The sequence below is a fragment of the Brachybacterium paraconglomeratum genome (assembly GCF_003994255.1).
Taxonomy (GTDB): domain Bacteria; phylum Actinomycetota; class Actinomycetes; order Actinomycetales; family Dermabacteraceae; genus Brachybacterium; species Brachybacterium conglomeratum.
Genome location: NZ_ML133854.1, coordinates 55,928 through 111,784 on the forward strand (window position 1 = coordinate 55,928; position 55,857 = coordinate 111,784).

Consider the following 55,857-nt stretch of genomic DNA (forward strand, 5'->3'; position numbering starts at 1 on the left):
GCCGCTCGACCACGGAGTCCACCGCGTAGGCGTGCTCGGAGCGCTCCTTGCGATCGGCGCGGAACGCCCGACGGTCCGCCTCGTCGAGCTCGCCGTCGTCGGCCGCCGGCCGGGACCCTGCCAGCACGCGCGAGAAGACCCGCCCGTCCTCCGTCTGGGCGAGCATCTCCGGGCTCGCGCCGATCACGTCCTCGAGGTGGTACACCCAGGTGCTCGGGTAGGCGCGGGCGAGCCGCGTGAGCAGCAGGGCGGGGGAGAGCGGCTCCGGGGTGCGCACCGAGGTGCGCTCGGAGAGCACGACCTTCTCGGCGGCGCCGGAGCGGATCTCGTCCACGGCCTGCTGGACCAGCGCCTGGTACTCGTCGGGCGTGTGGTCCGCCTCGAGCTCGAGCGGCGAGGCCGCGGGCAGGTCGACGGGGGAGGAGGGGAACAGGTCGCGCCACGAGGCCGGCAGCTCCGGCTCCTCGTCGATCCCGACGACCGTGAGGAAGGCCTCCCCGTCGTGGACGCCGAGCAGCGCGCGCGGCACCAGCAGCGTCGAGGGGCGCTCGGAGGCGCCCGCATAGGAGAAGGAGCCCAGCGCGATCAGGCCGCTGGTGCGCACCCGCACCTCGTCGTCGACCCGGGCGCGGGAGGCGAGGTCGCGGAAGGCGGCGCTCGCGGCCGCGAAGCGGTCCGGGCCGGTGGTGCGCACGGACCAGGCCCGGCCCACGGCCACCAGTCCCTGGCCGTGCCGCAGCCAGGCGCCGGAGACCCCCGCGGGGACATGGCCCAGCAGGTCCACCGGCTCCTCGATCCGCACGGTGCGCACGAGCGGCGTCGCGGTGGCGGGTGCGGAGGGGTCGGGGAGCGTGAGAGGAGCGGACATCCGTGTCATTATGCGACACCCCCGCGCCGCCGCGCCGTGACCCGCGTCCCGTCCCCGGATGCGTCCTGCGGAGGGGGCGAGGTGCGACCATGGTCCGGCGAGAGACCGCGGGCCCGGCACCGACCGGGCGCCTTCCCCCCCCACCTCCCGAGGAGCATCGCGTGAGCACAGACGGCGACAGCATCACGACGCCCCTGGTGCGCGGGCTCCTCGCGGCGCTGTCCGTGCTCGGGATCGGCCTGGCCGTGGTGGTCGTGCCGGCGCTGGCGGCGCAGGTCGCCGGCACCGCCTCGAGCGCCACCGCGCTGGACGCCGTGCTGATCTCGCTGAACGTCCTGGTGCTCGGGCACGGCGGCGGGATCATGCTGAGCACCGGCGTGATCGACGGGGCGGTCACCCTCACCCCCGTCGGCCTGCAGATCCTGCTCGTGCTCCTGGCCGCGCTGTCGCTGCGTCGGGTCGGCCACCGCCTCGAGCTCGTGCGCGGCGACGGCGTGCTGCGCGTCGGGGCGCTGCGGGATGCGGGCGTGTCCCTCGCCGCCTTCGGCGGGACCTACGCGATCGGCCTCGCCGTGCTCGCCGCGATCGGCCGCAGCGCGGATGCCGCGCCGATGGTGACCTCCGCCGTCGTCTCCGGGGCGCTGGTCGCCGTGGGCGGCGGACTGATCGGCCTGCTGTGGTCGCTGCGGCGCGAGCCCACCACGGCGGTGCCGGGCGTGCGCGTGCTCGAGCTGCTGCCCGCCCCCTACGGCGCGGTCGCCCGCTCCGCCCTGCTGGCGGTGCTGGGTCTGTTCGGCGCCGGGATGCTGCTGGTGCTGGTCCTGATGCTCACGCACGTGCCGGCCCAGTCCGCGCTCTTCGACCAGCTCGACCCCGGGATCGTCGGCGGCCTGGTGCTCACGCTGCTGCAGCTGGCGCTGCTGCCGCTGCTGGCGGTGTGGGCGCTGGTGGTGCTGCTGGGCGGCACGGTCGTGGTGGGCACCTCCACCGGGATCTCCCTCGCCGAGGTCCAGACCGGCGTGCTGCCGGTCCTCCCGATCCTCGGCGCGCTGCCCGAGCCGGGCGACCTGCCGGGAGCGACCTGGGCGCTGATGCTGGTGCCCGCGCTCGCCGTCGGCCTCGGCGCCGTCTCCCTGGTGCGGGACGTGGCCGAGCTCGAGCGGCGCGAGCAGATCACGGCCTGGATCGCCTACCCGGTCGTGGTGGTCGTCGCGGTGCTGCTGCTCGCCGGGCTCACCACCGGCGGGATCGGCGACGGCCGCCTGGTGCACCTCGGCCCCGCCATGGGCACCCTCGTGCTGCCGCTGCTGGGCGTGGTCGTGCTCGCGACCGGGCTCGTGCTCGCCGTCCTCGCCACGGACTTCGTGCCGTGGACGCGGCGCAGCATCGCCTCCCTGCGCGAGCGCGTGGACGCCGCCGAGTCCGAGGAGCGCGGCGAGGACGCCGGCCGGCGGGGGAGCTTCGGCTCGCGCGGGAGGACCGGCGGAGCGGCGGCCGACGGGACGGACGGCGACGGCGCGACGGCCGAGGACGCGGACACGGCCGACGACGAGCACCCGACGGACGCGGATGACGTGGACGCCTGGGACGAGGACGCCGAGGACGGCGACGACCAGGACGAGGATGTCGACGGCGCCCGGGACGAGGACGCCCGGGACGAGGACACCTGGAGCGCGGACGGCGCGGACGAGGACCCGCTCAGCCCCCGAGCAGGCCGCTGAGCCAGTCGACCATCGACCCCTGTGCCTCGGAGTCGCAGGCGGTGCGCGACTGCTCCGTGATCGCCGAGGCGCGGCACTCCTCGAGCTCGGCGAGCGGGCCGTAGAACAGGGTGCTCAGCAGCGCCCCGGAGATGATCATCAGCGTCGCCGGGACGCCGAGCAGACCCCCGATCACCACCATCGACCAGCGCCGGTCCTTCACCGACTGGACGATGACCGGCACCAGCAGCACGAGCGCGACCAGCCCGGTGACCCCCGCCAGCAGCGAGAGCGGCAGCGGCATCATCATCAGCAGCCACGAGGCGAGCAGCGCGATCGCGAGCGCGCCCACCCGGCGGCGATGGCGCCTCTCCGGGGTGACGTCGGAGCGCGGGGAGGAGTCGGGATCGCTGTTCACCCCACCCATTGTGCCGTGCCCGCGGCAGGCGCCGCCGGACGGTCGGCGGGACGGCGTCCGGCCCCGCCGCCGCGGCGGGCCCCCGGGCGCGCAGCGCACTACCCTGGGACGGTGACCCGCACCCCTGTCGTCGTCCTGATCTCCGGCACCGGCTCGAACCTCGCCGCCCTCCTCGCCGCCGCGGCGGAGGAGCAGTGCACCTACGAGGTGGTCGCCGTCATCGCCGACCGCGAGGCCCCCGGCCTCGAGCACGCCCGCGCCGCCGGCATCCCCGCCAAGGTCGTGGCCCTGCGCGACCATCCCGACCGTGCCGCCTGGGACCGCGCCCTCACCGCCGCCGTCGCCGCCCACGCCCCGCAGCTCGTGGTGCTCGCCGGGTTCATGAAGCTCGTCGGCCCGCCGCTGCTCGAGGCCTTCGGCGGCCGGATCATCAACACCCACCCCGCCCTGCTGCCCGCCTTCCCCGGTGCCCACGGCGTGCGCGACGCCCTCGCCCACGGCGTGAAGGTCACCGGCTGCAGCGTGATCGAGGTCGACGCGGGCGTGGATACCGGGCGGATCCTCGCCCAGCGCGCCGTGGACGTGCTCGAGGAGGACACCGAGGAGGCCCTCCACGAGCGGATCAAGGCCGTCGAGCAGCCGCTGCTGGTCGAGGTCGTGCGCCGTCTCACCGCCGCCCGCTGACGCCTCCGGCCCGCCCCGTCCCGCCGGAAGCACGCGGCACCGTTCCGCTCCCGCCCGCCGGGACCCGCGCCCCGTCTCGCCGATGCCCGCCGGGGTCGGGGACGGGCGCGCGGACCGCTAGGCTGGGCCCCACACGACTGGCGCAGGTGGGGGACCACCGGGGAGTGTTGTGACGTCGGGGGCATCGACCGCCTGGGTGCCCTCCGCAAGCAGATCCGAACAGGAGCACGCCACGTGAGCACCGCAGAACGCCGCCCGATCCGCCGAGCCCTCCTCTCCGTCTTCGACAAGACCGGCATCGTCGACCTCGCCCGCACCCTCGCCGAGCAGGGCGCGGAGATCGTCTCGACCGGCTCCACCGCCTCCACCATCCGCGACGCCGGCATCGCCGTGACCGAGGTCGAGACCGTCACCGGCTTCCCCGAGATGCTCGACGGCCGCGTCAAGACCCTCCACCCGCGCGTGCACGGCGGGATCCTCGCTGACCAGCGCCTGGAGTCCCACCGCGACCAGCTCGCCGAGCACGAGATCGCCCCCTTCGACCTCGTCGTCGTGAACCTCTACCCCTTCGCCGAGACCGTCGCCGCCGGCGGCAGCTTCGCCGAGATCATCGAGAAGATCGACGTGGGCGGCCCGACCATGGTGCGCGGCGCCGCGAAGAACTTCGCCTCCGTCGCCGTGGTCGTGGACCCCGAGGGCTACCCGATCGCGGCCGAGGCCGCGGAGGAGGGCGGCTTCACCCTCGCCGAGCGCCAGGAGCTCGCCACCATCGCCTTCACCCGCACCGCCGAGTACGACGAGGCGATCAGCGACTGGATGCTCGGCCAGCTCGCCGAGGACGACGCGGACGCCGAGCCCGAGGTCGAGACCGGCGAGGAGGAGATCCCCTCGATCCTCGACCTCTCCGACGCGGACGCGGCCGAGCTCGGCATCACCGCGACCCTCCGCTACGGCGAGAACCCCCACCAGCGGGCCCGCCTCGCCGTCACCGACGAGACCGTCCCCGGCATCGCGGGCGCCGAGCAGCTCGGCGGCAAGGCCATGAGCTACAACAACTACGTCGACGCCGACGCCGCGGTGCGCGCCGCCCACGACCACGCCCGCCCCGCCGTCGCCGTGGTCAAGCACAACAACCCCTGCGGCGTCGCCGTGGTCGACGAGGGCCAGGACATCGCCCTCGCCCACGCCCGCGCCCACGGCACCGACCCCGTCTCCGCGTACGGAGGCGTGATCGCGGCGAACCGCACGGTCACCCTCGCCATGGCCCAGCAGGTCAAGCCGATCTTCACCGAGGTGATCCTCGCCCCCGGCTACGAGGACGAGGCCCTCGAGCTGCTGCGCACCAAGAAGAACCTCCGCATCCTGAAGCTCGAGGGGCAGTACTCCCGCGGCGTCGAGATGCGCGAGATCTGGGGCGGCATGCTGATCCAGGACGCGGACCGCGTCGACGCAGGCGGCGATGCCCCCGCCGGCTGGACCCTCGCCGCTGGCGAGGCGGCCGACGAGGCGACCCTCGCCGACCTCGAGTTCGCCTGGCGCTCGGTGCGCGCCGTGAAGTCCAACGCGATCCTCCTGGCCGCGGACGGCGCCGCCGTCGGCATCGGGATGGGCCAGGTCAACCGCCTGGACTCCTGCCGCCTGGCCGTCTCCCGCGCCAACAGCCTCGGCGAGCACGCCGAGGGCGAGGCCGCGCCGGAGCGGGCCCGCGGCGCGGTCGCCGCGTCGGACGCCTTCTTCCCCTTCGCCGACGGGGTGCAGATCCTGCTGGACGCCGGGGTGCGGGCGATCATCCAGCCCGGCGGCTCGATCCGCGACGACGAGGTGATCGAGGCGTGCCGTGCCGCGGGCGTGACGCTCTACCTCACCGGCACCCGCCACTTCGCCCACTGACCGCCCGGCACCGCCCGTCCGCGCCGCCCGGCCCGGACGGGCGGCGCCGCCCCGCCCTGCCCGCGTCGGCCTGCGCCGATCCCGGGCGGGGCTCCCCGACGGCGGAGGACCTCTGTTCACCTCCGGTCCATCCGTGACCTCTAAGCTTGGGCGCATCCACCAGCGAGCGCCGAAGGAGTGACCGTGAAGATCCCCGACAACCAGAGCCTGCGCGAGTACATCGAGCACCTGCGCGAGGAGGGGTACTCGGTCCAGGACGGCCACACCCCGGACCCGGACCTGATCGACCCGCAGGGGAACCCGGTCTACACCTGGCAGGAGGGGTATCCGTACGAGACCCGGATGGACCGGGAGGAGTACGAGCTGGAGAAGTACCAGCTCCAGGTCGAACTGCTGAAGTTCCAGTACTGGCTCGAGGACAACGACCAGAAGGCCGTCATCATCTTCGAGGGGCGCGACGCGGCCGGCAAGGGCGGCACGATCAAGCGCTTCACCGAGCACCTCAACCCCCGCACCGCCCGCGTCGTAGCGCTGAACAAGCCCAGCGACCGCGAGCGCGGCCAGTGGTACTTCCAGCGCTACGTCCAGCACCTGCCCACCGAGGGCGAGATGGTGCTCTTCGACCGCTCCTGGTACAACCGCGCCGGCGTCGAGCGGGTGATGGGCTTCGCGACCCCGGAGCAGTACGAGACCTTCATGAACCAGGTCCCCTACTTCGAGCGGATGCTGGTGGACTCCGGCATCCACCTCACCAAGTTCTGGTTCTCCGTCTCGCAGAAGGAGCAGCGCACCCGCTTCGCGATCCGTCAGCTGGACCCGGTGCGGCGCTGGAAGCTCTCCCCGATGGACCTCGAGTCGCTGGATCGCTGGGAGGCGTACACCGAGGCCAAGGAGGAGATGTTCCGCCGCACGGACAAGAAGTACGCGCCGTGGACGATCATCCGCTCCAACGACAAGAAGCGCGCCCGCCTGAACGCGATGCGCTACTTCCTCTCCCAGTTCGAGTACGAGGACAAGGACCACGAGATCGTGGGCAGCCCGGACCCGAAGCTGGTCATGCGCGGGAAGATGGAGGAGGCCGACGAGTGAGCCGCTGACGGCGCCGCTCGTGCGACGGGCCGGTCACCCCTAGGGGGGACCGGCCCGTCGGCCGTTCGGTGCGGCTCAGAAGTCCAGGCGCTCCGTGGGCGGAAGCGCCACCTCGCCCGAGTCGGGCTGCTCCGTGGCGGCGGCCGGCTCCGGCTCCTCGTCGAGCGCCGGGATGGTGCCGGTGGCCGTCGCCCGGTGCGGCGAGGTCATCGAGGCGGGGGAGAGCAGCCCGGCCAGACGGTCCTCGTCCAGCAGGCCGCGCTCGAGCACCAGGTCCCGGACCGGCCGGCCCGTCGCCAGCGCCTCCTCCGCGACCTCCGTCGCGGCCGCGTACCCGATCACCGGCACCAGCGCCGTGACCACCCCGATCGAGCGGTGCAGATAGTCCTCCAGCACCTCCTCGTTCAGGGTGATCCCGGCGACGCAGCGGTCGGCGAGGGTGTTCATCGCGCGGGTCATGATCTGCGTGGACTCGAGGATGTTGAAGGCGATCACCGGCTCGAACACGTTCAGCTGCAGCTGACCGCCCTCGGCCGCGAAGGTCACCGAGAGATCGTTGCCGATCACCTCGTAGGCGACCTGGTTGACGACCTCCGGGATCACGGGGTTCACCTTGCCGGGCATGATCGAGCTGCCCGGCTGCACGGCCGGCAGGTTGATCTCGTGCAGGCCGGCCCGCGGCCCGGAGCTCAGCAGGCGCAGGTCGTTGCAGATCTTCGAGATCTTCACCGCGATGCGCTTGAGGATCCCGGAGAAGGTCACGAAGGCGCCGGTGTCGCTGGTGGCCTCGACCAGATCCGCGGAGACCACGAAGGGCACTCCGGTCAGCTCGGCGAGCTCGGCCGTGGCCATCGCCGCATAGCGCGGATCGGAGGTGATGCCGGTGCCGATCGCCGTCGCGCCGAGGTTGATCTCCTGGAACAGCGTCGCGGTGCGGGTGAGGCGCTGGACGTCCTCCTCGATCGTGGTGGCCCAGGCGTGGAACTCCTGGCCCACGGTCATCGGGACCGCGTCCTGCAGCTGGGTGCGCCCCATCTTCAGGACCGAGGAGAACTCCTCGCCCTTCGCGCGCAGGGTGGAGATCAGGTGGTCCATCGCCTCGGCCAGCGCCGGGAAGGACAGCATGATCGTCAGCCGGATCGCGGTGGGGTAGACGTCGTTGGTGGACTGGCCGAGGTTGACGTGGTTGTTGGGGTGCAGCCGGTCGTACTGCCCCTTCTCGTGCCCGAGGATCTCCAGCGCGCGGTTGGCGATCACCTCGTTGGCGTTCATGTTCGTGCTCGTGCCGGCCCCGCCCTGGATCATGTCCACGATGAAGTGCTCGTGGAGGGCTCCGCCGATGATCTCCTCGCAGGCGCGGTCGATCGCCGCGAAGCGCTCGTCGTCGAGCGCCCCCAGACGATGGTTGGCGCGGGCGGCGGCGCGCTTGACCTGGGTGAGGGCCTCGATCATCCGGGGGAAGTGCTGCAGCTGCACCCCGGTGATGTGGAAGTTCTCGTTCGCCCGCAGGGTCTGGACGCCGTAGTAGGCATCGGCTGGGACGTCGCGGTCTCCGAGCAGGTCGTGCTCACGGCGGGTGCCGGTCGACGTCGCACCGGGGCTGGTCATCGTGGGATCCTCCAGATGTCGCTGTGGCCGACGGCTCTGCCGGCCCCTGCCAGGGTAGCGGGGCGTGGCCCGTACGATGGCCGGGTGCGCGCGCCCCGATCCCCCCACACGCTCCGCGCCGCCTTGCGGCGGCAGACGGTGCTCACCCTCGCCCTGCCCGCGCTCGCGCTGATCGTCCTGATCGGGGCGACGCTGTCGGCGCCGCTGGCCGGCGTGCTCCTGGCGGCACTGCTGCTGGTCCTCGCGCTGATGCGGGCCCTGCTGCCGGTGCGGGCGGTCGGCGCGCTCGCCGTCCGCTCCCGCGGCCTCGACGTCGCGGTGCTGCTCGCCCTCGCGCTCGGCATCGCGGTGCTGAGCACCTCCCCGAACCTCTGACCCGAAGCGCCCCGGGCGGCCCGTCGGGGTGTGAGCTTCGTCGGCCCGCCGGCGGGAGCGGGCCCGCCCGCGGTGTGGGACGATCGGTCCGTGCCCACCGACTCCGCCCGGCTCCATGCCGTGTTCGACCTCGCGATGAGGATCGGGGAGGGCCTGCTCACCAACGGTGCCGCCGCCTCGGAGGTCACCGCCACGGTGCTGCGGGTGACCAGCTCGTCCGGCCTGCGCAACGTCTCCGTGCAGGTCACCTTCAACGAGGTCACGATCTCCTATCTCGCCGACGAGTCCGCGACCCCGTTCACGAGGGTCCGCTCGGCAGGGGAGCGGACCCAGGACTTCGCGCGCCTGGCCGCCTTCGAGGACATCTCCCACCAGTACCTCTCCGGGGAGCTCCCGCTGGACGAGGCCCGGCACCGGGCCGCCGCGATCCCGCAGCGCCAGCCGCTGTACCGGCTCGTGCTCGTGGTCGCGGGCTTCGCGGTGATGGGCGGCGCGGCCGCGCTCAGCTTCGGCGCCGGCAGCCTCGTCGTGGTCGCCGCGACCCTCGCCGCCGGGCTGCTGATCGCGGCGGCGGAGCTGCTGGCCCGGTGGAGCATCCCGCCGTTCTACAGCCAGGCGCTCGGCGGGCTCGTCGCCGTCGCCGCGGCGATCGGGGTCAGCGCCATCGACCCCACCGAGAACTCCTCCATCGTCGTGGTCTCGTGCCTGATCGTGCAGCTCGCGGGGCTCTCCTCGATCAGCGCCGTGCAGGACGCGGTGACGGGCTGGTACATCACCGCCGCGGGACGCATGCTCGAGACGCTCATGCTCACCGTCGGCATCGTGGTGGGCGTGCGCGCCGGGCTGCTCGCGGCCGACGCGATCGGCGCGGACATCTCCGTGACCGCGTCGATGCCGCTGTCGATCACGACGGCGCTGGTGGTGCTGATCTCGGGGCTCGGCATGGGGCTCGGCTACGGCGTCGGCACCCAGACCCCGCCCCGGCTGCTGCTGATGGCCGCGCTGGTCGCCGCCGGCTCGGGCCTCGTCTCGCACCTGATCGCCGGGACGCTGCACGACCGCACCGTCGCCGTCGGCGTCGCCGCCTTCCTCACCGGCCTGGTCGCGACCGCGCTCGCCGACCGGGTGCGCGCCCCCTCGCTCGCCTTCGTCATGGCAGGGGTGATCCCGCTGGTGCCCGGCAGCCGGATCTACCGCGGCCTGCTCGGGTTGCAGGACGATCTGTCGGTGGGCATCTCCGAGCTGCTCGAGGCGGCGCAGATCGCGATCGCGATCGCCGCGGGCGTGGTGCTCGGCCAGCTCATCTCCTCGCGGATCATGCCCTACTTCCGCCGCAGCGGCATCGCCTACACCCCGGCGATCTCCTCGCCCTTCACCACCATGCGCCGTCGCCGCCTCTCGCTCGGCACGCGGTCGAGGCGGCGCCGTCGCGGCACTGCGGTGATCGAGCCGTCTACGATGACCGGAGAGATGACGGCGCTGTCACCGGCTCTGTTCGAGGACGCGGACCTGCTCGACGACCTCGAGCCCCCCGCGGACCTCGTGGACCGCGACCGCGGGGAGCGCCGCGACGAGGACGAGGAGGTCCCATGACCGAGAACGCACTGCTGGCCGTCGCCGGCTACTCCACCAGCGGCACCGGCCGCGGCCGCGGCATCGAGCTGCTGGCCCTGCGGTCCGACGGGCAGGACCTCGCCGTCGAGCGTCGTGCCGCCGTCGACCTGCCCGACCCCTCCTTCGTGCTGTGGAGCGAGGACGGCGCCCTGCTGCACGCGGTGCTCGAGACCGAGCCGACGCGGGTGGTCACCCTGCGCGTGGACGAGGACGGGGCGCGGGCGGAGGTCGTCGCGGACCTCGCGCTGGACGGGGCGGGCGGCTGCCACCTCGCCCACGGCAGCGACGGCCGCTCCCTCGTGATCGCCCAGTACGGCTCCGGCTCCGTGGCGACGGTGGGCCTGGACGAGGAGGGCCTGCCCACCGCGCAGATCGACCTCGACGACCACCACGAGCTGATCGACGGCATCGCGGAGACGGCGCCGCACCCGCACCAGGTCGTGGCGCTGCCCGGCACGGAGGCCCTCGCCGTCCCCGACCTCGGCCTGGACCGCGTGATGCTGTACCGCCAGGGCGCCGGCGGCATGATCGACATCGCCGGGGAGATCTCGCTGAGCCGGGGGAACGGGCCGCGCCACCTCGTGGCCGACCACGAGTCCGAGCAGATCCACATCGCCTGCGAGCTCTCCGGCATGGTCGCCACCGCCGTGCGCGCCCACGAGACCTCGCCCCGCTCCGTCCCCGCCGTCATGCCGCAGGCGCCGCGCCGCTGGGCCGTGCGCTCGATGATGCCGGCCAGCGGCAGCGAGTCCGCCGCCGCGCTCTCCCACATCGAGCTCGTCGCCGACGAGTCCGCGCTGCTGGTCGCCAACCGCGGTCCCGACACCCTCTCCCTGCTCTCCCTCGACGCGATGCGGCCGCAGCGCGTGGCCGAGGTCGAGGTGGGCGCGCACCCGCGCCACTTCACCCAGTGGGGCGACCTGGTGCTGGTCGCCGCGCAGGAGGGCGACCGGATCGACGTGCTGCGCCGTCGCGGGGAGGAGCTCGCGCGGGCCGGGGAGCCGATCCCCGCCCCGTCGGTCGCGTGCCTCGCGGTGCGCCCCGTGGCCTGAGGACCGCGTCCCGGGAGCAGTCTCCCGGGGCTCCAGTGAGCGGCCCCGCACCGGACCTGTTGCCGCCGGTGGCCACGAGACGGATAGACTCACCGGCGCCCAACCGGTCGGCCGGTGGGCTCCGTCGTGCCCTCGCCCCGTCCCGGAAGGACCCTTCCCGATGACCGCTGCCGCTGACTCCCGGACCGCTCCCGCCTCGCAGGGAGCGGTGCTCTCGGCCGCACCGGAGCGCTCCGCGGCCGCCGATCGCGCCGCCGAGAGGTTCGAGCAGTCCTTCGGCTACGCGCCCGACGGCGTCTGGTCCGCGCCGGGCCGCGTCAACATCATCGGCGAGCACGTCGACTACCAGGACGGCCTCTGCCTGCCGATGGCGATCTCGCACCGCTGCTTCGCCGCCGCCGCCCGCACCCCCACCTCGCGGGTGCGTCTGCGCTCCGCCCAGGACGACCTCGAGCTCGACCTCGACGCGGCCGAGCTCGAGCCCGGCGCGGTCGAGGGCTGGCCCGCCTACGTCGCCGGCGTGCTCTGGGCGCTGCGCCCCTTCATCTCCGGCGCCGTCACCCAGGGCATGGACATCCTCATCGACGGGCAGGTCCCGCTCGGCGCAGGCCTGTCCAGCTCGGCCGCGCTCGAGTGCGCCGCCGCCGAGGCGATCGAGGCGCTGCTGACCCTGGGCACCACGCCGCTGGAGCGGGTGCGCGCCGCGATCACCGCCGAGACCGACTTCGCCGGCGCCTCCACGGGCGGGCTCGACCAGTCCGCGTCGGTCCTCTCCCGTGAGGGACACGCTCTGTTCCTGGACTGCCGGGACTTCTCCACCCGCGCGGTGCCGTGGGACCTCGCCTCCCAGGGCCTCGCCCTGCTCATCACCGACACCCGTGCCGAGCACTCCCATGTCGACGGGGAGTACACGGCGCGCCGCGCCGACAGCGAGCGCGCCGCCGACTCGCTCGGCGTGCCGACGCTGCGCGACGCCGACCCGGCCCGGCTCGAGGAGCTCCTGGCGAGCATCGACGACGAGGTCGTGCGCCGCCGCGCCCGCCACGTGATCACCGAGATCCAGCGCGTGCAGGAGTTCGACGCGCTGCTCGCCGCCGGGACGGTGCGCGCGCACGTCACGGAGCTCGGCGCGCTGCTGAACGCCTCCCACGACTCGCTGCGCGAGGACTACGAGGTGACGGTCCCGCAGCTCGACCTCGCCGTGGACACCGCCCGCGAGGCCGGTGCGCACGGCGCCCGCATGACCGGCGGCGGCTTCGGCGGCTCGACCATCGCGCTGGTCGAGGCGGAGCAGGCGCAGTCGATCGCCGAGGCGATCGCCGCCGCCTTCGAGGCCGCCGGCTTCACCGCGCCGGAGTTCTTCCTGGCCCTGCCCTCGGAGGGCGCCGGACAGGACCGCTGAGCCGCGACGCCGGAAGGACCGGCTGACGACGTCTTGCCGTCGTCGGTGCTTCCCCGCCGCCCGTGCGGCACCGTCGTCAGCGCGTCGCGTCGCCGGGCGCGGGCGCCGCGAGCCAGTCCCGCACCCCCGCGAGGAGCCGGGAGCGGACCGGCTCGGGAGCGGCCGAGAGACGGACCGAGGAGGCGGCGAGGTCGGCGAGCTCGGCGTCGTCCAGCCCGATCCGCCGCGCGGTCTCGTACTGGTCCAGCAGCCGGGAGCCGAACAGCAGCGGGTCGTCCGCGCCGAGCGCGATCTGCGCCCCGGCCCCTATCAGACGGCGCAGCGGCACGTCCTCGGCGTGCTCGAGCACCCCGAGGGAGGCGTTCGAGGCCGGGCAGAGCTCGAACCCGATCCCGGCCCCCACCACCTGCTCCAGCAGATGCGGGTCCTCCGCGGCGCGCACCCCGTGACCCAGACGGTCCGGTCGCAGGTGCTCGACGACCTCCCGCACGTGCGAGGGCCCCAGCAGCTCCCCGCCGTGCGGCACCGACAGCAGCCCGGCCTCCCGCGCGATGCGGAAGGCGGGGGCGAAGTCCTCGGTGTCTCCGCGCCGCTCGTCGTTGGAGAGCCCGAAGCCGATCACCCGGCCGGCGCTGCGCGCCGCGAGCCGGGCCAGGGCGCGGGCGTCCAGCGGATGCCGGGTGCGGGAGGCGGCCACCACGATCCCGACGCTGACCCCGGTCTCCGCCTCGGAGCGCTCGGCCTGGTCCAGCACGATCTCGACCGCGGGGGTGATCCCGCCGACGAAGGGCGCATAGCTGGTCGGGTCCACCTGCAGCTCGAGCCGGCCCGAGCCCTCGGCGGCGTCGTCCTCCACCGCCTCGTGGAGCAGGCGCCGCATCGCCGACTCCGAGTCGACGACCGCGCGGGCGGTGTCGTACTGGCGCTGGAAGCGGAACCATCCGCGCCGGTCGGGCTCGACCTGCAGGGCCACGTCGTCGGTGAGGGAGCGGGGCAGTCGCATGCCCCGCTCCGCGGCCAGCTCCCACAGCGTCGTCGGACGCATCGAGCCCGTGAAGTGCAGGTGCAGATGCGCCTTGGGCAGGGTCCGCAGGTCGCGGCCCGATCCGGCGGGGGAGGCGCTCATCCCGCCAGGAGCGCGGCCACCCGGTCGATGCCCTCGACGATGTCCTCGTCCCCGAGGGCGTAGGAGAAGCGCAGGTGGCCGGGGGCGCCGAAGGCCTCGCCCGGCACGGCGGCGACCTCCGCCTCCTCGAGGATCACGGTCGCGAGCTCGGTCGAGCTGGTCACCTTCCGGCCGCGGATCTCCCGGCCCAGCAGCTGCGAGACATCGGGGAAGACGTAGAACGCGCCGGTGGGCGTCGGCACGGTGAAGCCGTCGATCGCGGAGAGCTTCTCGACGATCAGCTGCCGACGCCGGTCGAAGGCGAGGCGCATCTGCTCGACGGGCTCCGTCGGCCCCGTCAGCGCCGCGAGCGCCGCCCGCTGGGCGATGTTGTTGACGTGGGAGGTGAGATGGGACTGCAGGTTCGAGGCCGCCTTGATGACGTCGAGGGGCCCCACCATCCAGCCCACCCGCCAGCCGGTCATCGCGAAGGACTTCGCCACGCCGCCGAGCAGGATCGTGGTGTCGGCGAGCTCGGGGACGGCCTTCAGCACCGAGGTGAAGGGCATGTCGCCGTAGGTGAGGGACTGGTAGATCTCGTCGGTGATCACCCACAGCCCGTGCTCGAGCGCCCAGCGGCCGATCTCCTCGACCTGCTCGGGGGAGAGCACCGCGCCGGTCGGGTTCGAGGGGGAGCACAGCACCAGGGCGCGGGTGCGGTCGGTGCGGGCGGCCTCGAGCTGCGCGACGGTGGGGACGTAGCCCTGGTCGGCGCCGGCGAGGACGGGGACCTCGGCCGCGCCGGACTGGCGGATCGCCTCGGGATAGGTGGTCCAGTACGGGGCGGGCAGCAGCACCTCGTCGCCCGGGTCCAGCACGGTCGCGAAGGCCTGGAACACGGCCTGCTTGCCGCCGTTGGTCACCAGCACCTGGGCCGGATCGATCTCGAGCGCAGTCGTCGCCGAGACCGATGCGGCGAGGGCCTCGCGCAGCTCCGGCAGGCCGGCGGTCGCGGAGTAGCGGTGGTTGCGCGGATCGCGCGCGGCCTCCACGGCGGCGTCCACGATGTGCGCGGGGGTCGGGAAGTCGGGCTCTCCGGCGCCGAAGCCGATGACGGGCCGACCGGCGGCCTTGAGCGCCTTGGCGGTCGCGTCGACCGCGAGGGTCGCGGAGGGCTCGATCGCGCCGATGCGCTGCGAGATGCGGGAACGGGAGGCGGGAGTGCGTGCGTCGTCGGTGGTCACCCGACTATCGTGGCAGAGCTCGCCCCGCGCCGCCAGGATGGACGTCCCTTGGGAACGGGGGCGCGCCGGTACCCCCGAGGCGCCGGAATGTGACGTGATCCGGGTCGATTCGCACGAGTCCCCATCGGCTTGTATGCTGGTCGCTGGTCAGAATCGCTCAGGCTTCTCCGGGCACGTCCCGGGACCGGGCGAGACGACCGCACGGGGCTCGTCCCCGTGAAGGGCAGTGGCGCAATTGGTAGCGCAGCGGTCTCCAAAACCGCAGGTTGCAGGTTCGAGCCCTGTCTGCCCTGCCGGTCCGGCCGGGGTCACCCGGCCGGATGCGGATGACCTCGACGAGATCGGATAGCTCCCTGTGAACTCCAGCCAGAACGCCCCGTCGGCACCGCGCACCGGTGACGTCCAGGGCTCCGGGTCGAAGAACCCGTTCCTGGCCATCGGTCTGTTCATCCGTCAGGTGATCGCCGAGCTGCGCAAGGTGGTCGTCCCCAGCAGGCGCGAGCTGGTCCTGTACTCGATCACGGTGCTGCTGTTCGTCGCCTTCATGATCCTGCTGATCTTCGGGCTCGACGCCGCCTTCAGCTGGATCTCGCGGATCGCCTTCACGGTCCCCGACGTGTGAGCGGGCGCCTGATCCGCACCTCGCACAGCCCTGTGACCGACCAGTCCACCGCAGCCAGGAAGGCAGGTTCCCGCCGATGAGCGAGACGACCTCTACCCCCGACGAGTCCTTCGACGACGTCGACGACACCCTCTCCTTCTCCGCCTCGGCCCCGACCGGCCGGGCCGCGGGCGAGGACGTCGCCGCCGGGGAGGCCGCGGCCGAGGACGCCGAGCTCGACGCGGAGCTCCCCGACGACGACGCGCCGGCCGACGACGAGAGTGCCGAGGCGCCTGTCGACGACGCCGAGGCCGACGAGCCGGCCGACGACGCCGAGGCCGACGACTCCGACGAGCCGGCCGACGCCGACGAGGCCCCGGCCGCCGAGGAGGCCGAGGACGGCCCCGCGGCCGAGGAGCCCGAGGAGGACCCGGTCCAGCAGCTGCGCATGCACCTGCGCTCCGCGCTCGGCGAGTGGTACGTCATCCACTCCTACTCCGGACACGAGAACCGCGTGAAGACCCAGCTCGCCACGCGCACCGAGACCATGGACATGGAGGAGTTCATCTTCGAGGTCCAGGTCCCGATGGAGGACGCGACCGAGGTCAAGAACGGCCAGAAGAAGATCGTCCGCCGCGTGCGCATCCCCGGCTACGTGCTGGTGCGCATGGACCTGACCACCGAGTCCTGGCGCGTCGTGCGCGACACCCCCGGCGTGACCGGCTTCGTCGGCAACGCGACCGAGCCCACCCCGCTCACCTTCGACGAGATCTTCTCGATGCTCGCGCCGTCCGTCGGCCTGCCCGAGAAGAAGCGCTCCTCCGGCTCGTCCGGCTCCTCCTCGAAGCCCGCGGCCGCGCAGAAGGTCCCCGACTTCCAGGTCGGCGAGTCCGTCACCGTCATGGACGGCCCCTTCGAGACCATGCCGGCCACGATCTCCGAGATCCACGCCGAGGCCCAGAAGCTCCAGGTGCTCGTGTCGATCTTCGGCCGCGAGACCCCGGTCGAGCTCGGCTTCGACCAGGTCGCCAAGATCTGAGCAGCCTGGTCCGCCTCGTGCGGACCCTCGGACGCGCGGCCCCTCGCCCGCGTCCGCCCCGAATCCCCGCGGCGCGCCCGGCTCCGGCCGGACGGGCTCCCCGGTGGGGGAGTACGACCGAGATCACGCCTGATCGAGGTCGACGCCGCCGCGACGTGCAGGTAACGTCGCATCCCGGATCCGTGCCCCTCGGGGCGCGGCTCCTGCAGTGGGAGGAGCGCGTGATGAGCTCCGCCCGGACCACACCACAGTAAGGAAGAGCAATGGCTCCCAAGAAGAAGATCGCGAGCATCATCAAGCTCCAGATCCAGGCCGGCCAGGCCACCCCTGCGCCGCCCGTGGGTCCCGCGCTCGGCGCTGCCGGCGTGAACATGATGGAGTTCGTGAAGGCCTACAACGATCGCACCGCCGATCAGCGTGGCAACATCATCCCCGTCGAGATCACGGTCTACGAGGACCGCTCGTTCACCTTCATCACGAAGACCCCGCCGGCGGCGGAGCTCATCAAGAAGGCCGCCGGCCTCCAGAAGGGCTCGGCCGTCCCGCACACCGACAAGGTCGGCAAGATCACCCAGGCTCAGGTCCGCGAGATCGCGGAGACCAAGATGCCTGATCTGAACGCGAACGACATCGAGGCCGCGGCGAAGATCGTCGAGGGCACCGCTCGTTCCATGGGCATCACGGTGGAGGGCTGAGAACGATGGCATTCCGTAGCAAGGCTTACAAGAACGGCGCCGCTCTGATCGAAGAGGGCCGCGCGTACTCCCCGCTGGATGCCCTGCGCCTCGCGCAGAAGTCCAGCCCGGCGAAGTTCGACGCCTCCGTCGAGGTCTCGATGCGTCTCGGCGTGGACCCCCGCAAGGCGGACCAGATGGTGCGCGGCACCGTCAACCTGCCCAACGGCACCGGCAAGACCGCCCGCGTCATCGTCTTCGCGTCCGGCGCGCAGGCCGAGGCCGCTCTCGCGGCGGGCGCCGACGAGGTCGGCGACGACGACCTGATCGAGAAGGTCGCCGGCGGCTGGACCGACTTCGACGCGGCCGTCGCCACCCCGAACCTGATGGGCAAGGTCGGCAAGCTGGGCCGCGTGCTCGGCCCCCGCGGCCTCATGCCGAACCCCAAGACCGGCACCGTGACCATGGACGTCACCAAGGCCGTGAACGACATCAAGGGCGGCAAGATCGAGTTCCGCACCGACCGTGCGGCGAACCTGCACTACATCGTCGGCAAGGTCTCCTTCACCGACAAGCAGCTCGTCGAGAACTACGTCGCGGCGCTGGACGAGATCCTCCGTCTCAAGCCGTCCGCGTCCAAGGGGCGCTACATCACGAAGATCACCGTGTCCACCACCATGGGCCCCGGCATCCCGGTCGACGTGAACCGCACCCGCAACCTCCTCGAGGACACCGACGAGGCCTGAGCCTCCTCACCTCCTCGCTTCACGGCGCCCCGCCCACCGCTGAGGTGGGCGGGGCGCCGTGCTGTGCGGGGCGCATCGCCACCGGCAGGGAGTTGTTCGACGCCCGGTACCGCTTTGCTGGTACGCCCCGTCGAACTACTGCGCGGGGCCGCCCCGGTTGCCGGGTTGTTCGACGTCCGGTACCGCCTCACTGGTACTTCCCGTCGATCAAGTCGGTCACTGGCTGCTTCGCGGGGCACCCCCGCACCGCAGCGGAGCCGGCAGGGGAGTTGTTCGACGTCCGGTACCGGTTTGCTGGCACTTCTCGTCGAACAGGTGCGCCGAGGGCTGCGCGGTACGGAGATCCGGTACCTGTGGGGGAGGGGGCGCAGAGGGTCGAGCGTCGGCTGATCGCCGTCCCGCGGTGGGCAGGACGCCGGCCTCCCGCCGCCGGGGGCCTCGCGCCGCCCACCACCCGGCGCACGCCGCCCACCACCCGGCGCACGCCGCCCACCGCCCGCCGCCCGCCGCCCGTCGCCGGACTGTGACGGAGACCGCCGCCCGCACCGTGGCGCGCGCACCCGTTCCTGCACTACTCTGGACCTACCGAAGACCGCCGGTCGTCGCCCTCCACCCGGAGAGCGACCGAAGAAGTCCCCACGGGACGGCCTGCGCAGGTGAACGAACGCGACCCGCACGGTCGCGCCCTCCGAGGAGCAGCTGCTCCCGGGGAGCCGGATCGTGCGTGCTGGCCTCGACACCTGCGTGTCGAGGCCTTTTCCTGTTCCAGGGCCCTTCACCCGGTGGCGAGAGACCTCTGGAAGGAGGGCCATGGCGAATCCCGAGAAGGTGGACGCCGTCGCGGAGATCGCGGACATGTTCCGCGAGTCCGACGCCGCCGTCATCACCGAGTATCGCGGGCTCAGCGTGGGGGAGCTCAAGGAGCTCCGTCGTGCGCTGGGTTCCGAGACGACCTACGCCGTGGTGAAGAACACGCTCACGGAGATCGCCGCCCGCGAGGCCGGCATCGACGTGTTCGACGGCACGCTCAGCGGGCCGACCGCGATCGCCTTCATCAAGGGCGAGCCGGTGGAGCCTGCGAAGGCTCTGCGTGACTTCGCCAAGACCCACGACAAGCTCGTGGTCAAGTCCGGCTACTTCGAGGGCAAGCTGCTCTCGCAGGAGGACGTCCAGAAGCTCGCGGACCTCGAGTCCCGCGAGGTCCTGCTGGCCAAGGCCGCCGGCGCCATGAAGGCGTCGATGTCCAAGGCCGCCGCAGTGTTCGCTGCACCGCTGTCCAAGACGGCGCGCACCGTGGACGCGCTGCGGGCCAAGCAGGAAGCCGCCTGAGCCTCCCGGCTCACCGGCTTCCGCACCACAGCCACAGCGCTGTCCCCCGGCTGCCCCGTCGGAGCATCCGGATCGCAAGACCCGGCGCGTGAGCGCCGCTCAACACCGCAGGGACGCAGGTCCCGCCTACAGGAAGGAACGCCCTCATGGCGAAGCTCAGCAACGACGAGCTCATCGAAGCTTTCAAGGAGATGTCCCTCATCGAGCTCTCCGAGTTCGTGAAGCAGTTCGAGGACGTCTTCGACGTCACCGCCGCCGCCCCCGTGGCCGTCGCCGGTGCCGCTCCCGCCGCCGGTGGTGGCGAGGCCGCCGCCGAGGAGGAGAAGACCGAGTTCGACGTCATCCTCGAGTCGGCCGGCTCCGCGAAGATCGCCGTCATCAAGGAGGTGCGCGGCCTGACCTCCCTCGGTCTGAAGGAGGCCAAGGCGCTCGTCGACGAGGCCCCCAAGCCCGTCCTCGAGGGTGTCAAGCAGGAGGACGCCGAGGCCGCCAAGGCGAAGCTCGAGGAGGCCGGCGCGACCGTCTCCGTCAAGTGATCTCCGGCGCACGCCCCGGCGTGCGCCTCATCTGACGGCAGTCGCACTGCCCCTGGAAGGGCCGTCCCGCATCGCGCGGGGCGGCCCTTCCGCATGTCCGCAGCGGGGGAGCGGCGCGCACGGACACGGTCCCGGCCCGTGCTCGGCCGGCTCCCGGGCCTCCGGCATCTGGGCGCAGCGCCGGCACGATCTCTGCGCGAGGCTCCGAGGAATCGCCTCTGACATGGCCCGACACTCCGTCGCAGGCCCCGCCTGCTTGACTGCGGGACGATTTCCGTCCACACTTTTTCCCGTACGGGGCTGATCCTGCCGCATGCGCCCGGTGTGATGACACCGCCGGGCCGGTCGAGACAGACGGGCAGGACGCGCCGACGAGAACCCCGCGCCAGGCATATAGCGGCCGACGCGGATGGAGGAGCCCTTTCGGGGGCCTTGTCTCCATCCGCGATTTTGTGTATGCTCGGTCCTTGCGCTGTGCGTCTCCCGTGGGTTCCGTCGACTGACCTCGACTCCGTTCTCTCCACTTCCTGACGGGTGTTCGCCGCGCCTGGGATTCCGTCATCGGCCTGTGGAAGGACCCCCCTTTGGCTGCCTCGAGCACCGATCGCACCACCGACATCGCACTTCGCACCGCCTCCCCTCGCGTCACCTTCGCGAAGCTCGGCGACCCTCTCGAGGTCCCGGATCTGCTGAGTCTGCAGACCACCTCGTTCGACTGGTTGCTGGGCAACGAGCGCTGGCAGGAGCGTGCGGCCGAGGCCGCCGCCGCCGGCCGTGAGGACGTGCCGCAGACCTCCGGTCTCGCGGACATCCTCGAGGAGATCTCCCCGATCGAGGACTTCGCCGGCAACATGTCGCTGTCGTTCCGCGACCACACCTTCGACGACCCGAAGTACACGGTCGAGGAGTGCAAGGAGAAGGACCTCACCTACGCGGCTCCGCTGTACGTCATCGCGGAGTTCATGAACAACGAGACCGGTGAGATCAAGACCCAGACGGTCTTCATGGGCGAGTTCCCGCTCATGACCGACAAGGGCACCTTCATCATCAACGGCACCGAGCGCGTCGTCGTCTCGCAGCTCGTCCGCTCCCCGGGCGTGTACTTCGAGGAGTCGATCGACAAGACCTCGGACAAGCACATCTTCTCCGCCAAGGTCATCCCCTCGCGCGGTGCCTGGCTCGAGTTCGAGGTCGACAAGCGCGACCAGGTCGGCGTGCGCATCGACCGCAAGCGCAAGCAGTCCGTCACGACCCTGCTGCAGGCCCTCGGCATGTCCCACAGCGACATCCTCGAGGAGTTCGGCGAGTTCGAGTCGATGCGCTCCACCCTCGAGAAGGACCGCATCGCCTCCCAGGACGAGGCCCTCATCGACATCTACCGCAAGCAGCGCCCGGGCGAGCCGCCCACGCGCGATGCGGGCGAGGCGATGCTGAACAACCTCTACTTCAACGCCAAGCGCTACGACCTCGCGAAGGTCGGCCGCTACAAGATCGGCAAGAAGCTCGGCCTCGAGGGCAGCCTCTCCGAGTCGACCCTGCGCCTGCAGGACATCGTCGCGACCATCAAGTACATCGTGGCCCTGCACGACGGCGTCTCCGAGTACACGAGCGTCGACGACCGTCCGGTGCGCGTCGAGACCGACGACATCGACCACTTCGGCAACCGTCGCATCCGCGCCGTCGGCGAGCTGATCCAGAACCAGGTCCGCACGGGCCTGTCCCGCATGGAGCGCGTCGTCCGCGAGCGCATGACCACGCAGGACGTCGAGGCGATCACCCCGCTGACGCTGATCAACATCCGTCCGGTCACCGCGGCGATCAAGGAGTTCTTCGGAACCTCCCAGCTCTCGCAGTTCATGGACCAGAACAACCCGCTCTCGGGCCTGACCCACAAGCGTCGCCTCTCGGCGCTGGGCCCCGGCGGCCTCTCCCGCGACCGCGCGGGCATGGAGGTCCGTGACGTCCACCCGAGCCACTACGGCCGCATGTGCCCGATCGAGACCCCCGAGGGTCCGAACATCGGCCTGATCGGCTCGCTGGCGACCTTCGCCCGCATCAACCCCTTCGGCTTCGTGGAGACCCCGTACCGCAAGGTCGTCGACTCCGTCGTGACCGACGAGATCGTCTACCTCACCGCGGACGACGAGGATCGCCACATCATCGCCCAGGCGAACGCGAAGATCGACGAGGACGGCCACTTCCTCGCCGACGAGGTGCTCGTGCGCCTCCCCGGCGGCGAGCCCGACCTCGTGCCGATCTCGGACGTGGACTACATGGACGTCTCCGCACGTCAGATGGTCTCCGTCGCGACCGCGATGATCCCCTTCCTCGAGCACGACGACGCCAACCGTGCGCTCATGGGCTCGAACATGCAGCGCCAGGCCGTGCCGCTGCTCCGCTCCGAGATGCCGCTGGTCGGCACCGGCATGGAGCGTCGCGCCGCGGTGGACGCGGGCGACGTGGTCGTCGCGCAGAAGGGCGGCGTCATCGAGGAGCTCTCGGCGGACCTCATCATGGTCATGGCCGACGACGGCACCCGTCAGACCTACCCGATCGGGAAGTTCCAGCGCTCCAACGCGGGCAACTCCTACAACCAGCGCGTCCTCTTCGACGAGGGTGACCGCGTCGAGGCCGGCTCCATCCTGGCCGACGGCCCCTCGACCGACCAGGGCGAGCTCGCCATCGGCAAGAACCTGCTGGTCGCGTTCATGTCCTGGGAGGGTCACAACTACGAGGACGGCATCATCCTGTCCTCGCGCATGGTCCAGGACGACGTCCTCACCTCGATCCACATCGAGGAGCACGAGGTCGACGCCCGCGACACCAAGCTCGGCAAGGAGGAGATCACCCGGGACATCCCGAACGTCGGCGACGACGTGCTGGCCGATCTCGACGAGCGCGGCATCATCCGCATCGGCGCCGAGGTCGCGCCGGGCGACATCCTGGTCGGCAAGGTGACCCCGAAGGGCGAGACCGAGCTGACCCCGGAGGAGCGCCTGCTGCGCGCGATCTTCGGCGAGAAGGCCCGTGAGGTGCGCGACACCTCGCTGCGCGTCCCGCACGGCGAGTCCGGCACCGTCATCGGCGTGCGCGTCTTCACCGACGACGAGGACGGGGACATCCTCCCCACCGGCGTCAACGAGATGGTCCGCGTCTACGTGGCCCAGAAGCGCAAGATCACCGACGGCGACAAGCTCGCCGGCCGTCACGGCAACAAGGGCGTCATCGCGAAGATCCTGCCGGTCGAGGACATGCCGTTCCTGGAGGATGGCACCCCGATCGACATCATCCTCAACCCGATGGGCGTGCCCGGCCGAATGAACATCGGCCAGGTCATGGAGACCCACCTCGGCTGGGTCGCGAAGTCCGGCTGGGATCTCGATCCCGAGGATCCGACCGCCGCGGATCTGCCCGAGGCCGCGCTGCACGGCGAGCCCGGCACCCCGGTCGCGGTCCCGGTCTTCGACGGCCTCACCGCCGACGAGGTCACCGGCCTGATCGCCAACCACCTGCCCAACCGCGACGGCGAGCGGATGGTCAAGGAGAACGGTAAGGCGCGCCTGTTCGACGGCCGCTCCGGCGAGCCGTTCCCGGACCCGATCTCCGTGGGCTACATGTACATGCTGAAGCTCCACCACCTGGTGGACGACAAGCTGCACGCCCGCTCGACCGGTCCGTACTCGATGATCACGCAGCAGCCGCTGGGCGGTAAGGCCCAGTTCGGCGGCCAGCGCTTCGGCGAGATGGAGGTGTGGGCCCTGGAGGCCTACGGCGCCGCCTACGCCCTGCAGGAGCTGCTGACCATCAAGTCCGACGACATCTCGGGTCGCGTGAAGGTGTACGAGGCGATCGTCAAGGGCGAGAACATCCCCGAGCCCGGGATCCCGGAGTCCTTCCGCGTGCTGCTCAAGGAGATGCAGTCGCTGTGCCTGAACGTGGAGGTGCTGTCCAGCGACGGCACCGCCCAGGAGGTCCAGGAGAGCGACGAGGAGGTCTTCCGCGCTGCGGAGGAGCTCGGCATCGACCTGTCCCGCCGACCCCACGAGGGCGTCGGCTCCATCGAAGAGGTCTGACGGACGGGGGACCGGGAGGTCCCGTCGGCCGCCCCGCGCCGCCGACGGGCCTCCCGGCCCCGCCCTCGACCCCCGTTCCCTCAGACACCACGACTTCCGATCGAGAGAAGGACACCTGTGCTCGACGTCAACACCTTCGATGAGCTGCGCATCGGCCTCGCGACCGCCGATGACATCCGCGGCTGGTCCCACGGCGAGGTCAAGAAGCCCGAGACCATCAACTACCGCACCCTGAAGCCCGAGATGGACGGCCTGTTCTGTGAGCGCATCTTCGGTCCCACCCGGGACTGGGAGTGCTACTGCGGCAAGTACAAGCGCGTCCGCTTCAAGGGCATCGTCTGCGAGCGCTGCGGCGTGGAGGTCACCAAGTCCTCCGTGCGCCGTGAGCGCATGGGCCACGTGGAGCTCGCGGCCCCCGTCACCCACATCTGGTACTTCAAGGGCGTGCCGAGCCGTCTCGGCTACCTGCTGGACCTGGCCCCGAAGGATCTCGAGAAGATCATCTACTTCGCGGCGTACATGATCACCGACGTGGACGAGCAGGCCCGCCACGACGACATGCCCGATCTGCAGGCCCGCTTCGACCTCGAGGTCAAGGAGCTCGAGAACGAGCGCGACGCCGCGATCAACCAGCGCGCCGTCACCGCGGAGAAGGACCTCGCCCAGCTCGAGGAGGAGGGTGCCAAGGCCGACGCGAAGCGCAAGGTCCGCGACTCCTCCGAGCGCGAGCAGGCCCAGATCCGCAAGAAGTACGACGCGGAGGTCGACCGCATCTCCCGCGTCTGGGAGCGCTTCAAGACCCTCAAGGTCGCCGACCTCGAGGGCGACGAGCAGCTCTATCGCGCGATGGAGCTGCGCTACGGCACCTACTTCGAGGGCGGCATGGGCGCCGAGGCGATCCAGCGTCGTCTCGCCGACTTCGACCTCGAGGCCGAGGCGGAGACGCTGCGCGAGGTCATCGCCACCGGCAAGGGGCAGAAGAAGGCCCGTGCGCTCAAGCGCCTCAAGGTCGTCTCCGCCTTCCTCACCACCACCAACTCGCCCGTCGGCATGGTGCTGGACGCGGTCCCGGTCATCCCGCCGGACCTGCGCCCGATGGTGCAGCTGGACGGCGGCCGCTTCGCGACCTCCGACCTCAACGACCTGTACCGTCGCGTGATCAACCGCAACAACCGCCTCAAGCGGCTGCTGGATCTCGGCGCCCCCGAGATCATCGTGAACAACGAGAAGCGCATGCTGCAGGAGTCGGTCGACTCGCTGTTCGACAACGGCCGTCGCGGTCGCCCGGTCACGGGCCCCGGCAACCGTCCGCTGAAGTCGCTCTCCGACATGCTCAAGGGCAAGCAGGGCCGCTTCCGTCAGAACCTGCTGGGCAAGCGCGTGGACTACTCCGCTCGCTCCGTGATCGTCAACGGCCCGCAGCTGAAGCTGCACCAGTGCGGTCTGCCCAAGGGCATGGCGCTGGAGCTGTTCAAGCCCTTCGTGATGAAGCGGCTGGTCGAGCTCAGCCACGCCCAGAACGTCAAGGCCGCCAAGCGCATGGTCGAGCGCGCCCGCCCCGAGGTCTGGGACGTGCTCGAGGAGGTCATCACCGAGCACCCGGTGCTGCTCAACCGTGCGCCGACCCTGCACCGCCTGGGCATCCAGGCCTTCGAGCCGCAGCTCGTCGAGGGCAAGGCGATCCACCTGCACCCGCTGGTGTGCGCCGCCTTCAACGCGGACTTCGACGGCGACCAGATGGCAGTGCACCTCCCGCTGTCGGCGGAGGCGCAGGCCGAGGCCCGCATCCTGATGCTGTCCTCGAACAACATCCTCAAGCCGTCCGACGGCCGTCCGGTCACCATGCCCGCGCAGGACATGATCATCGGCCTGTACCACATCACCACCGTGCGCGAGGACGTCGAGGGCGCGGGCCGCTCCTTCTCCTCCGTGGCCGAGGCGATCATGGCCTTCGACCGCGGTGAGCTGCACCTGAACGCGCCCGTCTCCCTCCGCTTCGAGGACATCGTCCCGCCGAGCGACTGGGAGGCCCCCGAGGGCTGGACCGAGGGTGACCCGGTCACGCTCACCACCACCCTCGGCGCGGTGTACTTCAACGAGACGCTGCCGGAGGACTTCCCCTTCGTGCAGGGCCAGGTCGGCAAGAAGCGCCTGGGCGGGATCGTCAACGCCCTCGCCGAGCGCTACGACAAGGGCCAGGTCGCCGCGTCCCTCGACGCGCTGAAGGCCTACGGCTTCTCGTGGTCCACCCGCTCGGGCGCGTCCTTCGCACTGTCCGACGTGGTGACCCCGCCGGCCAAGGCGGAGATCATCGCGAAGCATGAGGCGAAGGCCGCCCAGGTCCAGGAGAACCGCGACCTCGGCCTCATCTCCGAGTCCGAGCGCAACGCGGAGCTGATCGACATCTGGACCGAGGCGACCAACGAGGTCGACCAGGCGATGCGGGCGAACTTCGAGTCGACCAACACCATCTACCGCATGGTGGACTCCGGCGCCCGAGGCAACTGGATGCAGATCCGCCAGATCGCCGGCATGCGCGGCCTGGTCACCAACCCGAAGGGCGAGATCATCCCGCGCCCGATCCTCTCGAACTACAAGGAGGGGCTCTCGGTCCTGGAGTACTTCGTCGCCTCGCACGGCTCCCGCAAGGGCCTGGCGGACACGGCGCTGAAGACCGCCCAGTCGGGCTACCTGACCCGTCGCCTGGTCGACGTCTCCCAGGACGTCATCGTCCGCGAGGACGACTGCGGCACCACCAAGGGCCTCGTGCTCCCGATCGCGGTCGAGGAGGCCGGCGCGCTGCGCACGCACGAGCACGCGGAGTCCACGGTCTACGGCCGTGTCCTCGCCACCGCTGCGATCGGCGCCGACGGCACCGAGGCGGCGCCGGCGGGCACCGAGCTCGGCGACGTGGTCATCGAGCAGCTCGTCGAGGCGGGCGTGCGCGAGGTGAAGATCCGCTCCGTGCTGACCTGCGACTCGGCGGTGGGCACCTGCGCCCAGTGCTACGGCAAGTCGCTCGCGACCGGCCAGCTGGTCGACATCGGCGAGGCCGTCGGCATCGTCGCGGCCCAGTCCATCGGCGAGCCCGGCACGCAGCTGACCATGCGTACCTTCCACTCCGGTGGTGTGGCCAGCGCCGACGGCGACATCACGCACGGTCTGCCGCGTGTGCAGGAGCTGTTCGAGGCCCGCACCCCGGCCGGCTTCGCGCCGATCTCCGAGTTCTCCGGTCGCGCCGCGATCGAGGAGAACGACAAGCAGCGCCGGATCACGGTCACGCCGGACGACGGCTCGGACGAGGTCACCTACACCGTCTCCAAGCGCGTCACCCTGCTGATCGCCGACGGCGACCACATCGAGGTCGGCCAGCAGCTCACCCAGGGCTCCGTCGATCCCAAGCAGGTGCTGCGCATCCTCGGCCCCCGCAAGGTGCAGCAGCACCTCGTGGACGAGGTCCAGAAGGTGTACATCTCCCAGGGCGTGGACATCCACGCCAAGCACATCGAGGTCATCGTGCGCCAGATGCTCCGTCGCGTGACGGTCATCGAGTCCGGCGACACCGATCTGCTGCCGGGCGACTTCGCCGAGCGCGTCACCTTCGAGCGGGAGAACCGTCGGGTCCTCTCCGAGGGCGGTCAGCCGGCCTCGGGCCGTCCGGAGCTGATGGGCATCACCAAGGCGTCGCTCGCGACCGAGTCGTGGCTCTCGGCGGCCTCCTTCCAGGAGACCACCCGGGTGCTCACCGAGGCCGCCCTGAACCGCAAGAGCGATCAGCTCATGGGGCTCAAGGAGAACGTCATCATCGGCAAGCTCATCCCGGCGGGCACTGGCCTGTCGCGGTTCCGCCGCATCGCGGTCGAGCCCACCGACGAGGCGAAGGCGCAGATGTACCAGGTGCCGGGCTACGACGAGCTGGACTTCTCCGGCTTCGGCCAGACCGGCGCGGTCAACCTCGACGACATCGACTACGCCGATCCCTTCCGCACCGACTTCCGGTGAGCGGAGCAGCGGTGAGCGGGTGCTGAGCGCCCTCTGACCGAGAACGCCGCGGGGCGGTCCCACCACACGGTGGGGCCGCCCCGCGGCGTTCCTGCGTCCTGCAGGCGTCCTGTGGAGGAAACGCCATCCGAGGGCCCGTCGGGAGGGCGGGGGAGTGGCCTGCGTCGCGCCGAAGACGCCTCTGACCGGGCCCTGCGTGATCTGTCGGACGCGGAGGTTCACGAGATGGTAAAGGCCTCGTGGGCCCCAGCCCAAAGTCCGGTTTCACCCCTTACGTCAGGTGGAGAAGAACGGAAGAGTGGCACCCGGCAGTTCCCACGCGACCTTTCCTGCAGCACCTCCCCGCGCCCGCGGGGGTGCGCGCGTGCCGGAGCTGCAGATCCCGCCCCGCGGGATCCGACGCTCAGGGAACGACACGTGAAGGCCGCGGACGCGGCAGGGAAAAGGTGGAACAGTGAAGAAGACTCCGTGGATCGTCGGCGCGGCGACCGTGTGCGTGGTGGCCGTCGGCGGCGGCGGCACCGCCTTCGCGATGTCGAACGAGGCCCAGATCACCGCCTACGGCGAGGAGACCGCGGTCCGCATCTTCTCCCAGCCCACCGTCGGCGACCTGCTCGCCGCCCAGGGCATCGAGGTCAAGGACACCGACCTCGTGACCCCGGGCCTCGAGGAGCTCGTCACCGACGGCATGGACATCCAGGTCGTCCAGCGCACCCCCGTCACCGTCTCCATCGACGGCGAGGAGCAGGAGCTGCTGACCACCGGTGACACCGTCGCCGACGCGCTCGCGGAGACCGAGTACAAGGCCGAGGGCGCCGCGATCAGCCCCGCCCCCGAGACCTCCCTCGAGGACGTCGACGGCGAGGTCTCCGTGGTCACCCGCAAGACCGTCACCTTCGTCGGCCAGTACGGCCAGGACACCTTCGAGGTCACCGCCCTCACCGTGGGCGAGGCGATGAAGAAGGTCCTCGGCGACGTCGAGGACACCGACACCTCCGACGTCCCGCTCGACACCGTCCTCGAGGACGGCGCGACCCACGAGATCCACCGCGTCCGCGAGAAGGAGCGCAAGGAGACCGAGGAGATCCCCTTCGAGACGAAGATCGTCGAGGACGACTCCCTCGTCGAGGGCACCACGAAGACCACCACCGAGGGCAAGGCCGGCTCGACCGAGAAGGTCTACACCGACACGGTCGTGGACGGCGAGGTCACCGAGTCCGAGCTCGTCTCGGAGAAGGTCGTCGCCGAGCCCGTCACCGAGGTCGTCGCCAAGGGCACCAAGCCCGCCCCCGAGCCCGAGCCCGAGCCCGAGCCCGAGCCCGAGCCCGAGGTCGAGGAGGAGCAGGCCGCTCCCGCCGCCCAGGAGGCTCCGAAGACCGAGAAGCGCGAGTCCGACACCAAGTCGAACCGCAGCTCCGAGCGCGAGTCCACCGAGTCCACCGAGGAGAAGTCCTCGGAGTCCGGCAACACCGGCGCCTCCGCCCCCGCCGCCGCGTCCGGCGGCGTGTGGGACCGCCTCGCCCAGTGCGAGTCCGGCGGCAACTGGTCGATCAACACCGGCAACGGCTTCTCCGGCGGCCTGCAGTTCACCAAGTCGACCTGGCTCGCCTTCGGCGGCGGCAAGTACGCCCCGGTCGCCCACCAGGCCACCCGCGAGCAGCAGATCGACATCGCGAAGAAGGTCCAGGCCGGCCAGGGCTGGGGCGCCTGGCCCGCATGCACCTCGAAGCTCGGCATCCGCTGATCGACGTACTGCGAGGAACGAGCGGTAGGAGAGCAGCGCGAGAGCGCCGCTGATCGACGTACTGCGAGGAACGAGCGGTAGGAGAGCAGCGCGAGAGCGCCGCTGATCGACGTACTGCGAGGAACGAGCGGTAGGAGAGCAGCGCGAGAGCGCCGCTGATCCCCACCCCTCTCACGCCACGAGCGCGCCGCATCTGCGGCGCGCTCGTCGCGTTCCGGTCCCGTACCCTGCCGCTTCACGTCGATGCAAGTTCTCGGCCACATGCCGTCATGTGATCTGCGTCGGATGGGACGCGAAGCTTTGACCGCATCGTGCGCGTCTCAGTAGAATCGAGTCCGCGTCCGGAGTGCCCTCTGGTCGTGACCGGGACAGAACCGCCGCTCCTCGGAGCAGGCGGGAGGCGTCCCCCGCGAGGAGCGGATCCTCGCGGCGTGCCCGAAAGCGGGAAGCCGGCCTGGCCCGGCCGCTGCCCGTGGGCACCGATCACGGTCCTCCAGGACGCCCGGAAGGTGCCATCACCTGACGGGCGGGTCGAACCGCCGAGCTCCCGGGCCAAGGGAGCGGTGGATCGGGTCGCCGGCCGTGCGAACGGTCGAAGAAGTCGATCCAGCGGGACGAACAGTCCCGATGGCCGAACAGGAAGAGAAGCTGTGCCCACTATTCAGCAGTTGGTGCGCAAGGGGCGGGACGCCCGGTCGTCCGCCTCGAAGACGCCCGCGCTCAAGGGTTCGCCCCAGCGCCGCGGTGTCTGCACGCGCGTCTACACCCAGACCCCCAAGAAGCCGAACTCCGCGCTGCGCAAGATCGCGCGTGTGAAGCTGTCGACCGGCGTCGAGGTCACCGCCTACATCCCCGGTGAGGGTCACAACCTGCAGGAGCACTCGATCGTGCTCGTCCGCGGCGGCCGTGTGAAGGACCTGCCCGGTGTCCGCTACAAGATCGTGCGAGGCGCCCTGGACACCCAGGCCGTCAAGGGCCGCCAGCAGGCGCGCTCCCGCTACGGCGCGAAGAAGGAGAAGAAGTAATGCCTCGTAAGGGCCCCGCTCCCAAGCGCCAGCTCGTCGTCGACCCGGTCTACGGCTCGCCGATCGTCACCCAGCTCATCAACAAGATCCTCCTGGACGGCAAGAAGACCGTCGCCGAGGGGATCGTCTACGGTGCGCTCGAGGGCGCCCGTGAGAAGAACGGCCAGGATCCGGTCGTGACCCTGAAGAAGGCGCTGGACAACATCCGTCCGTCGCTCGAGGTCCGCTCCCGCCGCGTCGGCGGTGCGACCTACCAGGTCCCGATCGAGGTCAAGCCCGGTCGCTCGACCACGCTGGCGCTGCGCTGGCTGGTCAGCTACTCCCGCGCCCGTCGCGAGAACACCATGACCGAGCGTCTGATGAACGAGATCCTCGACGCCTCCAACGGCCTCGGTGCCGCTGTCAAGCGCCGCGAGGACACTCACAAGATGGCCGAGTCCAACCGGGCCTTCGCTCACTACCGCTGGTGAGAGCACGGTGGGGCCCACCCTCGGGGTGGGCCCCACCGATCGCCGTCCGGCGGCTCCTGCAGCACCCGTTCTCCAGAAAGGCACAAGCCCGTGGCACTCGAAGTGCTCAGCGACCTGAACAAGGTCCGCAACATCGGCATCATGGCTCACATCGATGCCGGCAAGACCACCACGACCGAGCGCATCCTCTTCTACACCGGCGTGAACTACAAGATGGGCGAGACCCATGACGGCGCCGGCACGATGGACTGGATGGAGCAGGAGAAGGAGCGCGGCATCACGATCACGTCGGCCGCGACGACCTGCTACTGGCACGACAACCAGATCAACATCATCGACACGCCCGGCCACGTCGACTTCACCGTCGAGGTGGAGCGCTCGCTGCGCGTGCTCGACGGCGCCGTCGCGGTGTTCGACGGCAAGGAGGGCGTGGAGCCCCAGTCGGAGACCGTCTGGCGCCAGGCCGACAAGTACGACGTCCCCCGCATCTGCTTCGTCAACAAGATGGACAAGCTGGGCGCCGACTTCTTCTTCACCGTGAAGACGATCGTCGACCGCCTGGGTGCGAAGCCGCTGGTCATGCAGGTTCCGATCGGTGCAGAGAACGACTTCCGCGGCGTCGTCGACCTCGTCGAGATGAAGGCCTACGAGTGGCCCGAGACTCTCGAGGAGGACATGAAGGCGATCAACTCCAAGAAGGGTGATCCCGCGCTCGGCCAGTGGCAGCGCGAGATCCCGATCCCGGAGGACCTCCAGGACACCGTCGACGAGTACCGCGCCAAGCTCGTCGAGGACGTCGCCGAGAGCTCCGAGGAGCTCATGGACAAGTACCTCGAGGAGGGCGACCTCACGCTCGAGGAGCTGAAGGCGGGCATCCGCAAGCTCACCATCTCCTCGGAGGCCTACCCGGTCTTCTGCGGCACCGCCTTCAAGAACAAGGGCGTCCAGCCCGTCCTGAACGGCGTCGTCGACTACCTGCCCTCGCCGCTGGACGTGCCCGACATGGTCGGCCACAAGCCGGGCGACGAGTCGGTCGAGCTGACCCGCGCCGCGGACTGGGACGCGCCCTTCTCGGGCCTCGCGTTCAAGGTCGCCGCGCACCCGTTCTTCGGGTCGCTGACCTACGTCCGCGTCTACTCGGGCCAGGTCAAGCAGGGCGAGCAGATCCTCAACGCCACCACCGGCAAGAAGGAGCGCGTCGGGAAGCTCTTCCAGATGCACTCCAACAAGGAGAACCCCGTGGAGGAGGCCTTCGCCGGCCACATCTACGCGTTCATCGGCCTGAAGGACACCACCACCGGTGACACCCTGACCGACTCGGCGAACCCGATCCAGCTGGAGTCGATGAGCTTCCCGGAGCCCGTGATCTCCGTGGCCATCGAGCCCAAGACCAAGGGCGACCAGGAGAAGCTGGGTGTGGCCATCCAGAAGCTCGCCAAGGAGGATCCGACCTTCCAGGTGGAGCTCGACGAAGAGACCGGCCAGACCGTGATCCGCGGCATGGGCGAGCTGCACCTCGACGTCCTCGTGGACCGCATGCGCCGCGAGTTCAACGTCGAGGCGAACATCGGCAAGCCGCAGGTGGCCTACCGCGAGACGATCAAGCGGACGGTGGAGAAGTTCGACTTCACCCACAAGAAGCAGACCGGCGGCTCCGGCCAGTTCGCGAAGGTCCAGATCACCTTCGGCCCGCTGACCGATGCCGAGGACGGCGTGTTCTACGAGTTCGAGAACAAGGTCACCGGCGGTCGCATCCCGCGCGAGTACATCCCGAGCGTGGACGCGGGCATCCAGGACGCCCTCCAGGGCGGCATCATGGCCGGCTACCCGGTCGTGAACGTGAAGGCCACGCTGCTCGACGGCGCCTTCCACGACGTCGACTCCTCGGAGATGGCCTTCAAGATCGCCGGCTCCATGGCGGCCAAGGAGGCCCTGCGCAAGGCGCAGCCGGTCCTCCTCGAGCCGCTCATGGACGTCGAGGTCCGTACTCCTGAGGAGTACATGGGAGATGTCATCGGCGACCTGAACTCGCGTCGCGGGCAGGTGCAGTCGATGGAGGACGCGAGCGGGGTCAAGATCGTCCGTGCTCTCGTCCCGCTGTCGGAGATGTTCGGGTACGTCGGCGACCTGCGGTCCAAGACCCAGGGTCGTGCGATGTACACGATGCAGTTCGACAGCTACGCGGAGGTCCCGTCCAGCATCGCGGACGAGATCGTCGCGAAGACCCGGGGCGAGTGAGAGGTCGGGGGAGCAGGTAGGCTCCTTCTCCTGTTCCCCCACTTCCCTCGGACTCCCTCCTCTCGGGGAGGGGATCCGATCCCGATCCAGAAGTACCACGAGAAAGTCCTAGGAGGACACCACAATGGCCAAGGCCAAGTTCGAGCGGACCAAGCCGCACGTCAACATCGGCACCATCGGTCACGTCGACCACGGCAAGACCACGCTGAGCGCCGCGATCTCGAAGGTCCTGTACGACAAGTTCCCCGAGGTCAACGAGAAGCGTGATTTCGACACGATCGACAACGCGCCCGAGGAGAAGCAGCGCGGCATCACGATCAACGTCTCGCACATCGAGTACGAGACCGACAAGCGCCACTACGCGCACGTCGACGCGCCCGGCCACGCCGACTACGTGAAGAACATGATCACCGGTGCGGCGCAGATGGACGGCGCCATCCTCGTGGTCGCCGCCACCGACGGCCCGATGGCACAGACCCGTGAGCACGTGCTGCTCGCGAAGCAGGTCGGCGTCCCCTACCTGCTCGCCGCCCTCAACAAGTCCGACATGGTCGAGGACGAGGAGATCCTCGAGCTCGTCGAGATGGAGGTCCGCGAGATGCTGGGCTCCCAGGGCTTCGACGAGGACGCGCCGGTCATCCAGGTCTCCGCGCTGAAGGCGCTCGAGGGCGATCCCAAGTGGGTCAAGTCCGTCGAGGACCTCATGGAGGCCGTGGACGAGAAGATCCCGGACCCGGTCCGTGACCTCGACCAGCCGTTCCTCATGCCGATCGAGGACGTCTTCACGATCCAGGGTCGTGGCACCGTCGTCACCGGCAAGGTCGACCGCGGCAAGCTCGCGATCAACTCCGAGATCGAGATCGTCGGCATCCGTGAGCCCCAGAAGACCACGGTCACCGGCATCGAGATGTTCCACAAGCAGATGGACGAGGCGTGGGCCGGCGAGAACTGCGGCCTGCTGCTCCGCGGCACCAAGCGCGAGGACGTCGAGCGCGGCCAGGTCGTCGTGAAGCCGGGTTCGATCACCCCGCACACCAACTTCGAGGCGCAGGTCTACATCCTGTCCAAGGACGAGGGCGGCCGTCACAACCCGTTCTACTCGAACTACCGTCCGCAGTTCTACTTCCGGACCACCGACGTCACCGGCGTCATCACGCTGCCCGAGGGCACCGAGATGGTCATGCCCGGCGACAACACCGAGATGACGGTCGAGCTCATCCAGCCGATCGCCATGGAGGAGGGCCTCGGCTTCGCCATCCGTGAGGGTGGCCGCACCGTGGGCTCCGGCCGCGTCACCAAGATCATCAAGTGATCTGAGCGGGGGAGACCCCGCCGACGTGGCTCGCCCCCTCGGGGGCGCCGCGCAGAGAAGGCCCCGCACCGGTTCGCCGGTGCGGGGCCTTCTCGCATCCCGGACGGCAGCCGGGGCGCGGACGACCACCTGGTCGTCCCTCGGCCCGCCGACGGCGAAGCCCCTGGACAAGTCGCGCCGTCGAGGACGGACGGCGGTCGCTGCGGGCCAGGGTCTGCGCCGATTCGGGGGCCTGCGGCGGAACGACGGAGCACAGGAGAGACCCCGGCCGACGGATCGTCGACCGGGGTCTCAGGAAGCGCGGTGCGTCGGGAGGCTCAGCGCTCCGGCGACGTGCCGTCCTGCTGTCCGCTCCCGTCCTGGTGCGCGCTGCCCGTCGGCTCGTCCTCGCGCTGCGGGGTGCCGGCGGGCTGCCCGAAGCTCGGGCGGTGCGGGCGCGATTGCGCACCGGCCTGCTCCGCGTTGCTCCCGGGCGCGGGAGCAGCGCCGAACCCCTGCTGCTGTCCCGTGCCGTGCTGCGGGCCGACACCCTGCTGCCCGGGCTGACCCTGCGCAGAGAAGCCGTTCTGCTGCGGGCCGGGTGCGCCGTACCCGGGACCGCTCTGCCCGGCCGGGGAGCCGTACTGCCCGCTGCCCTGCGTGGGTGCGGGAGCGCCGTACTGCCCACTGCCCTGCGTGGGTGCGGGAGCGCCGTACTGCCCGCTGCCCTGCGTCGGGGCAGGGCTGCCGAAAGGACCGTTCGCCTGGGGCGAGGTCTGAGGCGCGGCCGCGGGGGAGGGGGCCACGGCCGGCCCGGCACCGGACTCCGCGAGGATCCGCCGTGCCTGGTCCGCGTGCTTGTGCTCGACCAGCAGCTCGTACTGCATGGGGATCGTCGAGGTCATCGAGGTGAAGTCCCGCTTCCCGCCGGTCATCGCATAGCCGATGACGGACCACACGGTGAAGAACACGATGCCCATCAGCACGCTCGACAGGACGATCATCAGATCGCCGGGCGTGATCAGCATGAACAGCAACCCGAGGAACAGGCCCATCCACAGCCCCGACAGGATGCCCTGCCCGATCACCTTCGGCCAGGTGCGTCGGCCGGTGACCCGCTCCATGAGCTTCAGATCCGTGCCGACGATCAGCGTGGACTGCACCGGGAACTCGTGGTCGGCGAGGGTGTCGACCACTGACTGCACCTCCTGGTAGGTGCTGTACACGCCGAGGGACCGCGGGTACTCGAGGTCGTAGAGGCGCGCGGTCAGCGGGGACGACGCCGAGGGGCTCTGACGGGCGTAGGGACTCTGACTCATGAGGGTCACGGTAGCCCCCCGGTTCCGGATCCGCCTGAGCGCTCCCGGGGCGATCCCTGAACACGGCGCGGTGCTCGTGGCCGTGTCCGGCGGACGGCGCTCCCCGCCCCCTCGCACCGGACGCCGCCGCGCGCCGACGGGGAGGTTCTGACCGGGTATATGAAAACGTGACGCGCCCGGGACGGATTCGGTCGGGTTCTGGACATACTGCGGCGTAGCATGTGGGCCACGACACCCTCGGGTGCGCGCTCGGCATGGCGAACCCGCCCCTTTCAACGACGAAAGAGATCCCATGGACACTCCCAGTGACAGCACGAACCTGCCGCTGACCCCCCTCGACCGTCTCGCGGCATCCCGCCGGCGCTTCCTCGCGATGGCCGGTGCGGGCGTCGGCGCCGGGGCCCTCGCGGCCTGCGCGACCGGTGGTGGCGGCGGCGACGAGGACGGCGGCTCCGACGGCGGCGGCGTTGCCGAGGGCGGCGGCGAGGTCAGCGACGAGAACCCCTTCGGCGTCGACCCCTCCCAGCCCGTCGAGGTCGTCATCTTCAACGGCGGCTACGGCGACCAGTACGCGATCGACGCCGGCAAGGCGATGTCCGAGCTGCACGACGGCATCGAGGTCGACGTCAGCTCGACCGTCGACATCCAGCCCGAGCTGCAGCCCCGCTTCGTCGCCGGCGAGCCGCCGGACGTCTTCGACAACGCCGGCGCGCAGGCGATGAACTCCGCGGCCCTCATCTCCGAGGGCCAGCTCGCCACGCTCGACGAGCTCATCAAGGCGCCCTCCATCGACGGCGGCACGATCGAGGAGTCCCTCCTGCCCGGCGCTCTCGAGCCCGGCACCTACTCCGGCAAGCTCTACTCCCTGAACTACGTGTACACGGTGTTCGCGCTGTGGTATTCCGCCAAGCAGTTCGAGGAGAAGGGCTGGAGCGCCCCGGTCACCTGGGACGACGTCATGACCATCGGCGAGAATGCCGCCGGGGAGGGGCTCTCGCTCTTCGCCTTCGGCGGCCAGAACGCCGCGGACTACTACCACACCATGGCGATCGCGATGGCGGTCAAGCAGGGCGGCAAGGAGGTCGCCACGGCGCTCGACTCCCTCGATGCGGGAGCCTACGAGCAGGACGCCGTGGTGCAGGCGATCGACGCCATCGGCGAGGCGGTCGCGGCGGACTTCTTCCTGCCCGGCGGCGCCGGCATCAAGCACACCGAGGCCCAGGCGCAGTGGGTCACCGGGAAGGCCGTCATGTACCCGTCGGGCTCGTGGATCGAGAACGAGCAGAAGGGCGTCACCCCCGACGACTTCGCGATGACCGGCTGCCCCGAGCCGCTGCTGAGCACGGACGGCGCGATGCCGGCCGAGGCCATCCACGGCACCGCGGGCGAGCCCTTCCAGGTCCCGGCCCAGGCGAAGAACGGCGCCGGCGGCCTCGAGTTCCTGCGCGTGATGCTCTCCAAGGAGCAGGCGCAGAACTTCGCGAAGGTCACCTCCTCCACCACGATCGTGAAGGACTCCGTGCCCGAGGACGCCTTCGGCTCCACGGCGCTGGCCTCCGCGAACGAGATGATCCAGGCCGCGGGCGAGAACGTCTTCACCTGGAACTTCACGGACTGGTACGGCCTCGGGCCGGACTTCAAGCCGATCTGGAACGAGTTCCTCAGCGGTGGGATCAAGGCCGACGAGGTGCGCGAGCGCTCCCAGGCCGTCCTCGACCGCGTGCGGGAGGACGACAGCATCGAGAAGTTCGACGTCGAGGGATGAGCCTTCCGACAACGACCCTCGCCGGGCCGTCGGACGCGCCGCACGCACCCCGCGTGCGGCGCGGCCGGCGCCCCGCGCCGTCGCGTCTGCTGTTCTTCGCCGTCTTCCTCGGCCTCCCGCTGCTGGTCTACATCGTCTTCGTCGTCTCGCCCTTCCTGCAGGCGTTCTACTACTCCCTCACCGACTGGAAGGGGGTCAGCGGGAACGCCGACTTCATCGGCCTGGACAACTACGTCAGGATCTTCACCGACCCGGTCTACCTCAAGGCGCTGCGCAACAACCTGCTGCTGATGATCATCCTGCCCACGGTGACCATCACCCTCGCCTTCGTCCTGGCCGTGATGGTCACGATCGGCGGGGACACCAAGGGCGAGATCCATGGCATCCGCGGCTCGAACATCTATCGCGTGGTGAGCTTCTTCCCCTACGTGCTGCCGGCTGTCGTGATCGGCATCCTCTTCGCCTTCATCTACTCCCCGAACGGCGGCCTGCTCAACGGCCTGCTGAACCTCCCGCTGCGGCTGCTGAACGCCCTCGGCGCGGACGTCCGGCTGGTCGGCACCGCCTGGCTCGGCGATCCCCGCTTCGCCCTCGGCGCGATCATCCTGGCCGTGGTGTGGTCGCTCGTCGGCTTCTACATGGTCCTGTTCGTCGCCGCGATCAAGGCGATCCCCTCGGAGATCATCGAGGCCGCCCGGCTCGACGGCTGCGGCCGGGTACGGCTCGCCGCACAGGTCGTGCTCCCGCAGATCCGGGAGAACGTCTCCACGGCGGTGGTCTACATGGGGATCATGGCGCTGGACATGTTCGTCTACGTCTCGGTGATGACCCCGTCGGGAGGCACCGCCCGCAGCACCGAGGTGGTCTCCCGCTATCTCTACGAGACCGCCTTCGCGCGCTCGCAGTTCGGCCTCGCCTCGGCGATGGGCGTGGTGCTGGCGCTGGTGACGATGCTGATGGCCGTCATCGTGCTGTTCGGCAGCCGGTCGAAGGAGGACGCATGACCCAGGCCCCGCCCCTCGACCCCGCCGTCTCCGCAGGAGAGAGCGGCACGCGTCGGATCGAGCCTCGTCGGCCCCGCCGCAGCCACGGCGACCGCGCCTTCGCTGGCGTCGCCCACATCGTCCTTGTCGTGTGGACCCTCGCGGTGGTGCTGCCGCTGCTGTGGACCGTCTACAGCTCGTTCAAGACGTCCCGGGAGATCCTCACCTCGCCGTTCTCGATGCCGAGCGAGTGGAACCTCGACAACTTCATCACCGCCTGGACCGAGGCCGGGATCGGACGCTACTTCGTGAACACGCTCATCGTCGTCGGCGGTGCGCTGTTCCTGGTGATGCTGCTGGGCGCGATGTGCGCGTACGTCCTGGCGCGCTTCGAGTTCCCCGGCCGTCGGATCATCTACTACGGGATGATCGCGGGGCTCACGTTCCCGATCTTCCTCGCCGTCGTCCCGCTGTTCTTCGTGCTGATGAACATGGGCCTGCGCGGCACGTACATCGGGCTGATCCTCGCCTACGTCGGCTTCGCGCTGCCGTTCACGGTGTTCTTCCTCTACGCCTTCTTCCGGCAGCTGCCGGAGGAGATCGCCGAGGCCGCCGCGATCGACGGCGCCGGGGACTTCCGCACGTTCTTCCAGATCATGGTGCCGCTGGCTACACCCGGCCTGATGAGCGTCACGATCTTCAACTTCCTGGGCCTGTGGAACCAGTACCTCCTGCCGGTGGTGCTGAACACCGACGAGGACAAGTACGTCCTCGCCCAGGGGCTGAAGAGCCTCCAGGCGCAGCAGGGCTACGAATCGGACTGGGGCGCGATGTTCGCCTCGGTGACGATCACGATCCTGCCGGTGCTGATCGTCTACGTGATCTTCCAGCGCCAGCTCCAGGGCGGGCTCGGCCCCAGCACGGACAAGTAGCAGCACCCCGCTCGCCCCGGCCCGCTGCGTCCGGGAGAGCGAGGGGAGGGCCGGGACCCCGGCGGCGCGGATGCCGTACGGTGGTCCCGGCCCTCCGTCGCGCCGGGACCGGCATCGTGGCCGGAGCACGATCCCCGCAGCCGCAGCCGCAGCCGCAGCCGCTGAGCGCGGTCGCCCGGGCCCCCGTTGTGACGGGGTGCACGACACTCTCCCTTGTGGGCCCGTGCGCCCGTCTGGCAGACTGTTCGAGTTGTCTGCGCGGGCCGACATGCCCGGTTCCGTTCTCCGAGGTCCACCTCGGCGAATGATCACCGGATGAGGTCCGTCCCGAGGATGCGAACCGCACCATCGTGCGGAGTGCGCATCAGAGGTAGGGATCCGACGCAGAAGCAGCCGATCCTCGGCAGTCCTGTGCTGGGCTTTTACGCCCCGCGCAGGCCGACACGCCCGTGCTCGGGTACCGGGGAGAGGCCGCATCCATGCCAGACGAAGAAGAGAGACAGGACGCCATGGCGGGACAGAAGATCCGCATCCGGCTCAAGTCGTACGACCACGAGGTGATCGACAGCTCGGCGCGCAAGATCGTCGACACGGTGACCTCCGCGGGCGCGACTGTGGTGGGCCCGGTGCCGCTGCCGACCGAGAAGAACGTGTTCGTCGTGATCCGGTCGCCCCACAAGTACAAGGACTCCCGTGAGCACTTCGAGATGCGCACGCACAAGCGACTGATCGACATCGTCGACCCCACGCCCAAGGCCGTGGACTCGCTCATGCGCCTCGACCTGCCGGCGGACGTCAACATCGAGATCAAGCTCTGAGGGTGGTGGAGATGAGCAACGAACTGACCGGCCAGAAGGCCACCCCCGTCGCGGGCGTGCTCGGCACCAAGCTCGGCATGACCCAGGTCTGGGACGAGAACGGAAAGCTCGTGCCCGTGACCGTCGTGCAGACCGGCGCGAACGTCGTCACCCAGGTCCGCTCCGTCGAGACCGACGGCTACGACGCGGTCCAGATCGCCTTCGGGCAGATCGACCCCCGCAAGGTGTCGAAGCCGCTCAAGGGCCACTTCGAGAAGGCCGGCGTGACCCCGCGCCGCCACCTCGTCGAGCTGCGCACCTCCGACGCCGCCGACTACTCCCTCGGCCAGGAGATCGACGCGTCGGTCTTCGCCGCGGGCCAGAAGGTCGACGTCGTGGGCACCTCCAAGGGCAAGGGCACCGCGGGTGTCATGAAGCGTCACGGCTTCGCGGGCGTCAGCGCCACGCACGGCCAGCACCGCAACCACCGCAAGCCCGGCTCCATCGGCGGCGCCTCCACCCCCGGTCGCGTGTTCAAGGGCCAGCGCATGGCTGGCCGCATGGGCGGCGACCGCACCAGTGTCCAGAACCTGACCGTTCACGCGGTCGACGTCGAGAAGGGCCTCGTGCTCGTCAAGGGTGCCGTCCCCGGCCCCAAGGGCGGCCTCGTGCTGGTCCGCTCGGCTGTCAAGACTCCCGCGAAGGAGGCCTGAGCCCGATGGCAGCGAATCTGACCGTCGACGTGCTCGACCCGGCCGGCAAGAAGTCCGGCACCGTCGAGCTGCCTGCGTCGATCTTCGACGTCCAGACCAACGTGGCCCTGATCCACCAGGTCGTCGTCGCCCAGCAGGCGGCCGCCCGCCAGGGCACCCACAAGGCCAAGACCCGCGCCGAGGTGCGCGGCGGCGGCAAGAAGCCCTGGAAGCAGAAGGGCACCGGCCGAGCCCGTCAGGGCTCGCTCCGCGCCCCGCAGTTCACCGGCGGCGGCACCGTCCACGGGCCCGTCCCGCGCGACTACAGCCAGCGCACCCCCAAGAAGATGAAGGCCGCCGCCCTGCGCGGTGCCCTCTCGGACCGGGCCCGCAACGGCCGCGTGCACGTCGTGTCCTCGCTCCTCGCGGGCGAGTCCGCCTCCACCAAGGCTGCGAAGGTCACCCTGTCGCACGTCTCCGACCGTCGCCACCTGCTGGTGGTCGTGCGTCGTGACGACGACCTGGGCGCCCTGAGCACCCGCAACCTGCCGACCACCCACGTCCTGTACGCGGACCAGGTGAACACCTACGACGTCATGCTGTCCGACGACGTGGTCTTCACCGCCGATGCGCTCGAGGACTTCGTGGCCCAGGCCTCCCTGACCCTGCCCACCTCGATCTTCGCCGCGGCGAAGGCCGGCTCGTCGGCTCCTGCCGCCGCTGCCGCGTCTGTCGTTGCCCAGGACGCCCCGTTCGGCGAGGGCTCCGCGGCCCCGCTGGCCGACGGCTCCGCCCCCGAGGGCTTCGACATCAAGGGCAACCAGGGCTCGATGAAGTTCCACACCCCGGACTCCCCGTGGTACGGCCGCACCAAGGCCGAGGTCTGGTTCGCGACCCCGGAGGCCGCCAAGGCCGCCGGGTTCGTGAACGCGGTCAAGGAGTCCGCCTCGTCCGATGAGGAGGCCGCCAAGTGAGCGCGCTGAACAAGGATCCCCGCGACGTCGTGCTGTCCCCGGTCGTCTCCGAGAAGAGCTACGGGCTGATGGACGAGGGCAAGTACACCTTCGTCGTGGCCGCCGACGCCAACAAGACCGAGATCAAGATCGCCGTCGAGAAGATCTTCGACGTCAAGGTCTCCTCGGTGAACACGATCAACCGTCAGGGCAAGGCGCGTCGCACGCGCTTCGGGATGGGCAAGCGCAAGGACACCAAGCGCGCCATCGTGACCCTGACCGACGGAGCCATCGACATCTTCGGAGGGTCGGTCGCCTGAGGCGGCCGATCTCCGAGGAGCAGAGAGTCTGAGGGAAACCCACATGGCAATTCGTAAGAGCAAGCCGACCACTCCCGGTCGTCGCGGCTCGAGTGGCGCCGACTTCGTCGAGGTCACCCGGTCGACGCCGGAGAAGTCCCTGGTGCGCCCGCTGTCCAAGTCCGGCGGCCGCAACAGCAACGGTCGTATCACCTCCCGTCACCGGGGCGGCGGCCACAAGCGGGCCTACCGCGTGATCGACTTCCGCCGTCACGACAAGGACGGCGTCAAGGCCAAGGTCGCTCACATCGAGTACGACCCCAACCGCACCGCGCGCATCGCGCTGCTGCACTACCTGGACGGCGAGAAGCGCTACATCCTCGCGCCGGCCAAGCTGCGTCAGGGCGACTGGATCGAGAACGGCGTCGGCGCCGACATCAAGCCCGGCAACAACCTGCCGCTCAAGAACATCCCGCTCGGCACCGTGGTGCACGCGATCGAGCTCCGCCCCGGCGGCGGCGCGAAGATCGCCCGCTCCGCCGGCGCCTCCGTGCAGCTCGTCGCGAAGGAGGGCCCGTACGCCCAGCTGCGTATGCCCTCCGGCGAGATCCGGAACGTCGACGCCCGCTGCCGCGCCACCATCGGCGAGGTCGGCAACGCCGAGCAGTCCAACATCAACTGGGGCAAGGCCGGCCGCATGCGGTGGAAGGGCAAGCGCCCCCACGTCCGCGGCGTGGTCATGAACCCCGTCGATCACCCCCATGGTGGTGGCGAGGGCCGCACCTCGGGTGGTCGTCATCCGGTGTCGCCCTGGGGTCAGCCCGAGGGCCGTACCCGAAAGCCGGGCAAGGAGAGCGACAAGCTCATCGTGCGCCGTCGTCGGACCGGCAAGAAGCGCTGATAGGGAGAACCGCACATGCCTCGCAGTATTTCCAAGGGCCCGTTCGTGGACGACCACCTTCAGAAGAAGGTGGACGCCCAGAACGAGAAGGGCACCAAGAACCTCATCAAGACCTGGTCGCGTCGTTCGGTGATCACCCCGGACTTCCTCGGCCACACCTTCGCAGTGCACGACGGTCGCAAGCACGTCTCGGTGTTCGTCACCGAGTCGATGGTCGGCCACAAGCTCGGCGAGTTCGCCCCCACGCGGACTTTCAAGGGCCACGAGAAGGACGACAAGAAGGGCCGTCGTCGCTGACGTGATGTCAGCAGCGACTGCACTTCTCGAACTCGAGAGAAAGCAGGAAGCAATGGAAGCCAAGGCGCAGGTGCGGTACCTCCGCATGTCGCCCATGAAGGCTCGCCGCGTTGTGGACCTGATTCGTGGCAAGAGCACGGCCGAGGCCCTGGACACCCTGCGGTTCGCACCGCAGGCGGCCAGCGAGCCCGTCCTCAAGCTCGTGGAGTCCGCGATCGCCAACGCGCGGGTGAAGGCAGACCAGGCGGGGGAGCGCTTCGACGAGCGCGAGCTCGTCGTGTCCGCCGCATTCGTCGACGAGGGTCCGACCATGAAGCGGTTCCAGCCGCGTGCTCAGGGTCGTGCCTTCCAGATCAAGAAGCGCACCAGCCACGTCACCGTGGTGGTCGCTCCCGTGAACAAGTAAGGAGTCCCGAATGGGCCAGAAGGTCAATCCGAACGGGTTCCGCCTCGGGATCACCACGGAGCACAGCAGCCGGTGGTTCGCCGACTCCTCGAAGGAGGGGCAGCGGTACCGCGACTACGTGAAGGAAGACGTCGCGATCCGCAAGCTCATGTCCGAGGGGCTCGAGCGCGCCGGCATCTCCAAGGTCGAGATCGAGCGCACCCGCGATCGTGTCCGCGTCGATCTCCACACCGCCCGCCCGGGCATCGTCATCGGGCGTCGCGGCGCGGAGGCCGAGCGTCTGCGCGGTGAGCTGGAGAAGCTCACCGGCAAGCAGATCCAGCTGAACATCCTCGAGGTCAAGAACCCCGAGGCCGATGCTCAGCTGGTCGCCCAGGGCATCGCCGAGCAGCTCGCCGCCCGCGTCTCCTTCCGTCGTGCGATGCGCAAGGGCATGCAGTCCGCGCAGCGCGCCGGCGCGAAGGGCATCCGAGTGGCCGTCTCCGGCCGCCTCGGCGGCGCCGAGATGAGCCGCAACGAGTTCTACCGCGAGGGGCGCGTGCCGCTGCACACCCTTCGCGCGAACATCGACTACGGCTTCTACGAGGCCCGCACCGCCTTCGGCCGCATCGGCGTGAAGGTCTGGATCTACAAGGGCGACGTCACCGCCAAGGAGCTCGCGGCCCAGCAGGCCGCCTCGCAGGGTCCCCGCTCCGGCGGACGCGGCCCGCGTGCCGAGCGCCCGCGCGGCCGTCGCAACGAGCGCAACGCCGCTGCCCGTCGTGAGAGCAACGAGTCTGCCCCGCAGACCGCTGCTCCCGCCGAGCAGGCCGCGGCTCCCGCGCAGCAGCCCGGAACGGAGGCCTGAGCGACATGCTGATCCCTCGCAGGACCAAGCACCGCAAGCAGCACCACCCGACCCGCAGCGGCATGGCCAAGGGCGGCACCGACCTGGCGTTCGGCGACTACGGCATCCAGGCGCTCGCGCCGGCGTACGTCACCAACCGTCAGATCGAGGCGGCTCGTATCGCCATGACCCGCTACATGAAGCGTGGCGGCAAGGTGTTCATCAACATCTACCCCGATCGTCCGCTCACCAAGAAGCCTGCCGAGGTCCGCATGGGCTCCGGCAAGGGTTCGGTCGAGTGGTGGATCGCCAACATCAAGCCGGGACGCGTCATGTTCGAGGTCGCCGGCGTCGAGGAGGAGGTGGCTCGCGAGGCTCTGCGCCTGGCGATGCACAAGCTCCCCATGAAGTGCCGCATCCTGAGCCGAGAGAGTGGTGACATCTGATGGCAGCGACCAAGCTCACCGCCGATGAACTCGACAAGCTGGACGACTCCAAGCTGGCCGAGGAACTGGCGAAGGCGAAGGACGAGCTGTTCAAGCTCCGTTTCCAGAACGCCACCGGTCAGCTCGAGAGCTCCGGCCGTCTGCGGTCCGTCAAGAAGGACATCGCACGGATCTACACGATCCTGCGCGAGCGCGAGCTGGGCATCCGTCAGGCGCCCGGCGCCGCCGAGTGACCCCGGAGCGAGGAACTGAGATGACTGAGAACAACCAGGCCGAGACCCCGGCCGTCGAGGATCTCGCGAAGGAGGGTGCGCAGGCGTCGTCCGCCGAGCGTCCCTACCGCAAGACCCTGCGCGGCTACGTGGTCTCCGACAAGATGGACAAGACGATCGTGGTCGAGGTCGAGGAGCGTGTGAAGCACGCCCGCTACGGCAAGGTCACGACCAAGACGAGCAAGTTCAAGGCCCACGACGAGGAGAACACCGCCGGCATCGGCGACCGCGTCCTCGTCATGGAGACCCGTCCGCTCTCCGCGTCCAAGCGGTGGCGGCTGGTCGAGATCCTCGAGCGCGCCAAGTGATCCGCCGGCGGTCCGCGTGACCGCCCGGCAGCACTGAGAAGGGCCGGTCCTCCCCACGGGGAGGGCCGGCCCTTCTGCGCTCCCCGGAGGTCAGCCCGGAGCGCCGACGAGGTGCACCAGCAGCGCGCCGGCGAGAGCGTCCTCGGCCCTCGGTGCGGCGACCTCGCGCAGCTCCCCGTCCCCGTCGCGCAGCTCCACGACGAACCCGCCGTCCTCCCTCCGCCGCAGCGCGGAGAAGGCGGCGCCGAGCGCCTCTCGCAGCTGGTCCTCCCGCGGCAGCCACACCGCCTCGTCCTGCTCCACGGAGTCCAGCGCCCACTCGGTCGTGCCGTTGAAGCGCAGCACGCGGGTGCCGGTGCGCCCTCGGCCCACCTCCACCACCATCGAGGAGAGCATGAACGCCTCCTCGCGCAGCAGCGCGTTGTCGATCGCGAAGAGGTCCCCGTCGGTCGGCTCCCAGGGCAGTCCCGCGTCCCGGAGCCGTCTGGCCACATCGATGTCGATCATGGGAAGAAAACTACGCCCCTGCCGGGTGCCGGGGCCATGCTCCACGTCCGGGGACCGGATCGCCGAACGGTGTGAGGACGACCGCGAGGGCGCGGCAGCGACGATGACGGTGGGACTGCTGAGGACGAGCCGGGTGAAGGTTCGACGTGGCGCGAGCCGCGCCGCTGCGCGCGCGTGAAAGATCGTCGTGCCCGCGGACGAGGACGGTGCGCTCGTGTCCGACGTCGAGCCGATCCCGTTCGAGCAGCTCCCGCCAGCGGGAAGCCCGACGGTGGGAGATCTCCGACCCGGCCATGCTGAGGCAGGAGGACCTCGCCGAGCCGCTCGAGGGCCCGGGGGAGGGCGACTCCCCGGACGCAGGAGAGCAAGCACACACGAGGGAGCCCGCCCCGCAGGGGTGACAGTTCCGGGGGCGGGGCGTAGTCTTGAACGGTTGCCGGAGGACTGCGCCCCGCCCCCGTGGTGGTGGCGCCCGATTCCGCGACAGGATCCGGGACACCCGATCCGTCCTCGCCGGAGACCTCGCACGAGAGGCGAACGCCCCGCGTTCACCACGCCAGTGCCTGAGTCCGGCAGAGGGTTTTTTGGTGCCCGGGACCCGTCGGCGGCGACGTCCCGGCGCGGCAGCGTCCATGGCGGTGCCGAGCAAGGTCCATATTCCGTTCCGCCAGGCTCGGCCGGCCCGCTCCCGCGGGTCGGAAGAGAACCGGTGAGACGATAGGAGAACGAGTGATTCAGCAGGAGTCGCGACTGAAGGTCGCCGACAACACGGGTGCCAAGGAGATTCTCTGCATCCGTGTTCTCGGTGGCTCCGGTCGCCGTTACGCCAGCATCGGCGACACCATCGTGGCGACCGTCAAGGACGCCATCCCCGGTGGCAACGTCAAGAAGGGCGACGTCGTCAAGGCGGTCGTCGTCCGCACGTCCAAGGAGGTCCGTCGCATCGACGGCTCCTACATCCGCTTCGACGAGAACGCGGCGGTCATCCTCAAGACCGACGGCGAGCCGCGCGGTACCCGCATCTTCGGCCCCGTCGGCCGCGAGCTGCGCGACAAGCGCTTCATGAAGATCGTCTCGCTGGCACCGGAGGTGCTGTGACATGGCAAAGATGAAGATCAAGAAGGGCGATCTCGTCCAGGTCATCACGGGTCGCACGAGCGACGCCGACAAGGCCGCCGCACGTGGCCTCGAGGCCGGCGACAAGGGCAAGCAGGGTCGCGTCCTGCAGGTGTTCCCCGATACCCAGCGCGTGCTGGTCGAGGGCATCAACCGCCGCACCCACCACGTCAAGCCGAACCAGGCCGGCGGCGCGGGCGGCATCGAGCAGCGCGAGGCCCCCATCCACGTCTCCAACGTGGCCCTGGTCGACCCGGAGGACAACAAGCCGACCAAGGTCGGCTACCGCGTCGAGACCGTCGAGCTCGAGAACGGCCGCACCAAGCAGGTGCGCGTCCGCTTCGCCAAGCGCTCCGGGAAGGACATCTGATGAGCGAGACCGCCACCCAGGCGCCCACCCCGCGTCTGAAGACGAAGTACAACGACACCATCAAGGCGCAGCTGACCGAGCAGTTCGGCTACGAGAACGTCATGCTGGTGCCCGGCCTGACCAAGATCGTCGTGAACATGGGCGTCGGCGACGCCGCGCGCGACTCGAAGGTCATCGACGGCGCCATCAAGGACCTCGCCGCCATCACCGGCCAGAAGCCCCAGGTCACCAAGGCTCGCAAGTCCATCGCGCAGTTCAAGCTGCGTGAGGGCATGCCGATCGGTGCGCACGTCACGCTGCGCAACGCCCGCATGTGGGAGTTCCTGGACCGTCTGCTCTCGACCGCGCTCCCGCGAATCCGCGACTTCCGCGGCCTCTCGCCGAAGCACTTCGACGGCAACGGCAACTACACCTTCGGTCTCACGGAGCAGGTCATGTTCCACGAGATCGACCAGGACAAGATCGACCGCGTCCGCGGCATGGACATCACGGTCGTCACCACCGCGAAGACCGACGACGAGGGGCGCGCGCTGCTCAAGCTGCTCGGCTTCCCCTTCAAGGAGGAGAACTGATATGGCGAAGACAGCCCTGATCAAGAAGTCGGAGCGCAAGCCGAAGTTCGCGGTGCGCGCCTACACCCGGTGCCAGCGCTGCGGTCGGCCCCACTCGGTCTACCGCAAGTTCGGCCTCTGCCGCGTGTGCCTGCGCGAGATGGCTCACCGCGGCGAGCTCCCCGGCGTCACCAAGAGCAGCTGGTAAGGACTACCGCCACAGGTCCCACGGCCCCGTCACGGGGCGTAGGGGAAACCAGGTGAGGAAGAAGCAACAGACATGACCATGACCGACCCGATCGCGGACATGCTCACGCGGATCAGGAACGCCTCCGGGGCGTACCACGAGACCGCGTCCATGCCGTATTCGAAGCTCAAGGCCCGCATCGCGGACATCCTGAAGGCAGAGGGCTACATCCTCGGCTGGCGTGAGGAGGAGGCCGAGGTGGGCAAGTCGCTCGTCCTCGAGCTCAAGTACTCCGACAGCCGCGAGCGCGCCATCTCCGGGATCCGCCGCATCTCGAAGCCGGGCCTGCGCGTGTACGCGAAGTCCACCAACCTGCCCAAGGTCCTCGGCGGACTGGGCGTGGCGATCCTGTCCACGTCCTCCGGCCTCCTGACCGACAAGCAGGCTGCCAAGAAGGGTGTGGGTGGGGAAGTCCTCGCCTACATCTGGTGAGCGGGAGAGGAGACCACTAGCTATGTCCCGCATCGGACGCCTGCCGGTCGCAGTGCCGGCCTCAGTCCAGAACGTCACCATCGAGGACCGCACCGTCACGGTGACCGGCCCCAAGGGCGAGTTCACCCACGAGGTGCCCGCGCCCCTGACCGTCGCGCGCGACGACGAGGGCAACATCGTCGTCTCGCGTCCCGATGACGAGCAGGAGAACCGTGCGCTGCACGGTCTGACCCGCACGCTCATCAACAACATCGTCCTCGGCGTCACCGAGGGCTTCACGAAGAAGCTGGAGATCGTCGGCACGGGCTACCGCGTCGTCGCGAAGGGCACGGACCTCGAGTTCGCGCTCGGCTTCTCCCACCCCGTCGTGGTGAAGGCGCCCGAGGGCATCACCTTCGCCGTCGAGTCGCCGACCAAGTTCTCGGTCAGCGGCATCTCGAAGCAGCAGGTCGGGCACGTGGCCGCGAAGATCCGCGGGATCCGTCCGCCGGAGCCCTACAAGGGCAAGGGTGTGCGGTACGCCGACGAGGTCGTGCTCCGCAAGGCCGGAAAGGCTGGTAAGTGACCATGGGTTACGCACTCAAGCACACCAAGGGCAACCGCGGCAGCAAGCTGCGCTCGCGCGGTCGTCGCCACCTCCGCGTCCGTCGTCGCGTCATCGGCACCGCCCAGCGTCCGCGCCTGGTGGTCACCCGTTCGTCGCGTCACGTCTTCGTGCAGGTCGTCGACGATTCCCTCGGCAAGACCATCGCGTCGGCCTCCACCATGGAGGCGGACCTCCGCGGCGCCGAGGCGACGAAGTCGGACAAGGCCCGCACCGTCGGCGCCCTGGTCGCCGAGCGCGCCAAGGCCGCCGGCATCGACGCGGTCGTCTTCGACCGCGGTGGCAACAAGTACCACGGCCGCGTGGCCGCCGTCGCCGACGGCGCCCGCGAGGCCGGCCTGGCGCTGTGACCGCCGCCCGGACACAGGACGAGAAGAGGATCTGAATATGGCTGCACAGCAGCGTAGCAACGGTCCCGCGGCCTCCGGCCGACGGGACGACAACACCAGCAACAGCAACAACGATCGGGGCGGCCGCCAGGGCGGCGACCGCGGCGGTCGTCAGGGTGGTCGCGGTCGCGGTCAGGACGCCGAGAAGTCGGCGTTCCTCGAGCGCGTCGTGAGCATCAACCGCGTCTCCAAGGTCGTCAAGGGCGGCCGTCGCTTCGCCTTCACCGCCCTCGTGGTGGTCGGTGACGGCGACGGCACCGTCGGCGTCGGCTACGGCAAGGCCAAGGAGGTGCCGGCGGCGATCTCCAAGGGCGTCGAGGAGGCGAAGAAGAACTTCTTCCGCGTCCCGCGCGTCCAGGGCACCGTCGTGCACCCGGTCCAGGGCGAGGATGCGGCGGGCGTCGTCCTGCTGCGTCCGGCCGCCCCCGGCACCGGCGTGATCGCCGGCGGCCCGGTCCGCGCCGTGCTCGAGTGCGCCGGAGTGCACGACGTGCTCTCCAAGTCGCTCGGCTCGACCAACGCGATCAACATCGTGCGGGCCACCGTCGACGCCCTCAAGCAGCTCGAGGAGCCGGAGGCCGTGGCCGCGCGTCGTGGTCTCGCGGTCGAGGACGTCGCCCCGGCGGCGCTCCTGCGGGCCCAGGCCGAGGGCCGCGCCGCGGCCCGCGCTGAGAAGGTGGGTGCGTGATGCAGATCAAGGTCACCCAGACCCGTTCCGAGATCGGCGGCACCCAGAGCCAGCGAGCCACCCTGCGCGGCCTCGGCCTCAAGCGCATCGGTGACACGGTGGTGAAGGAAGACCGCCCCGAGATCCGCGGCATGATCCGCACCGTCACCCACCTGGTGACGTTCGAAGAGGTGGAGTGAATCTCATGAGCATCGAGGACCAGAACGCAGCAACCCCTCTGAAGCTCCACGACCTGCGCCCCGCGCCCGGTTCCAAGACCGCGCGCACCCGCGTCGGCCGTGGTGAGGCTTCGAAGGGCAAGACGGCCGGTCGAGGCACCAAGGGCACCAAGGCCCGCTACCAGGTGCCCGTCGGCTTCGAGGGCGGGCAGATGCCGCTGCACATGCGGCTGCCGAAGCTTCGCGGCTTCACCAACCCCTTCCGCGTCGAGTACCAGGTCGTGAACCTGTCGACCCTGCAGGAGCTGTTCCCCGAGGGCGGCACCGTCACGGTCGAGGACCTCGTCGCCAAGGGCGCTGTCCGCAAGAACCAGCCCGTGAAGGTGCTGGGCCAGGGCGAGGTGAGCGTCAAGCTCGACATCACCGCTCAGAAGTTCTCCGCCTCGGCGGAGCAGAAGATCGCGGCGGCCGGCGGGTCCGTCACCACCGCGTGACATCTTTTTGACGGGCACCGCGGCACAGACTTAGTCTGAGCCGCGGTGCCCTGTCGTCATTCCAGGGCCGGTCCGAACGCCCGCGCCCACCGCGCGCGGCCGCAGGACGGCCGACCACCGCCTCGGCCCCGTCCCAGGACCTCCAGGAGGGAATCAGGTGAACTCGTTCGTGCGCGCGCTGCGCACTCCCGAGCTGAGGGCGAAGATCCTCTTCACGCTCGGTCTGATCGCCGTCTACCGACTCGGCGTCTTCATCCCCACCCCGGGATTCGACGCCACCAACGTCATGATGTGCGCGGACCAGGCCGCCTCGGGTCAGGGCGCCAACGTGCTGGGCATGGTCAACATGTTCTCCGGCGGCGCGCTGCTGCAGCTGTCCATCTTCTCCCTCGGCGTGATGCCGTACATCACCGCCTCGATCATCGTGCAGCTCCTGCGCGTGGTGATCCCGCGGTTCGAGGCCCTCCACAAGGAGGGCGCCTCCGGCACCGCCAAGCTCACCCAGTACACCCGCTATCTCACGATCGGTCTGGGCGTCCTCCAGGCCACCACGATCATCACGCTGGTGCGCTCGGGCAACTTCTTCGTCGGCTGCACCCTCGAGCTCGTTCCCGACCAGTCGATCCCGACCCTGCTGCTCATGGTGATGACCATGACCGTCGGCACGGTCCTGATCATGTTCATGGGCGAGATGATCACCGAGCGCGGCGTCGGCAACGGCATGTCGCTGATGATCTTCTCCTCGATCGCGGCGAGCTTCCCCGCCTCCTTCGGCCAGGTCTGGCAGCTCAAGGGCTGGATCACCTTCTCCCTGGTGATGCTCGTGGGCCTGCTGATCATGGTCGGCATGGTGTTCGTCGAGCAGTCCCAGCGCCGCATCCCCGTGCAGTACGCCAAGCGCATGGTGGGACGGCGCATGTACGGCGGCACCTCCACCTACATCCCGATCAAGGTCAACCAGGCCGGCGTCATCCCCGTCATCTTCGCCTCCTCGATTCTCGCGCTGCCGCAGATGGCCGCCTCCTTCGGCGACCCGTCGGCCGGATGGGTGCAGTGGATCAACACGCACCTCGTCCTCGGCGCCTCCTTCTCGTGGATCTACGCCGTGGTGTACGTGGCCCTGATCGTCTTCTTCGCGTTCTTCTACGTCTCGATCACCTTCAACGCGGAGGAGATCGCCGACAACATGAAGAAGTACGGCGGCTTCGTCCCCAACGTGCGCGCGGGCAAGCCCACCGAGCGCTACCTGCGCTACGTCATCAACCGCATCCAGAGCGGCGGCGCCGTCTATCTCGCGGTGATCTGCCTGATCCCGCTGGTCGCGCTGTTCTACCTCGGCACCTCGCAGGACTTCCCGCTGGGCGGCGTCTCCCTCCTGATCGTGATCGGCGTGGGACTGGACACCGTCAAGCAGATCGACGCGAAGCTCCAGCAGCACCACTACGAAGGGATTCTCCGGTGACCACCCCCACCGCCTCGAACGGCTCGACCGCCCCCGCCCGCCGCCTGCTGATCGTCGGCCCGCCCGGAGCGGGCAAGGGCACCCAGGCCGTGCGGGTCGCGGAGGAGCTCTCGATCCCCGCGATCTCCACCGGCGACATCTTCCGCGCCAACGTCTCGGGGCAGACCGAGCTCGGCGTCCTCGCGAAGTCCTACATGGACAAGGGCGAGTACGTCCCGGACTCCGTCACCAACGACATGGTGCGCTCGCGCCTGGCCGAGGCCGACGCCCAGGACGGCTTCCTGCTGGACGGCTACCCCCGCACCCTCGACCAGGTCGAGGCGCTCGACGGCATGCTCGCCGAGCTCGGCACCCCGCTGGACCTCGTGCTGCTGCTTGTGGTCGAGCAGGAGGAGGTCGTCCAGCGCCTGGTGGCGCGCGGCGCCGAGCAGGGCCGCAGCGACGACACCGAGGAGACGATCCGTCGCCGCCTCGAGGTCTACGCCGAGCAGACCGCCCCGCTGATCGACGTCTACGAGCAGCGCGGCCTGGTGCGCCGCGTGGACGGCATGGCCCCGATCGACGAGGTCACCGCCGCGCTGCGCGAGGCCCTCGGCGCCCGATGAGCCTCCTGCCCGAGCGGGTGGAGTGGAAGACGCCCGAGCAGATCGCGGTGATGCGGCGCAGCGGCCAGCTGCTGCACCGCGTCCACGACATGCTCGAGTCCGAGATCCGCCCCGGCATCACCACGGACGAGCTCGACTCCCTCGCCCACACGATGATCCGCGACGCGGGGGCGACGCCGAACTTCCTGGGCTACCAGGGCTATCCGGCCACGCTCTGCATCAGCGTCAACGACGTCGTGGTCCACGGCATCCCCGACGCCCGCCCCCTCGAGGAGGGGGACGTCGTCTCCATCGACGGGGGCCTGATCATCGACGGCTGGCACTCGGACGCGGCCCGCACCCACATCGTGGGCCGGCCCCGCTCGGTCGGCGACGAGGACCTGGTGCGGATCACCGAGGAGGCGCTCTGGGCCGGGATCGCGGCGCTCGCCACCGCCGATCGCGTCGGCGACGTCGGCGCCGCGATCGAGGACTTCGTCGAGCAGGCGGCAGGGGAGTCCCTCTCCCACCTCGAGGGCTTCGGCGGCCACGGCATCGGCACCGCGATGCACCAGGCGCCCGACGTCATGAACTACCGGGTCCGCCCGCGCGGGCCGAAGGTGCGCCCGGGCCTGTGTGTCGCGATCGAGCCGATGCTGATCCAGGGCCAGGGGAACTGGGAGCTCGAGGACGACGAGTGGACCGTCCGCGCCACCGGCGGCGGCCGCGCCGCCCATGCCGAGCATTCGGTCGCCGTGACCGAGCAGGGGCTGCTGGTGCTGACCGCCGGCGACGGGGGAGCGGCCGAGCTCGCCCGGCGCGGGGTCGTCGCCGCGCCCGATCCCCTCGCGGCCTGAGCCGGCAGGCTCCGTCCGCCCGGCGCGGGGCCGCCCCGTCGACGGGCGGGGCGGGGGAGTGGGGCGAACGTGATGGGCATCATCGCGTCGGCCCTCGCCGAATCCGGACCTCGCGTGTAGGCTGGTCCATCGGGTGTGCTCCGATCGCGCGTGCGAACGTGTGCTCGTGCAGTCCCGTCGTGCCGCCCGTCCGGCAGGTCCTCGAGGCCGCAGGGCGAGGCCGACGCACTGCCTCGGCGCCACCCTCGTCGATCACCGTACCGTCACCCGACGGTCGGTGTGCAGGGCCTGGGAAACCAGGAACCAAGTACGCGGAACTCGGCCCCGGCTTCGCCGGAGGCGGGAGATTGGGGAGGCATGGCGAAGAAGGACGGAGTGATCGAGGTCGAGGGCACGGTCACGGAGGCGCTCGCGAACGCGCGCTTCCGCGTCGAGCTCGACAACGGGCACATGGTGCTCGCGCACATCTCCGGAAAGATGCGCCAGCACTACATCCGCATCCTTCCCGAGGACCGTGTGGTCGTCGAGCTGAGCCCCTATGACCTCGACCGGGGCCGCATCGTCTACCGCTACAAGTGATCGTCCCGGGAGAAGGAAAGCTATGAAGGTCAAGCCGAGCGTCAAGCCGATCTGTGACAACTGCAAGGTGATCCGTCGCCACTCGCGCGTCATGGTCATCTGCTCGAACCCCCGTCACAAGCAGCGCCAGGGCTGAGCGGAGCGATCCGCCCGTCCCGGCCCCTGCCGTGACAGCCGCCGCCAGGCGGCACGCCCCGCAGCGCGGGGCACCCCGCCCGCATCGCGGGCACCACACAAATGAAGAGACGACACCACCGGCATCGGCCGGTCACCCGCAGGACGGAGGCTGCGGCGTCGGGGAGACAGTCCCGGCGAGGTGTCGGCTCAGGCCTCCGAGACAGTAGGAGAATCTGCACATGGCACGTCTGGTGGGAGTGGACCTTCCGCGCGAGAAGCGCCTCGAGGTCGCCCTGACGTACATCTTCGGCATGGGACGCACGCGCGCCCAGGAGACCCTCGCCGCGACCGGCGTCTCCGGCGACAAGCGGGTCCGTGAGGTGAGCGACGAGGAGCTCGTCCAGCTCCGCGATCACATCGAGGCGAACTACATGGTCGAGGGCGACCTCCGCCGCGAGGTGGCCGCCGACATCCGCCGCAAGGTCGAGATCGGCAGCTACCAGGGGCTGCGCCACCGCCGCGGCCTGCCCGTCCACGGTCAGCGCACGAAGACCAACGCCCGCACCCGCAAGGGTCCGAAGCGCACGGTCGCCGGCAAGAAGAAGGCTCGCTGATCCGCGGCATCCGCTGATCGGCCGCCCGGCTCCGTCCCCGGAGCCCGCAGTCACTTCGCGCCGCTGAGGGAACCG

At 70.2% G+C, this 55,857-nt stretch carries 58 protein-coding genes, 1 tRNA gene and 1 riboswitch (1 of these 60 running past the window's edge); of the genes, 52 read left to right on the forward strand and 7 right to left on the reverse strand.

The features are described from left to right. Nucleotides 1–868, reverse strand: the 5' portion of a protein-coding gene (locus tag DS079_RS07710) for an isochorismate synthase (protein ID WP_164736155.1). It extends 431 nt beyond the left edge of the window; 868 of the gene's 1,299 nt are visible here — the first part of the coding sequence; its start codon is at nucleotides 866–868; its stop codon lies off the left edge, out of view. 161 nt (nucleotides 869–1,029) lie between these two features. On the opposite strand from DS079_RS07710, the gene DS079_RS07715 reads away from it, so the two are divergent. After that, complete coding sequence (locus DS079_RS07715) at nucleotides 1,030–2,589, forward strand: cell division protein PerM (RefSeq protein WP_126986327.1); 1,560 nt, start codon at nucleotides 1,030–1,032, stop codon at nucleotides 2,587–2,589. Here DS079_RS07715 and DS079_RS07720 read toward each other — a convergent pair. Continuing rightward, a complete protein-coding gene (locus DS079_RS07720; protein WP_126986329.1) occupies nucleotides 2,567–2,995 on the reverse strand; it encodes a hypothetical protein in 429 nt (142 codons plus the stop codon). The two genes, DS079_RS07715 and DS079_RS07720, sit on opposite strands and share 23 nt — an antisense overlap. 102 nt (nucleotides 2,996–3,097) lie before the next feature. Here DS079_RS07720 and purN point away from each other — a divergent pair, with 102 nt between their 5' ends. The 3 genes from purN to ppk2 all read left to right on the forward strand — a co-directional run bounded on the left by purN (nucleotide 3,098) and on the right by ppk2 (nucleotide 6,649). Next, nucleotides 3,098–3,670: a phosphoribosylglycinamide formyltransferase gene (purN, locus tag DS079_RS07725; protein ID WP_126986331.1), complete on the forward strand. Its 573-nt coding sequence runs from the start codon at nucleotides 3,098–3,100 to the stop codon at nucleotides 3,668–3,670. Between the two features lie 123 nt (nucleotides 3,671–3,793). Continuing rightward, nucleotides 3,794–3,875, forward strand: a riboswitch (ZMP/ZTP riboswitch). A 29-nt stretch (nucleotides 3,876–3,904) separates the two neighbouring features. Further along, complete coding sequence (purH, locus tag DS079_RS07730; protein WP_126986333.1) at nucleotides 3,905–5,560, forward strand: bifunctional phosphoribosylaminoimidazolecarboxamide formyltransferase/IMP cyclohydrolase; 1,656 nt, start codon at nucleotides 3,905–3,907, stop codon at nucleotides 5,558–5,560. A 183-nt stretch (nucleotides 5,561–5,743) separates the two neighbouring features. Further along, a complete protein-coding gene (gene ppk2 / locus DS079_RS07735) occupies nucleotides 5,744–6,649 on the forward strand; it encodes a polyphosphate kinase 2 (RefSeq protein WP_126986335.1) in 906 nt (301 codons plus the stop codon). 75 nt (nucleotides 6,650–6,724) lie between these two features. On the opposite strand, the gene aspA is transcribed toward ppk2, so the two are convergent. After that, entirely contained in the window at nucleotides 6,725–8,257 is a 1,533-nt protein-coding gene (gene aspA, locus DS079_RS07740) for an aspartate ammonia-lyase (RefSeq protein ID WP_126986336.1), read from the reverse strand. Between the two features lie 84 nt (nucleotides 8,258–8,341). Between aspA and DS079_RS07745 the strand changes: the two genes are divergently transcribed. From DS079_RS07745 to galK, 4 genes are all read left to right on the forward strand, one after another. Further along, the gene (locus DS079_RS07745; protein ID WP_126986338.1) at nucleotides 8,342–8,632 is read left to right on the forward strand and encodes a DUF3017 domain-containing protein; all 291 of its coding nucleotides are present in this window, start codon (nucleotides 8,342–8,344) and stop codon (nucleotides 8,630–8,632) included. A 90-nt stretch (nucleotides 8,633–8,722) separates the two neighbouring features. Next, nucleotides 8,723–10,225, forward strand: coding sequence for a threonine/serine exporter family protein (locus DS079_RS07750; protein WP_126986340.1), 1,503 nt, complete (start codon nucleotides 8,723–8,725; stop codon nucleotides 10,223–10,225). Beyond that, on the forward strand, nucleotides 10,222–11,298 hold the full coding sequence (locus DS079_RS07755) for a lactonase family protein (protein ID WP_126986342.1): 1,077 nt from the start codon (nucleotides 10,222–10,224) through the stop codon (nucleotides 11,296–11,298). Before DS079_RS07750 ends, DS079_RS07755 begins: the two co-directional genes overlap by 4 nt. A gap of 160 nt (nucleotides 11,299–11,458) precedes the next feature. Next, complete coding sequence (gene galK / locus DS079_RS07760; RefSeq protein ID WP_126986344.1) at nucleotides 11,459–12,700, forward strand: galactokinase; 1,242 nt, start codon at nucleotides 11,459–11,461, stop codon at nucleotides 12,698–12,700. A gap of 76 nt (nucleotides 12,701–12,776) precedes the next feature. On the opposite strand, the gene DS079_RS07765 is transcribed toward galK, so the two are convergent. Further along, on the reverse strand, nucleotides 12,777–13,826 hold the full coding sequence (locus DS079_RS07765; protein WP_126986346.1) for an adenosine deaminase: 1,050 nt from the start codon (nucleotides 13,824–13,826) through the stop codon (nucleotides 12,777–12,779). Continuing rightward, nucleotides 13,823–15,049 (reverse strand): pyridoxal phosphate-dependent aminotransferase, encoded by a 1,227-nt coding sequence (locus DS079_RS07770; RefSeq protein ID WP_010550352.1) that lies wholly within the window; start codon nucleotides 15,047–15,049, stop codon nucleotides 13,823–13,825. The genes DS079_RS07765 and DS079_RS07770 overlap by 4 nt, the downstream gene beginning before the upstream one ends. 220 nt (nucleotides 15,050–15,269) lie before the next feature. On the opposite strand from DS079_RS07770, the gene DS079_RS07775 reads away from it, so the two are divergent. The 14 genes from DS079_RS07775 (at nucleotide 15,270) to tuf (ending at nucleotide 34,838) form a co-directional block, all read left to right on the forward strand. Beyond that, nucleotides 15,270–15,342 (forward strand) — tRNA-Trp (locus tag DS079_RS07775). A gap of 62 nt (nucleotides 15,343–15,404) precedes the next feature. Then, nucleotides 15,405–15,671 (forward strand): preprotein translocase subunit SecE, encoded by a 267-nt coding sequence (gene secE / locus DS079_RS07780; protein ID WP_070502139.1) that lies wholly within the window; start codon nucleotides 15,405–15,407, stop codon nucleotides 15,669–15,671. Between the two features lie 76 nt (nucleotides 15,672–15,747). After that, entirely contained in the window at nucleotides 15,748–16,689 is a 942-nt protein-coding gene (gene nusG, locus DS079_RS07785; protein WP_126986348.1) for a transcription termination/antitermination protein NusG, read from the forward strand. Between the two features lie 263 nt (nucleotides 16,690–16,952). Next, nucleotides 16,953–17,384, forward strand: coding sequence for a 50S ribosomal protein L11 (gene rplK / locus DS079_RS07790; protein WP_010550349.1), 432 nt, complete (start codon nucleotides 16,953–16,955; stop codon nucleotides 17,382–17,384). Nucleotides 17,385–17,389: 5 nt separating this feature from the next. Then, complete coding sequence (gene rplA / locus DS079_RS07795; RefSeq protein WP_062947589.1) at nucleotides 17,390–18,109, forward strand: 50S ribosomal protein L1; 720 nt, start codon at nucleotides 17,390–17,392, stop codon at nucleotides 18,107–18,109. Nucleotides 18,110–18,919: 810 nt separating this feature from the next. Further along, complete coding sequence (rplJ, locus tag DS079_RS07805) at nucleotides 18,920–19,438, forward strand: 50S ribosomal protein L10 (RefSeq protein ID WP_010550347.1); 519 nt, start codon at nucleotides 18,920–18,922, stop codon at nucleotides 19,436–19,438. Nucleotides 19,439–19,584: 146 nt separating this feature from the next. After that, nucleotides 19,585–19,974 carry a 50S ribosomal protein L7/L12 gene (gene rplL, locus DS079_RS07810; RefSeq protein WP_062947591.1) on the forward strand — a complete coding sequence of 130 codons (390 nt, stop codon included), beginning with the start codon at nucleotides 19,585–19,587 and terminating at the stop codon, nucleotides 19,972–19,974. Between the two features lie 584 nt (nucleotides 19,975–20,558). After that, nucleotides 20,559–24,047, forward strand: coding sequence for a DNA-directed RNA polymerase subunit beta (rpoB, locus tag DS079_RS07815; RefSeq protein WP_126986352.1), 3,489 nt, complete (start codon nucleotides 20,559–20,561; stop codon nucleotides 24,045–24,047). 117 nt (nucleotides 24,048–24,164) lie between these two features. Further along, nucleotides 24,165–28,049 carry a DNA-directed RNA polymerase subunit beta' gene (locus DS079_RS07820; protein WP_126986354.1) on the forward strand — a complete coding sequence of 1,295 codons (3,885 nt, stop codon included), beginning with the start codon at nucleotides 24,165–24,167 and terminating at the stop codon, nucleotides 28,047–28,049. 454 nt (nucleotides 28,050–28,503) lie between these two features. Further along, nucleotides 28,504–29,793: a resuscitation-promoting factor gene (locus DS079_RS17605; protein WP_126986356.1), complete on the forward strand. Its 1,290-nt coding sequence runs from the start codon at nucleotides 28,504–28,506 to the stop codon at nucleotides 29,791–29,793. A gap of 650 nt (nucleotides 29,794–30,443) precedes the next feature. Then, complete coding sequence (gene rpsL, locus DS079_RS07830) at nucleotides 30,444–30,818, forward strand: 30S ribosomal protein S12 (protein ID WP_053917140.1); 375 nt, start codon at nucleotides 30,444–30,446, stop codon at nucleotides 30,816–30,818. Further along, nucleotides 30,818–31,288 (forward strand): 30S ribosomal protein S7, encoded by a 471-nt coding sequence (rpsG, locus tag DS079_RS07835; protein WP_010550341.1) that lies wholly within the window; start codon nucleotides 30,818–30,820, stop codon nucleotides 31,286–31,288. Before rpsL ends, rpsG begins: the two co-directional genes overlap by 1 nt. Nucleotides 31,289–31,378: 90 nt before the next feature. Further along, nucleotides 31,379–33,526 (forward strand): elongation factor G, encoded by a 2,148-nt coding sequence (fusA, locus tag DS079_RS07840; protein WP_126986358.1) that lies wholly within the window; start codon nucleotides 31,379–31,381, stop codon nucleotides 33,524–33,526. A 124-nt stretch (nucleotides 33,527–33,650) separates the two neighbouring features. Next, nucleotides 33,651–34,838, forward strand: a complete 1,188-nt coding sequence (gene tuf, locus DS079_RS07845) for an elongation factor Tu (RefSeq protein WP_126986360.1) — start codon at nucleotides 33,651–33,653, stop codon at nucleotides 34,836–34,838. Between the two features lie 317 nt (nucleotides 34,839–35,155). Here tuf and DS079_RS07850 read toward each other — a convergent pair whose 3' ends face one another. After that, nucleotides 35,156–36,136, reverse strand: a complete 981-nt coding sequence (locus tag DS079_RS07850) for a YflT domain-containing protein (RefSeq protein WP_126986362.1) — start codon at nucleotides 36,134–36,136, stop codon at nucleotides 35,156–35,158. 292 nt (nucleotides 36,137–36,428) lie between these two features. On the opposite strand from DS079_RS07850, the gene ngcE reads away from it, so the two are divergent. From ngcE to rpsQ, 14 genes are all read left to right on the forward strand, one after another. Further along, nucleotides 36,429–37,901, forward strand: coding sequence for an N-acetylglucosamine/diacetylchitobiose ABC transporter substrate-binding protein (gene ngcE / locus DS079_RS07855; RefSeq protein ID WP_126986364.1), 1,473 nt, complete (start codon nucleotides 36,429–36,431; stop codon nucleotides 37,899–37,901). Then, a complete protein-coding gene (locus tag DS079_RS07860; protein ID WP_126986366.1) occupies nucleotides 37,898–38,905 on the forward strand; it encodes a carbohydrate ABC transporter permease in 1,008 nt (335 codons plus the stop codon). The genes ngcE and DS079_RS07860 overlap by 4 nt, the downstream gene beginning before the upstream one ends. Next, the gene (locus DS079_RS07865) at nucleotides 38,902–39,816 is read left to right on the forward strand and encodes a carbohydrate ABC transporter permease (protein ID WP_126986368.1); all 915 of its coding nucleotides are present in this window, start codon (nucleotides 38,902–38,904) and stop codon (nucleotides 39,814–39,816) included. Before DS079_RS07860 ends, DS079_RS07865 begins: the two co-directional genes overlap by 4 nt. Nucleotides 39,817–40,325: 509 nt before the next feature. Then, the gene (rpsJ, locus tag DS079_RS07870; RefSeq protein ID WP_010550334.1) at nucleotides 40,326–40,634 is read left to right on the forward strand and encodes a 30S ribosomal protein S10; all 309 of its coding nucleotides are present in this window, start codon (nucleotides 40,326–40,328) and stop codon (nucleotides 40,632–40,634) included. Nucleotides 40,635–40,645: 11 nt separating this feature from the next. Beyond that, nucleotides 40,646–41,326, forward strand: coding sequence for a 50S ribosomal protein L3 (gene rplC, locus DS079_RS07875; protein WP_126986370.1), 681 nt, complete (start codon nucleotides 40,646–40,648; stop codon nucleotides 41,324–41,326). 5 nt (nucleotides 41,327–41,331) lie between these two features. After that, nucleotides 41,332–42,279 carry a 50S ribosomal protein L4, sunset domain variant gene (rplD, locus tag DS079_RS07880; RefSeq protein ID WP_126986372.1) on the forward strand — a complete coding sequence of 316 codons (948 nt, stop codon included), beginning with the start codon at nucleotides 41,332–41,334 and terminating at the stop codon, nucleotides 42,277–42,279. After that, complete coding sequence (rplW, locus tag DS079_RS07885; RefSeq protein ID WP_010550331.1) at nucleotides 42,276–42,578, forward strand: 50S ribosomal protein L23; 303 nt, start codon at nucleotides 42,276–42,278, stop codon at nucleotides 42,576–42,578. Before rplD ends, rplW begins: the two co-directional genes overlap by 4 nt. 43 nt (nucleotides 42,579–42,621) lie before the next feature. Then, nucleotides 42,622–43,458, forward strand: coding sequence for a 50S ribosomal protein L2 (gene rplB / locus DS079_RS07890; RefSeq protein ID WP_010550330.1), 837 nt, complete (start codon nucleotides 42,622–42,624; stop codon nucleotides 43,456–43,458). Nucleotides 43,459–43,473: 15 nt separating this feature from the next. Beyond that, entirely contained in the window at nucleotides 43,474–43,755 is a 282-nt protein-coding gene (gene rpsS, locus DS079_RS07895) for a 30S ribosomal protein S19 (protein WP_010550329.1), read from the forward strand. 52 nt (nucleotides 43,756–43,807) lie between these two features. Continuing rightward, nucleotides 43,808–44,161 carry a 50S ribosomal protein L22 gene (rplV, locus tag DS079_RS07900; protein WP_010550328.1) on the forward strand — a complete coding sequence of 118 codons (354 nt, stop codon included), beginning with the start codon at nucleotides 43,808–43,810 and terminating at the stop codon, nucleotides 44,159–44,161. A 10-nt stretch (nucleotides 44,162–44,171) separates the two neighbouring features. Beyond that, nucleotides 44,172–45,008, forward strand: a complete 837-nt coding sequence (gene rpsC, locus DS079_RS07905; protein ID WP_126986374.1) for a 30S ribosomal protein S3 — start codon at nucleotides 44,172–44,174, stop codon at nucleotides 45,006–45,008. 5 nt (nucleotides 45,009–45,013) lie between these two features. Then, a complete protein-coding gene (rplP, locus tag DS079_RS07910; RefSeq protein WP_126986376.1) occupies nucleotides 45,014–45,433 on the forward strand; it encodes a 50S ribosomal protein L16 in 420 nt (139 codons plus the stop codon). Further along, on the forward strand, nucleotides 45,433–45,666 hold the full coding sequence (gene rpmC, locus DS079_RS07915) for a 50S ribosomal protein L29 (protein WP_010550325.1): 234 nt from the start codon (nucleotides 45,433–45,435) through the stop codon (nucleotides 45,664–45,666). The genes rplP and rpmC overlap by 1 nt, the downstream gene beginning before the upstream one ends. 20 nt (nucleotides 45,667–45,686) lie before the next feature. After that, complete coding sequence (rpsQ, locus tag DS079_RS07920; protein ID WP_062947602.1) at nucleotides 45,687–46,013, forward strand: 30S ribosomal protein S17; 327 nt, start codon at nucleotides 45,687–45,689, stop codon at nucleotides 46,011–46,013. Nucleotides 46,014–46,103: 90 nt separating this feature from the next. Here rpsQ and DS079_RS07925 read toward each other — a convergent pair whose 3' ends face one another. Beyond that, a complete protein-coding gene (locus DS079_RS07925; RefSeq protein ID WP_053917129.1) occupies nucleotides 46,104–46,520 on the reverse strand; it encodes a hypothetical protein in 417 nt (138 codons plus the stop codon). 729 nt (nucleotides 46,521–47,249) lie between these two features. On the opposite strand from DS079_RS07925, the gene rplN reads away from it, so the two are divergent. The 16 genes from rplN to rpsM all read left to right on the forward strand — a co-directional run bounded on the left by rplN (nucleotide 47,250) and on the right by rpsM (nucleotide 55,782). Then, on the forward strand, nucleotides 47,250–47,618 hold the full coding sequence (gene rplN / locus DS079_RS07930; RefSeq protein ID WP_010550321.1) for a 50S ribosomal protein L14: 369 nt from the start codon (nucleotides 47,250–47,252) through the stop codon (nucleotides 47,616–47,618). 1 nt (nucleotide 47,619) lies between these two features. Next, a complete protein-coding gene (rplX, locus tag DS079_RS07935) occupies nucleotides 47,620–48,006 on the forward strand; it encodes a 50S ribosomal protein L24 (RefSeq protein ID WP_010550320.1) in 387 nt (128 codons plus the stop codon). Beyond that, entirely contained in the window at nucleotides 48,006–48,578 is a 573-nt protein-coding gene (rplE, locus tag DS079_RS07940; RefSeq protein ID WP_010550319.1) for a 50S ribosomal protein L5, read from the forward strand. Before rplX ends, rplE begins: the two co-directional genes overlap by 1 nt. 1 nt (nucleotide 48,579) lies before the next feature. Then, entirely contained in the window at nucleotides 48,580–48,765 is a 186-nt protein-coding gene (locus DS079_RS07945; RefSeq protein WP_010550318.1) for a type Z 30S ribosomal protein S14, read from the forward strand. Nucleotides 48,766–48,837: 72 nt separating this feature from the next. Then, the gene (rpsH, locus tag DS079_RS07950) at nucleotides 48,838–49,236 is read left to right on the forward strand and encodes a 30S ribosomal protein S8 (RefSeq protein ID WP_010550317.1); all 399 of its coding nucleotides are present in this window, start codon (nucleotides 48,838–48,840) and stop codon (nucleotides 49,234–49,236) included. A gap of 22 nt (nucleotides 49,237–49,258) precedes the next feature. Next, nucleotides 49,259–49,801 carry a 50S ribosomal protein L6 gene (gene rplF / locus DS079_RS07955; protein ID WP_010550316.1) on the forward strand — a complete coding sequence of 181 codons (543 nt, stop codon included), beginning with the start codon at nucleotides 49,259–49,261 and terminating at the stop codon, nucleotides 49,799–49,801. A gap of 2 nt (nucleotides 49,802–49,803) precedes the next feature. Further along, a complete protein-coding gene (gene rplR, locus DS079_RS07960) occupies nucleotides 49,804–50,190 on the forward strand; it encodes a 50S ribosomal protein L18 (RefSeq protein ID WP_010550315.1) in 387 nt (128 codons plus the stop codon). A gap of 37 nt (nucleotides 50,191–50,227) precedes the next feature. Then, nucleotides 50,228–50,917, forward strand: a complete 690-nt coding sequence (gene rpsE / locus DS079_RS07965) for a 30S ribosomal protein S5 (RefSeq protein WP_010550314.1) — start codon at nucleotides 50,228–50,230, stop codon at nucleotides 50,915–50,917. Beyond that, a complete protein-coding gene (rpmD, locus tag DS079_RS07970) occupies nucleotides 50,914–51,096 on the forward strand; it encodes a 50S ribosomal protein L30 (RefSeq protein WP_053917125.1) in 183 nt (60 codons plus the stop codon). The genes rpsE and rpmD overlap by 4 nt, the downstream gene beginning before the upstream one ends. A gap of 5 nt (nucleotides 51,097–51,101) precedes the next feature. Beyond that, a complete protein-coding gene (rplO, locus tag DS079_RS07975) occupies nucleotides 51,102–51,569 on the forward strand; it encodes a 50S ribosomal protein L15 (protein ID WP_010550312.1) in 468 nt (155 codons plus the stop codon). A gap of 157 nt (nucleotides 51,570–51,726) precedes the next feature. Next, nucleotides 51,727–53,031 (forward strand): preprotein translocase subunit SecY, encoded by a 1,305-nt coding sequence (gene secY, locus DS079_RS07980; RefSeq protein WP_010550311.1) that lies wholly within the window; start codon nucleotides 51,727–51,729, stop codon nucleotides 53,029–53,031. After that, a complete protein-coding gene (locus DS079_RS07985) occupies nucleotides 53,028–53,636 on the forward strand; it encodes an adenylate kinase (RefSeq protein ID WP_082835218.1) in 609 nt (202 codons plus the stop codon). Before secY ends, DS079_RS07985 begins: the two co-directional genes overlap by 4 nt. After that, nucleotides 53,633–54,472 (forward strand): type I methionyl aminopeptidase, encoded by an 840-nt coding sequence (gene map / locus DS079_RS07990; protein WP_126986378.1) that lies wholly within the window; start codon nucleotides 53,633–53,635, stop codon nucleotides 54,470–54,472. The genes DS079_RS07985 and map overlap by 4 nt, the downstream gene beginning before the upstream one ends. A 357-nt stretch (nucleotides 54,473–54,829) precedes the next feature. Further along, on the forward strand, nucleotides 54,830–55,051 hold the full coding sequence (infA, locus tag DS079_RS07995; protein ID WP_010550308.1) for a translation initiation factor IF-1: 222 nt from the start codon (nucleotides 54,830–54,832) through the stop codon (nucleotides 55,049–55,051). 22 nt (nucleotides 55,052–55,073) lie between these two features. Continuing rightward, nucleotides 55,074–55,187, forward strand: coding sequence for a 50S ribosomal protein L36 (gene rpmJ / locus DS079_RS08000; protein WP_010532506.1), 114 nt, complete (start codon nucleotides 55,074–55,076; stop codon nucleotides 55,185–55,187). Nucleotides 55,188–55,407: 220 nt separating this feature from the next. Then, complete coding sequence (gene rpsM, locus DS079_RS08005; RefSeq protein ID WP_010550307.1) at nucleotides 55,408–55,782, forward strand: 30S ribosomal protein S13; 375 nt, start codon at nucleotides 55,408–55,410, stop codon at nucleotides 55,780–55,782. Nucleotides 55,783–55,857: the final 75 nt, after the last annotated feature.

What these genes read in the sequence shown, in the direction of transcription:
- DS079_RS07720 (WP_126986329.1), bottom strand. Translation starts at nt 2,995, where the DNA reads ATGGGTGGGGTGAACAGCGATCCCGACTCCTCCCCGCGCTCCGACGTC.
- aspA (WP_126986336.1), bottom strand. Translation starts at nt 8,257, where the DNA reads ATGACCAGCCCCGGTGCGACGTCGACCGGCACCCGCCGTGAGCACGAC.
- DS079_RS07755 (WP_126986342.1), top strand. Translation starts at nt 10,222, where the DNA reads ATGACCGAGAACGCACTGCTGGCCGTCGCCGGCTACTCCACCAGCGGC.
- galK (WP_126986344.1), top strand. Translation starts at nt 11,459, where the DNA reads ATGACCGCTGCCGCTGACTCCCGGACCGCTCCCGCCTCGCAGGGAGCG.
- DS079_RS07765 (WP_126986346.1), bottom strand. Translation starts at nt 13,826, where the DNA reads ATGAGCGCCTCCCCCGCCGGATCGGGCCGCGACCTGCGGACCCTGCCC.
- nusG (WP_126986348.1), top strand. Translation starts at nt 15,748, where the DNA reads ATGAGCGAGACGACCTCTACCCCCGACGAGTCCTTCGACGACGTCGAC.
- rplK (WP_010550349.1), top strand. Translation starts at nt 16,953, where the DNA reads ATGGCTCCCAAGAAGAAGATCGCGAGCATCATCAAGCTCCAGATCCAG.
- rplA (WP_062947589.1), top strand. Translation starts at nt 17,390, where the DNA reads ATGGCATTCCGTAGCAAGGCTTACAAGAACGGCGCCGCTCTGATCGAA.
- rplJ (WP_010550347.1), top strand. Translation starts at nt 18,920, where the DNA reads ATGGCGAATCCCGAGAAGGTGGACGCCGTCGCGGAGATCGCGGACATG.
- rplL (WP_062947591.1), top strand. Translation starts at nt 19,585, where the DNA reads ATGGCGAAGCTCAGCAACGACGAGCTCATCGAAGCTTTCAAGGAGATG.
- rpsG (WP_010550341.1), top strand. Translation starts at nt 30,818, where the DNA reads ATGCCTCGTAAGGGCCCCGCTCCCAAGCGCCAGCTCGTCGTCGACCCG.
- tuf (WP_126986360.1), top strand. Translation starts at nt 33,651, where the DNA reads ATGGCCAAGGCCAAGTTCGAGCGGACCAAGCCGCACGTCAACATCGGC.
- DS079_RS07850 (WP_126986362.1), bottom strand. Translation starts at nt 36,136, where the DNA reads ATGAGTCAGAGTCCCTACGCCCGTCAGAGCCCCTCGGCGTCGTCCCCG.
- ngcE (WP_126986364.1), top strand. Translation starts at nt 36,429, where the DNA reads ATGGACACTCCCAGTGACAGCACGAACCTGCCGCTGACCCCCCTCGAC.
- DS079_RS07860 (WP_126986366.1), top strand. Translation starts at nt 37,898, where the DNA reads ATGAGCCTTCCGACAACGACCCTCGCCGGGCCGTCGGACGCGCCGCAC.
- DS079_RS07865 (WP_126986368.1), top strand. Translation starts at nt 38,902, where the DNA reads ATGACCCAGGCCCCGCCCCTCGACCCCGCCGTCTCCGCAGGAGAGAGC.
- rpsJ (WP_010550334.1), top strand. Translation starts at nt 40,326, where the DNA reads ATGGCGGGACAGAAGATCCGCATCCGGCTCAAGTCGTACGACCACGAG.
- rplC (WP_126986370.1), top strand. Translation starts at nt 40,646, where the DNA reads ATGAGCAACGAACTGACCGGCCAGAAGGCCACCCCCGTCGCGGGCGTG.
- rplD (WP_126986372.1), top strand. Translation starts at nt 41,332, where the DNA reads ATGGCAGCGAATCTGACCGTCGACGTGCTCGACCCGGCCGGCAAGAAG.
- rplB (WP_010550330.1), top strand. Translation starts at nt 42,622, where the DNA reads ATGGCAATTCGTAAGAGCAAGCCGACCACTCCCGGTCGTCGCGGCTCG.
- rpsS (WP_010550329.1), top strand. Translation starts at nt 43,474, where the DNA reads ATGCCTCGCAGTATTTCCAAGGGCCCGTTCGTGGACGACCACCTTCAG.
- rplV (WP_010550328.1), top strand. Translation starts at nt 43,808, where the DNA reads ATGGAAGCCAAGGCGCAGGTGCGGTACCTCCGCATGTCGCCCATGAAG.
- rpsC (WP_126986374.1), top strand. Translation starts at nt 44,172, where the DNA reads ATGGGCCAGAAGGTCAATCCGAACGGGTTCCGCCTCGGGATCACCACG.
- rplP (WP_126986376.1), top strand. Translation starts at nt 45,014, where the DNA reads ATGCTGATCCCTCGCAGGACCAAGCACCGCAAGCAGCACCACCCGACC.
- rpmC (WP_010550325.1), top strand. Translation starts at nt 45,433, where the DNA reads ATGGCAGCGACCAAGCTCACCGCCGATGAACTCGACAAGCTGGACGAC.
- rpsQ (WP_062947602.1), top strand. Translation starts at nt 45,687, where the DNA reads ATGACTGAGAACAACCAGGCCGAGACCCCGGCCGTCGAGGATCTCGCG.
- DS079_RS07925 (WP_053917129.1), bottom strand. Translation starts at nt 46,520, where the DNA reads ATGATCGACATCGATGTGGCCAGACGGCTCCGGGACGCGGGACTGCCC.
- rplX (WP_010550320.1), top strand. Translation starts at nt 47,620, where the DNA reads ATGGCAAAGATGAAGATCAAGAAGGGCGATCTCGTCCAGGTCATCACG.
- rplE (WP_010550319.1), top strand. Translation starts at nt 48,006, where the DNA reads ATGAGCGAGACCGCCACCCAGGCGCCCACCCCGCGTCTGAAGACGAAG.
- DS079_RS07945 (WP_010550318.1), top strand. Translation starts at nt 48,580, where the DNA reads ATGGCGAAGACAGCCCTGATCAAGAAGTCGGAGCGCAAGCCGAAGTTC.
- rpsH (WP_010550317.1), top strand. Translation starts at nt 48,838, where the DNA reads ATGACCATGACCGACCCGATCGCGGACATGCTCACGCGGATCAGGAAC.
- rplF (WP_010550316.1), top strand. Translation starts at nt 49,259, where the DNA reads ATGTCCCGCATCGGACGCCTGCCGGTCGCAGTGCCGGCCTCAGTCCAG.
- rplR (WP_010550315.1), top strand. Translation starts at nt 49,804, where the DNA reads ATGGGTTACGCACTCAAGCACACCAAGGGCAACCGCGGCAGCAAGCTG.
- rpsE (WP_010550314.1), top strand. Translation starts at nt 50,228, where the DNA reads ATGGCTGCACAGCAGCGTAGCAACGGTCCCGCGGCCTCCGGCCGACGG.
- rplO (WP_010550312.1), top strand. Translation starts at nt 51,102, where the DNA reads ATGAGCATCGAGGACCAGAACGCAGCAACCCCTCTGAAGCTCCACGAC.
- map (WP_126986378.1), top strand. Translation starts at nt 53,633, where the DNA reads ATGAGCCTCCTGCCCGAGCGGGTGGAGTGGAAGACGCCCGAGCAGATC.
- infA (WP_010550308.1), top strand. Translation starts at nt 54,830, where the DNA reads ATGGCGAAGAAGGACGGAGTGATCGAGGTCGAGGGCACGGTCACGGAG.
- rpmJ (WP_010532506.1), top strand. Translation starts at nt 55,074, where the DNA reads ATGAAGGTCAAGCCGAGCGTCAAGCCGATCTGTGACAACTGCAAGGTG.
- rpsM (WP_010550307.1), top strand. Translation starts at nt 55,408, where the DNA reads ATGGCACGTCTGGTGGGAGTGGACCTTCCGCGCGAGAAGCGCCTCGAG.